Genomic DNA, 57,671 nt, shown 5'->3' with positions numbered 1-57,671 from the left:
GTTAACCGTACAATTCGGATTGTTTTAACTACAGTCATTCTGCACAAAGCGCCCGGTGCTGAACCGCTGTGCAGAAGCTGCATCCGCCATGAGGAAGATACCTGTACTGAGCCACAACGCCCGGTAGCTGTAGAGTGTACTTTCTACGAGCAAACCTCCAAGCATCAAGGTTCAGGGAATTACCGAGAAAGTCTCAAAGGCATTGCAATGACAGTGCAGGACATCACTCGGGAAGTAGAACTAAATGAGGCTAAAAGCAATTTTATCAGCAATGTTTCTCACGAATTGAGAACACCTTTATTTAATATCAAATCTTTTATCGAGACTCTTCACGAGTACGGAGAAGACCTTCTAGAAAGCGAGCGCAGGGAATTCCTAGAAATTGCCAATCGAGAAACCGATCGACTAACTCGTTTAGTTAACGACGTGTTAGACTTGTCGCGGCTGGAATCCTGCCGAGTTTATCACTTGGAGGCTGTTGACCTCCCGCAAGCTGTGGAACAAACCCTGCGGACTTATCAGTTAAATGCTAAGGATAAAGGCATTGAATTAGAGCAAGAAGTTGACCCGTATTTGCCACCTGCGTTAGGTCATTACGATTTGTTACTGCAAGTATTTGCAAATTTAGTAGGAAATGCCTTAAAATTTACTCAGTCCGGCGGCAAGGTGGCAATTCGAGCGTATTTGCTAGAGTCGGAGGCGCCCACCCACAAAGACGGCCAATCCGGGAACCAAAACTTGTCACCGGATGCCCAACATTTTCCGGTAGTGCGGATCGAAATTTCTGATACTGGAATTGGCATAGATCCTGAAGACCAACAAGCAATCTTCGATCGCTTTTTCCGGGTAGAAAACCGAGTACACACCCTAGAAGGAACGGGATTAGGTCTTTCTATTGTCAGAAACATTATTGACAAGCACCACACTAAAATTAATTTAGTTAGCGAAGTTAATGTGGGTACGACTTTCTGGTTTGACTTGGCAGTTTATCAGCCGAAACACACAGTAGAGATGGAAAATTCTTGGCCCGTGGAAGCAACGGTGGAAAGTGAAACAATTGCGAGTCATATTAAGTAAAGAGGACTTACCCACAGCCTTCTACATATAGCGTTTGGTAGGGGCAATCCCCCGTGGTTGCCCCTCTTCATAGGATGGTTGCGTAAGTTCTGGTAAATTAACCCTATTCAACGTCAAACCCGATGGCTATTAGAACCCAGACTTCTTAAAGAAGTCTGGGTTCTGGGTGTTCGGTTTTTTTAGGTGTGTCTACTGAGTTATCATTGGAGTTTAGGCTAAACGGTACGATCGCACTCAAGCCTCCCGATTAATCAGCCTGACCCAATGCTGACATCATCAGTGTGGATTATCTTTAGCTGTCGTATCTAAGCTCAATTTTACCGATAAAACTACATACCAACACCAATAAGTACCAACCCCAAATAATCCCCCCTCTGTCAAATTAGTCATTAGCATAAATGTTAATAGATACAAAGGCAAAGCTGACTCGGGAAAACTTTCTTTAACTAGGTACTTTATACCTCTAAATATATTATTAATAAATGACAAAATCAACAACAACAATCCGCCCCAACCCAGTTGGCAAAGAATATCTATAAAACCATTGTGAGAGTGGGGTGGCACAAAACCAGTTTTAGCTACTATAATTCCGTAAGCTGGGTTTTCCAAGCCACGCCAAGGCTGCCAAAATCCTGCCACCCCATAACCAAATATGGGATTATTTTGATTAACTCGATCAATAATTAAAGGCCAAAAATCGGTTCGACCCGTTAAAGTCATATCTTTTCCCAAACCATCCACAACAATAGCCTCTAAATTATTTAACACCAAAATACTTATACCTATACTACCCACCAAAAATAAGATAAAGCAGACAAAAGCCCATTTTACAGGTAATTTTTTTAAGAGGGCTAAATAACTCCACAAACTGATTAATACCACTGTCAAAATCCGACTAGCACCACTACAACCTTTTTGCAATGCTACTAAAGCTATTAAAGTTATAAATAAGGATAAATAGCGATATTTACGGTCTTTAACAGCATATAAAATCCATAAGGAAGCTGTATTAGCCATTTGAAAAGAAAAAGGGTTTTTATGGCCTAAAACTCCCGACCAACAACCGTCGAGACCGGGATTTGGTTTCACAACTACCCATAAGGCCAATAAACCACTTAGCCATCTCAATAATCCATAAATGTCCACCCAACTATACTGTTTCCCTACATAAATAGAAACCAGTGTTACTCCCCAAATAGCCAAACTAGCCCGGAAAGAAATTTCAGGAGTTTGTGACCACAACCCTGATAAAGTCATCAGCAACAAAAAAACACATAAAAAAGGGTCTCCTGAAATTTCTTTAATGGCTACATAAACTAACTTTTTGGTAGTTTTAGTTAAGCGGGGAAATATCATTAATATCATGGCCCCATAAATGGCTATTTGACCAATCATCGTTGGGGGTGTAGTTTCTAAGTTGGAGAAAACGTTAGGATGAAGTTTGGTAAAGGGCATGGCTATGATACCAGATCCACCAGTTATGGTAAAAAAAAGTATCCCCACAAAAATCTTTTCTAAGGTGGCAGCAAATTTGGGATGGCGTGCGACTAAAATATAAATAGTCACACAGACGATAAGCGTTAAACACAATAGCATCAACCCAAACATCGGTACCCTTAAAATATCTTTCATGGCTTTACCTCTATCATCAAATTTGTTACTACCTATGAAATGGCTTACCCTTCCTGCCTTACAAGTGCCACTGCTGGCGCTGGTACTCACTCTCTCCTACCCTCAAACCAACTTCGCTCAGTCCCCAGCCCCCCCAATAAGTATTAATACTGATTACTATCTAGGTGGTGGAGACAATATTAGAATTGATATCTACGATCTGCCCCAGCTTAGTGGGGTGTATCAAATTCCCGCTGGGGGAGCTATTCAAATCCCGGTTATTGGTAGTGTTTCCCTTCAAGGATTAACTTTAGAACAGGCAGCCCAAGCTATCACTAGAGCTTATGGCCGGGTCGTAAAAAGGCCTATAGTTACCATCAGCTTACAAGCTGCCCGCCCGCTCAATATTTGGTTGTCGGGTGAAATAAGTCGTCCCGGATCCTACTCATTGCCCCTAGCTAATGGAGGTGGAAATACACCATCAGTTCAGTTTCCCACGATCCCTCAAGCTTTAGAAAAAGCTGGCGGTATTCGAGCTAGCGCTGATATCCGCCGAGTAATTGTCCGACGTCGTGTCAAGGCTAACCAACAAATAACTCTCACTTATAACCTGTGGGATTATTTACAAACGGGTCAAACAAGCCAAGACATCACGTTGCGAGATGGAGATCAAATCTTGGTTCCCCCTCAAGAAACAATTAATTTAGCAGAAACAAATCAAGTTAGTGAATCTACTTTTTCTATACCAGCAGAGCAACCCCGTAGTGTCTCAGTATTCGGAGAGGTAAAGCGTCCCGGTAGATATGTAGCGCTCGGTGGTGATACCCAAAATGGTCAAAGAACCAGCGGACAACCGACCATCATTCGAGCTCTACAACTAGCTGGTGGCATCACATCAATCGCTGATATTCGGCAAATCCAACTCCAACGTTATACTAGAAATGGCAAACAACAAATCCGCACTATTAACCTTTGGCAATATTTGCAAGAACAAGATACCTCTCAAGATACTATACTACAAGAAGGGGATATCATCTTTGTCCCGACAGCGACGGCGATCGACCCTGGAGAAGTTTCGGTTCTAGCTACTGCTAGCTTTGCACCGGGGACTGTGCAAGTGAGTGTTATCGGAGAAGTCAATACTCCGGGTGGGCTCAAATTACCTCCTAATACTACCTTAAATCAAGCAATTATGAGTGCGGGGGGTTTCAGACTAACTCGTGCTAACTCTAGATCCGTGGAACTGATCAGGCTGAATCCTAATGGAACTATATCCCGATCGGAAGTAGCAATTAATTTGAATCAAGGAATCGATGCTCAAACCAACCCACTGATTCAAGATAATGACATAATTATAGTGGGACGTTCGAGGACTGCTACCTTGGTAGACACCATTAACACTGTTCTCACACCCGCTGGTAGTATTATTGGTGGACTTCTCGTTCCCACCCGACTAATAGAGCTACTGAGACTCTTAGGAAATTAGGAATTTCATAACATTTTTGCTATGGATAAAAAACTGTTGTCTTCCCTCAAGAATGACCTTAATGGTCAATATTTGTCAGTTCCCTCGGCTAATTACCTAGCTAGTACCCCAGCAGAGGATGACCAAGTTCTTGATATGAATTGGGTACTAGCTGTCGTCAAACGTCGCCTTCTGGTGATGGGCATAGTAGCTGCCAGCATAGCTACTTTAAGCGGTAGTTTCGTGCTCATGGCTGCCAAACAATCTATTAACGAGTATGAAGGAAAATTTACAGTTTTAGCAGAACCCATTACGGCTGACGATCGGCTATCAAAGCTCTTGGTTCAAGCTCAAAATAATAGTTTAGGTATCACAGACTTGAACAAAATTAAATCATCAGCGGAAGACGGTTCCTCGGTGGATTATCAAAGTTTAACGCGGGTTTTAAAAAGCCCAGAAGTTTTACTACCCTTAGTTAATAATTTGCAGAAAAAATATCCAAAGTTTGACTATAAAAATCTCAACAAGCGATTGACAATCGAACGTGTTACTTTCTTGAAAGATGGGAAGCAGGGGGCTACTAAACTCCTAAATATTAGCTACCGCGATCGAGATCCAAAGCGCATCCAATATGTGCTGGATGAAACTGCAAAATATTACCTAGAATATATGGGCAAACAGCGTTTAAAAGTTAGCCAAAAAAGTATTGATTTTATCGATCGCCAAATGCCACCACTCCAGCAGAAAGTTGATAACTTGCAACAAGAATTACAAATGTTAAGAGTTCAGTATAACTTTAATCAACCAGAACTACGCAGCCGCAGCCTATCAGATCAGCTAGATAATTTAACTAATCGTCGCCTAGAAGTGCAAGGACAACTGGCAGAAAGTAGGCTTCAATATGAAAGCTACAAAAAAAGAGCGTTAACGGGCGATAATCGTTGGATTGTTGATATTAGCCCGAAATCTTATGAAAATTTAATTAGCAAAGTAAATGAGATAGAGGCGCAATTAGCTTTAAGCTCTACTCAATTTTATGAAAATAGCCTTCCCATTCAATCTTTGCGGGAAAAGCAGCAAAGTTTGCGTGAGTTAATGAAAAGAGAAGCTGATACTGTCCTCTTGCAGATGCAATCACAACTAAAACAGTTGGAAGCTCGCGAGCGAGTGATAACTAATAGTCAAAACTTACTGCAAGCAAAAATCACTCAGATGCCCCAAGCTCAACGTCGCTATGATGACCTACAATTAAAACTAGAACTAGCTAAGGATACTCTCAAACTCTTCCTCGAAAAACAAAAAGCTTTACAACTAGATGCTGGTCAAATTGATGGCTCTTGGCAAATTATATCTAAACCACAGTTAGTCACAAACGAAAATGGTGAGTTCCAGCCAGTAACAGAAAAACCAACCCGTCGCCACCTAGCAATCGCGATCGTTATTAGCACTTTACTAGGCATTGCTGTAGGTTTCCTAGTAGAAGTTTTAAATACTGTTTTCCATACTCCAGAAGAAATTAAATCAGCAACTAAACGCCCTCTTTTGGGAGTCATTCCGATCGCCAAAGCGATGAAAATTAAATCTCGGAGAGGTGAAAGTGTTCCACCTACATTCACTAGCGTAAGTTCAAATACTAACAGTGCAAGCTTAAAACGAATAATAGTTTCAAATTCCAAAGATTTTCCTGTGGTCGAGGCATTTCACTACTTATACACAAATATTCAATTATTAAATGCTGACAACCCAATAAGTTCTTTAACCATCACTTCGACTATTAAAGGTGAGGGTAAGTCCACTGTAGCACTTTATTTAGCTAAAACTGCTTCTGCTGTTGGTAAACGAGTATTATTAGTGGATGCTAATATGCGTTTGCCTCAACTGCACACATACCTTGGCTTATCAAATATCAAAGGTTTAAGTAATGTTTTAAGTTCGGATTTAAGCTTAAATGAGGCTATTCAGCGATTACCCGACGATGACAATCTTTTTGTCCTCACTGCAGGTACTATTCCCGCCGATCCAATTAAATTACTTTCTTCGAGAAAGATGCACTATTTAATGGAACAATTCCTAGCCTTATTTGATTTAGTCATTTACGATACGCCGCCTTTAATGGGTTTAGCAGACGGTCATTTACTAGCTTCTCAAACTGATGGTACAGTGCTGATAGTAAAAATAGAAAAAACCGATCGCGGTCTGGTAAGCAAAGCTTTAGATCAACTAAATGTGGCCGATTTTAAAGTATTGGGAGTAGTAGCTAATGGGGTCAAATAACGAATGCTAAAATGGAGTTAGATAGGGAAAGGAAGAAGTAAAACAATTGGAGATTTTTGATTGGCGAGAGGTATTAACTTACTAGATAAGCTGTTGTGCATCTAAATCGTATTTTTTGTGCGGGCTTTCTGGCCCACCCCACAAGAACTTTATCAAATTTTAGTTCACAGTTTAAATGTGCAACAGCTTAGGGGTTTGGAGTTAGCCTATACTGGGATTCTTTTTGGAAACTGGTATAAGAAGTGGATGTAAAATCCCAAATAAGTAAATCAAGTTAATTAAACGTAAAACGATCGCACTTTTACCACCCCCACTTCTTAAAGAAGTCGGGGTGGTAATTAGATCAAGACTTAAGAAAGAGTCTTTCTAGCACGTTCCGATCGCTCTTCTGCGGTATCCATAACATCCGCCATTTTATCCACCATTTCCCCTGGGTAATTTTCTAGTACCCGAGTAGAAAGTGAAATTCGGCCACGACTTTCATCGAGGTCAACCACGATCGCTTTCAGGGGTTGACCGGGAGCAAACACCTTTCCAAGGTTATCAATATATTTTTGGCTAACTTGCTTGATGTGCAGCAAACCGCTAACTCCTTCCAAGTCCACAAACACGCCAAAAGGCTTGATGCTGCTGACTTTTCCTTCCACCAACTGACCAATTTGCAAGTCCTTGAAAGCATTGGATTGAGTGGCCATCCGCTGGGAAAGTACGAGTTTTTCTCGTTCGCGATCGACCTCCAAAAAATTAACGCTCAAAGATTGACCGATCAGCGATTCTAGGTTATCGCGATCGACTAAGTGCGATCGGGGAATAAAGCCGCGCATTCCCTGAACATCTACAGTCACGCCGCCCTTATTTGCCCCAGAAACCCGCACCTGAAGAACTTTACCGGTTTCCTGCAATTCAACTAAATCTTCCCAAGCTTGCTGAATTTGTAACTGCCGCAGAGACAAAGTAACTTGGCCATCTGCATCTTGTTCGCGGATAATCAAAAAGTCCCGTTCCTCGTCCAGCGGAACCACTTCCGACAAATCCGTTACTGTTCTCAAAGCAGCCTCTTCGATCGGCAAAAAAGCCGAAGACTTGCCGCCGATATCAACATACGCGCCGTTTGAGTCGTACTCGAACACTTTGCCGCGCACTACTTGTCCCTTCTGGAACTCATAATTGTGCTGTTCGAGGGCTTTAGCAAAATCATCCATTGAAAAGGATGCTTTTGCGCTTTGAGAACCTGTAGATTTGGAATTCATGTCAGTTTAGTTGTCAGTTGTCAGTAATTTAGTTGGCAGTCGTCAGTAGAAAAAATTTTCCCACTCTCCCCATCTCCCTATCTCCCCATCTCCCACTCTCTAGGCTGGTTGAAGTTGCTGATGAAATAGCTGCTTCACCTGCATCCACGAGTCGGCTGCTGCCGTAGCGTCGTAACTGCCGCGGTGGTCGCAGAAGAAGCCGTGATCGGCATTGTAGCGGAAAATTTGGTGAGAAATACTGTGTTTTTGCAATTCTGCGGCGATTTGGTCAACTTGTTCTAAGGGAATGCTGGGGTCTTGAGTGCCAAAAAAGGCGTAGAGAGTGCCTTTAATGTCTGCTGTGCGGGCGATCGTGGGGGTGCCGCCGCCGGGGGTTTGGGTGGCGATACCGGCGCCGTAGAACGACGCTGTAGCCTTGATTTCGTGCAAAGTAGCGGCAAGGTAGGCGACGTGCCCTCCAAAGCAGAAACCGATGCAGCCAAAACCTTCTGGTTTGACTGAGGGTAGAGTTTTGAGGTACTCGATGGTGGCTTGGATATCGCCCAGAAGTTCGGAAGCGGTGGTTTTTTCTTTGTATTCTCTGCCGATTTGGATAGCTTCGGGTGTGTAGCCGGTTTCAAAGCCGGGGGCTTGACGCTGGTAAATGGCTGGGGCGATCGCCACATATCCTTCTTTTGCTATTCTTTCAGTAACTTCCCGGATGTGCGAGTTGACGCCAAAGATTTCTTGAATCACGATAACTGCGGGAAATTGCCCTGGGGAGGTTGGCTGGGCTAGGTATGCAGCTATTTGCAAATCCCCGTTAGGAACTGTGATGTTTTTGGTGCTAATTTCGGCTTTTGTCATAGGTTGTTTTAAGGTAAATGCCACTCTACTGATTTTAAGTTAATTTGGGGATTTTGTATGCAATTTGCCAATAACATTTTTCGGAACCGCGAAGCACAAATACCGCAAATATGGCAGGTAAAATTCGCTTATTGTTGAAGGTTTAGGTTTCGCTGAATAAGTTGTGGCAAATCACTCCTAGCAATTAATTGGGATTCAATTTCGGTAAAAGATAAGTTGTGGTCTGTGATTTTCTAAAGCATAGATTTTGATAAGTCTACGACTTGGCAGCTTTTATATGGCTTTTTCGTTAGAAATTAGAGATAAGTGTCTAAGTCGTTAGCTGTTGAATATGAGCTAATTTTTTTTGATATATCGGAGTTGTTTTTTAATCGCTTTGCTTTCTGGTTGGCGGAATCGTTTGAGGAGATTGATTCCGGCTAGGACTCAAGTCTAAGTTACGATCGCCCCGCCGAACAAAGTCATCCAACCAGTTGAGGAGATTGATTCCGGCTAGGACTCAAGTCTAAGTTACGATCGCCACGCCGAACAAAGTCATCCAACCAGTTGAGGAGATTGATTCCGGCTAGGACTCAAGTCTAAGTTACGATCGCCCCGCCGAACAAAGTCATGCAACCAGTTGAGGAGATTGATTCCGGTTAGGACTCAAGTCTAAGTTACGATCGCCACGCCGAAGAAAGTCATCTAACCCAAGGAAGACAGTATTTGGTTTTTTCCGCTGTGCGCTTGCTGTCAGGGTAAGATCGAAGGTATTGGTGGCGTAGAGCCCTTGATCGCAGAATATTTTTTGCTGAGTTTGCGTCTATGGGTAGGTGTGAAAATCGGAGTATCAAATTTTTCGGCTCAAACTCATGTGTAGCAAGAGTTTGATGCCCCTAGTGTGAAAACAAGATAGACGCAAAGTCTGAAAGCTTTACAGGATAAGGTTTTGGAGGGAATATGGAAAATCGGGTATTGACAAGCCGAAGGCTGGAATGGTACTTTTATTTTAGATGGACGCAACTGCACGTTGAAAACCAAATACACCAAGGCTTCTGGAACGGGCGGCCGGAAAAAACCTAAAACCCTATCAGGGATTGAAACGCAGGAATTGAACCTGATTTCAGCACAAGAAGTCGGCCGGAAAAAACCTAAAACCCTATCAGGGATTGAAACCTGGTGTATCAAAGACTTGCAGTTCTGGCCGCAATTCGCCGGAAAAAACCTAAAACCCTATCAGGGATTGAAACCCTGGGGCCTCCGGTGCTGATACACCGACCCGCGCCGGAAAAAACCTAAAACCCTATCAGGGATTGAAACTCCCCGACGTACTCAGAGCAATTCGAGAATTGCGCCGGAAAAAACCTAAAACCCTATCAGGGATTGAAACCCAGAAATCCTCCCATTTTGGCTTTATCACTTTCGTTAAGCCGGAAAAAACCTAAAACCCTATCAGGGATTGAAACAAGCTTTCATTATTAAGGACGACACGGAAAGAGAATGCCGGAAAAAACCTAAAACCCTATCAGGGATTGAAACATGCTGGAAAAAGAAGTACGGGAACTGCAATCAAGCCGGAAAAAACCTAAAACCCTATCAGGGATTGAAACTGCGCCGAGGAAATTCGCAGGGAATGGCACGAGGCCGGAAAAAACCTAAAACCCTATCAGGGATTGAAACACCATTGCCAGCTCCGGCTGATATGGTGGAAAGGCCGGAAAAAACCTAAAACCCTATCAGGGATTGAAACTTAATACCCTCCAATGTAATTTCAGAAGAAACTCGGCCGGAAAAAACCTAAAACCCTATCAGGGATTGAAACTGAAGCAGCATAATGAAAAATAACTGGGAAGGTATGCGCCGGAAAAAACCTAAAACCCTATCAGGGATTGAAACACAGAAAGATGGCTGGTAAGTTACATAAGAAGTACAGCCGGAAAAAACCTAAAACCCTATCAGGGATTGAAACAACCGCTGGGGCAAGTGGATAGCTGCTACGGTAGTGCCGGAAAAAACCTAAAACCCTATCAGGGATTGAAACTGGGTATATGAGGAAGTTTTACCTTCAATTGAAGAGCCGGAAAAAACCTAAAACCCTATCAGGGATTGAAACGGACGCATTGCAGCTACCGGGCGATTCTCTATATGCCGGAAAAAACCTAAAACCCTATCAGGGATTGAAACGCGCCCGAAACTTTGTTAGTAATACTATCGTAAAGCCGGAAAAAACCTAAAACCCTATCAGGGATTGAAACTAATGACATCAAAGTCACATAATACTGAGGTACGCCAAAGCCGGAAAAAACCTAAAACCCTATCAGGGATTGAAACTCCAGTAATCCTCCACAATTAGGTGGCGGTGTTTCGCCGGAAAAAACCTAAAACCCTATCAGGGATTGAAACGTGGTAAGCTTTCGAGGCGCTTGAGCGCTCGATAAAGCCGGAAAAAACCTAAAACCCTATCAGGGATTGAAACAAATTTACTGCTTGAAAAATCTTCTGTTTCTGCTCCTGCCGGAAAAAACCTAAAACCCTATCAGGGATTGAAACATTTCTGCTCGCTCTAATTCTCTTGATAAAATTGAGCCGGAAAAAACCTAAAACCCTATCAGGGATTGAAACTTTTGGGGCACTAGCCTAACTCAGGCTGCTATCGCCGGAAAAAACCTAAAACCCTATCAGGGATTGAAACTTATCAATTTTCTTTTCTCTTTCAAGTTGCTGAGCGCCGGAAAAAACCTAAAACCCTATCAGGGATTGAAACAAATCCCTCGGCAACTACGAAAACTGCAAATTGGGCCGGAAAAAACCTAAAACCCTATCAGGGATTGAAACAAATCAAAACTGTTACTTGGAGCTAAAGGCGGCTTTCGCCGGAAAAAACCTAAAACCCTATCAGGGATTGAAACACCACCAATTGCAAGCAAGAACTGAAATTCTCGATGTTTCAAGCCGGAAAAAACCTAAAACCCTATCAGGGATTGAAACGTAAGTCTGCGCTTTGGATTCAGCCCAAACACGCGCCGGAAAAAACCTAAAACCCTATCAGGGATTGAAACATCAATTCCATATCATTGTGGAGATTATCTACCGCCGGAAAAAACCTAAAACCCTATCAGGGATTGAAACGAATTCTTGTTAGGAAAAAAGTTTTTATTGTATGCCGGAAAAAACCTAAAACCCTATCAGGGATTGAAACTGAATTTTAGTTAATAAATGATGGGGGAATCCCCGCCGGAAAAAACCTAAAACCCTATCAGGGATTGAAACCTTTGTAAGAGGTTTATTGATTAATAATGAATCGCCGGAAAAAACCTAAAACCCTATCAGGGATTGAAACATGAGAGGTATTCTATCTCTCAACTACAAGCTATAATGCCGGAAAAAACCTAAAACCCTATCAGGGATTGAAACGCAGCGGCCAAAATCAGCATACCCGCCCCAGGCTGCCGGGCCGGAAAAAACCTAAAACCCTATCAGGGATTGAAACTTCTAAAACAGACTGCTGTTTTTTTTCAAAGGCCGGAAAAAACCTAAAACCCTATCAGGGATTGAAACCTGAGTTTTAACCGAAGTGCCTGGATAATTTCATCGCCGGAAAAAACCTAAAACCCTATCAGGGATTGAAACTATCCAGTCTCCGGTGTAGTTCTGAAAGCCTTTCCCGGTCGGAAAAAACCTAAAACCCTATCAGGGATTGAAACTTACCCGGAGATTCAGTTGGTATCGCTTGACGCGCCGGAAAAAACCTAAAACCCTATCAGGGATTGAAACCAAAGCGCACAACTCAGAAACACGCAAACCCGCATAGTGCCGGAAAAAACCTAAAACCCTATCAGGGATTGAAACGTTGGCGCTCTCATTGGTAGCGCTGATCTAAAAGCCGGAAAAAACCTAAAACCCTATCAGGGATTGAAACAGCCACTTGCCCGCCTATCCGACCTTAACGAGCGCCGGAAAAAACCTAAAACCCTATCAGGGATTGAAACAAAACTTTTGTTCTTGCTTCATGCTGATCGGCTCCGCCGGAAAAAACCTAAAACCCTATCAGGGATTGAAACGGCGGGGTAGGTTAGTAGGGATGCACTGGCGGTCGGCCGGAAAAAACCTAAAACCCTATCAGGGATTGAAACCTTTCTCGATTCACTCTCACAGGTAGGACAGTTAGGGCCGGAAAAAACCTAAAACCCTATCAGGGATTGAAACTTGATATTTTTCCACCGCAGCCCGATCGCCTCGGGCCGGAAAAAACCTAAAACCCTATCAGGGATTGAAACTTGTATTGCTGAAACTTTACCCACCAATTACAAAAATCGCCGGAAAAAACCTAAAACCCTATCAGGGATTGAAACTCATGAGTCGGCAACAGGATTTTATTAAAAAGAATGCCGGAAAAAACCTAAAACCCTATCAGGGATTGAAACTCGTGGATGAATGACACGGGGCAATTTTCGAGCCGCCGGAAAAAACCTAAAACCCTATCAGGGATTGAAACAGAAAGATGTCATCTGTGTCTCGTTCGCAGGTTAAGCCGGAAAAAACCTAAAACCCTATCAGGGATTGAAACCCCTACTGGTTGCCGGAACATCTCAGACCACTCCGCCGGAAAAAACCTAAAACCCTATCAGGGATTGAAACAATTTAATGCTGCGAGATTTTCGCACCAATTTAGCCGGAAAAAACCTAAAACCCTATCAGGGATTGAAACATCGCACCTTTGAAACTTACTGCCAAAGTGAGTGCCGGAAAAAACCTAAAACCCTATCAGGGATTGAAACAATAATCCATGTGCCGTACCATTTCCAGTTACTCGGCTGCATGCCGGAAAAAACCTAAAACCCTATCAGGGATTGAAACGTTGAACAAACTCCACCGCGCTTGGTTTGCTCGAGCCGGAAAAAACCTAAAACCCTATCAGGGATTGAAACATTGGGCGCTGCTAGCTCCCAGGGGTTTCGGCGGTGATTGAGCCGGAAAAAACCTAAAACCCTATCAGGGATTGAAACAAGAAAAGCCCACGCCGACGGGCCATCAAAATCGCCGGAAAAAACCTAAAACCCTATCAGGGATTGAAACTCCTTCCCTTCTCCGGGGCGCGTTCCCTCTGGGCTTTTTCGCCGGAAAAAACCTAAAACCCTATCAGGGATTGAAACAATCAGGCAACTCTGACAGGAACGCGGCTATCCAAAGCCGAAAACAACCTAAAACCCTATCAGGGATTGAAACTATGGGTCAAGCTAGTTAGCGCTTGAATGGCAAGTGTACGCCGAAAACAACCTAAAACCCTATCAGGGATTGAAACGCCAAATCCCTTCAAGATTGTTGCGAGAATATTGAAGCCGAAAACAACCTAAAACCCTATCAGGGATTGAAACTTGTATCTTCCGAGCGAATCTTCCTGCCAATCTGGCCGAAAACAACCTAAAACCCTATCAGGGATTGAAACATTGGTGTAGAGCCAGGATAGGCGATGAGTGCAGACGGCCGAAAACAACCTAAAACCCTATCAGGGATTGAAACAACCCCTAAAGCATACTACTTTTAATACTACTTTTGCCGGAAAAAACCTAAAACCCTATCAGGGATTGAAACCCAGCACTTCCTACACTCTCGCCACACTCTCGTAGCCGGAAAAAACCTAAAACCCTATCAGGGATTGAAACCTTTTATACTATGGCAAGTGAACTAAAAAATCAAGCGCCGGAAAAAACCTAAAACCCTATCAGGGATTGAAACATAGAAGCAAAAGCGAAACTGGTTGCGCTTTTGCCAGAGCCGGAAAAAACCTATTTCCCCATCTAGGGCTTGAAAGACCCAAACTACAAAATTATTGGCTCAAAAATAGACCTCTCCTCTCTCTTTCTATCTCCTCCCATAACCTCAAGCAATCGATCGACTACACGCCTCCAAGTAAAATTTTCAGCCACAAAAGCCGGGCCCGCAACCCTCGCTTTCGCAGCCAATCCAGGCTGTTCGATCGCCCTTTGCATCAAATCAGTCAAATGTTCCCACTCAGGAGCTAATATAAATAAGGTTTCCCCGTCACTTACCACACTCATAAATTTACTTTCAATCCGCAGTGCAAAGTCCGATCGCGTAAAATCATCTGTAGGGCCGCCCGCAGTGCAAATAACCGGCAAACCGCAAGCTGCAGCTTCCAACACCGGCAGATTAAAACCTTCTGCCAAATAGGGAGAAACATAAACATCTGCTGCTTGGTAAAACTCAGCTATTTGAGCAAAAGATAGCTGGCTACCAGTATAAATTAATCTTGGTAAAACCCTCGCTCTTTCGGCATCGTTGAGCACAACTCGGCAGGCTTGGGCAATCTCGTCTCTCGACGGATAAAGCAGTTCAGAACCTTTTAAAACTAATCTCGCATCGGGATATTTGTCAACTACCGCAGCGAAGGCTTTTAATAAAGGGCGAATACCTTTGCGATCGGTTTGTCCTCCGATGTTTAAAAATATAAAATAGTTTGACCAGCCCAAGCTTTGGCGCAGTGATTGACGCCGATCGCCCGCAGCAGGATAATAAATCTGAGGATCGACTCCCAAAGGTACAACGGCAATGCGATCGGCCTCAACTCCGCTGCGAATTAAGCCGGCTTTTGACCACGCCGACGGTGTAATAATTTTCGTTTCTGAGTTAACCGGAGTTTGGGCGATCGACTTAACACCCATCGCCTGTAATACTGAACTCGTAACAATCCCCCATTCTGTGGCTGCAAATACCCAAGTTTGAGCGCTGCTGGATGCCGAGAAGTCCCACGGGCAGTACATTCGCAGGGTAACATCCGCTGACTGATTTACCCCAGGGCTCTTAATGCTGCGAAGTAATGTTTCATTTGGGCGATCGAATAAACTAATTTTCGTCTCCCAAGCTGCGTCAATGTAGGGCATATCGCGGTGGAAAAGCTCAATTTTTCCTCGCGGGCGAGCGAGCATTTCCAGCAGTTGAAATTGATTGGCTACGCAATAGGAATGATAAATAAAACGCCAGCCTTCAACAATAATCTGCAATTCAAAACTCCCGCTTTTGGAATTAAAAATTTAACTAATAATCAGAAATTGGTAATTAGTAATTAGCCAGCAAAAATTACCAATTACCAATTACCAATTACCAGAAAGAATAGGTTTACAGCCAGAACCCCGATCAGGAGAAATTAAAAGAAGACTGTTCATTACTCCAATCCTCTTCCTTCCAGGTAGATGTCGGTATCCCAGGTCAACTGTCAACTGTCAACTGTCAACTGTCAACTGTCAACTGTCAACTGAACAATTCCTTACTTAATCACTTGCCAATCCATAATCCGCCACTGTCCCTCTTGACGGATCAAGTCGTAGCGCACCCGCAGGTTTTCGTTGCGCGAAGAAACGAGTTGAGAACGATCGAACACTTCGGCTTTTTCCGAGACTTGTGCTTCTACTTGGGCGCGATCGGGATTAGTCGGATTTGTGGTAACTCCATTAACTTGCAGCTTGTGTACATAACGCTGGTGCGCGTTGTTACGCTGTTGAGCTTCTGCCATCAATTGCCAGCGAGACAAAGCCGGTTCTGTGAGAACTCGCCTTAATTCTTCGACAGCGTGATTGGGGCCCAAAGCCGCTGCTTTCGCCGATAGCCAGCCTTGAACTAAGTCTTTTGCTGCTACCTCATTGATTTCTCCCGACACTGCGCCTGCAGCGCTCGGCTCTGGGGCCGCGGCCACGGCAGGGATTTCCAGCGGCGGTTCTTCCAGGCGGACGAGGGCTTGCTCTCCTTGGAGGGGGCCCGATAGGGCTTGCATCGCGCTAGCCAAGAGACTGAGTATTAACCACAAAAGTAACAGGCTCACGACACCTGCGACTAGAAACAAAGCCAGCCTGTTTGGAGGCATGGACTTGACTTGGGCGGTAATTTCTGCTGCCTTGGTGCGCGCTCGATCGGCAAAATCGCCCTTTAGCCCTTTGCCGGTTGCTCCGCTTCGCCCTGAATGTTGGCGTCTGCGATGTTTGGAAGTCGATTCTGCTGGGTGTGGCACTGTCGCTATCGGGATAGACACGGGGGCAACAGCGCTAGGCGCGGCCACCGTTGCCTGGGATTTCGCGCCCGAAGCTGCGGTGGAAGCGTCGCCCGGTACGGGGGTCAAGGTGACTGTACTGGCTCCCTGCTTGGCTGTGGGTGGCTGTGCCGGTATGGCAGCGGGCGATCGGCCTGCTGTCGGTTGCAGTCGCCCTGGCTGCTTGCCGGCGCGGGGCTGCACGACGACCCATTCGTTGGCGGTTTCTGCGTCCTGTGGCAAAGCTTCTAGGTAAGCTTGTACTTTCGGGTCAGCAAAGTAGTCTTTCAAGGACACTGACTCGTTGGCCAAGTCGCGGAAGTGGGGAAACACTTCTTCTTGTAGCCAATGTTCGGCGTACAAGCACAATCCGGGCAACAAGTCGGGTGAATCTTGGGAATGTTCGCGAATGAAGGCCAGGGGTTCTTTTTCCGAACTCAGTTCGAGGGCTCTGCTGGCTTCTTCTGTTTGGCCCAGCAGCAGGGAACAGACGGCTTTTTCCAGGTGAACGTCTTGGCGGCGACCGAGCTGCATCAGCATCAGCTTGGCGCGACGGATCATCGATGGCTGTCTGGCGGCAAATCCTTGGGCTAACAGGGTGTAGACCGAGAGGTAAGTGGCGACTGCGGAGGGGCGGCCGGCTTCGGCTTCAAATAGCGCCTGCTGCTCGCTGCTGGTTAGGTGTTTACGCATTTGCTGCACGAACCGGAGGAAGTCTTCTATTCCTAAACCGGATCGATCGTCTCCCGAACCGTCGATACCGCCTCGTTCTTGAAGCATTTCTCGCAGGATTTCCAGTCCCTTGCGACGCTCGGCGACTTTTTCTTCGGGAAGCGATAATAGCTCTAAAATGTTGTACGGACGGAGTTTGTATATGTCGGCTTGCATTTCACCCCTCACGCTTGCAAATAGGCTTTCGCGCAGCAGCAATTCTTGACCTGCTTCTAATGATTTTGCGGCATTTTCGTACTGACCTTGCTGCCACTGTTCGCGGCCGAGTTCTAGACAGGCAAGGCTGACGGTTAAAACTATATCTGGCCTCACGAGCTGAGGGTCGCCGAAACGACCTTCTGCGATCGCGATGCTGCCATTGTTAAGATACGGGCGACCCAGCTTCTGTACGAGTTCGTATTCTCCCAGTTCTTGCAGTATGAGCAGGGCTCCTACGAATTGGTTGTCATCGATTTCAATACTTGGAGTGTGGGGGTCGGGAGCAGCCTCTAAAGCCTTGGACTCTGCCGGAGCGGTTTCTCCTGCGTCTTGCAGGAAGGTGGCCGGGCCTGCTGAGGTTTTTGACCTCTGGTGCTTGGCTTCCTGTGCGGCTTCCGACTCTCGATCGTAAGTTTTGGCTAAAAAACTGGCATCGTAAGCTTTGCGCCCCTCTGAGTCTGACAGAACGGCGCAGGCTTCATCGAGCAGTTGTTTGCGGGCGACGATCGCAACTTCGGAATACTCCCTGCGCGGAAGCTGTAAAGTTCGATCGCGGTGAGCCTGCTGCAACTGTTCGGCAGTAGCTTGAATCGGTAGACCCAAAATCCGGTAGTAATCTAGTGGAATTAACACTGTCCACTTCCCCAAAGCGCTAGCAACTGAATTAGCCTATCTTAAGTGAGATACTCCCGCAAACCAAATCAAAAATTCTGGTGTTGGCTTCCAACCACCTAATTCACGGTATGTTGGAGTTACCGTAGAGATCCTCTGATTTTTTTCCCTCTACAGCGTTTTACAGTGAGGAAAATGGAAAGCCCCACTGCCCCTGAGCTAAATGAGTTGTTTGACTCTTGAGCATTTTCGGGTTTGAGAGTAATGGAATTATATCATTGGTTGGCATGGGGTTTGGATGGGAGTTGGTTCTCCGAGTCCGGGCAATCCGCCCCGATGGCCAAACTCATTTTAACAATTGGTGAAGTGCTGCACAGCAAAGGTGCGATCGTTTTCTGCTGCGGTTGTGTCCCATCTCGGTTTAAATTTAGATGTCTAGGAAGCCGATCGTCGGGTATTAATTATTTATGGTTCAGGAACGGACTTTACCAGTTTTTGACGCGCAAAGCGTAACCATTTCTCGGGATGAGGGCTTGATGCTCTACGAGGATATGGTCTTGGGGCGCTATTTTGAGGACAAGTGTGCTGAGATGTACTACCGGGGCAAAATGTTTGGTTTTGTCCACTTGTACAACGGTCAGGAAGCTGTGTCTACTGGCGTGATTCGATCGATGCGTCGGGATGACACCGATTACGTCAGCAGCACCTACCGCGATCACGTTCACGCTTTGAGCGCGGGCGTCCCGGCGCGGGAGGTAATGGCGGAGTTGTTCGGGAAGGAAACTGGTTGCTCGAAAGGCCGCGGCGGTTCGATGCACATGTTTTCGGCCGAACACCGACTGTTGGGAGGTTATGCTTTTGTGGCTGAGGGGATTCCTGTAGCTACGGGGGCGGCTTTTCAATCGAAGTACCGGCGCGAAGCTTTGGGGGATGAAAGTTCCGATGGCGTGACTGCTTGTTTTTTTGGCGATGGTGCTGCAAATAACGGGCAGTTTTTTGAGTGTTTGAATATGGCGGCTTTGTGGAAGTTGCCGATTATTTATGTTGTGGAAAACAACAAATGGGCGATCGGGATGGCCCACGAGCGAGCTACTTCTGACCCGCTGATTTACAAGAAGGCTCATGCTTTTGGCATGGCTGGTTTTGAGGTTGATGGGATGGATGTTTTGGCGGTGCGGGAAGTGGCGAAAGAAGCTGTAGCGCGGGCGCGGGCCGGCGAGGGGCCGACTTTGATTGAGGCTTTGACTTATCGCTTTCGCGGCCATTCTTTGGCCGATCCTGATGAGTTGCGTTCTAAGGAAGAGAAGGAATATTGGTTTCCCCGCGATCCGATTAAGAAGTTGGCTGCTGAGTTGATCGATCGAACTTTGGCGACTGCTGAAGAATTGAAAGAGATCGATAATAAAATTCAAGCAGTAATTGACGATGCAGTGGATTTTGCTGAGAAAAGCGCCGAACCAGATCCTAGCGAATTGTATCGGTTTATCTATGCAGAAGATGAGTAAGCTGTTGTGCATTTAACTTGTATGTTTAGGGCGGGCAGGATGCCCAACCCCTACTCCCCACAAGAGTGATATATCCCCGTAGGGACACGGCGAAAGCCTTTGTCCCTACTGCACTTCCTAAACCAGAAATACGCTGTAATATCAAATCCGTTAGCATCGGAATAGTAAATCCGAGTTCACTGTTCACTGTTCACTGTTCACTGTTCACTGTTCACTGTTCACGGCGTCAACAGTCAACCGTCAACCGTCAACATAATTCCGGTGTAACCGGAAATGATATAAGACTTACGTACAAACTTTACTTGTAGGGTGTGCATTGCGAACCTTACTACCATCAATTGGGGCTAGAATCAAAGGTAGACTTTCTAGACGAAAAGAGGCGATATGATAAATCTCGATCGCGATCTAACTCAAGCCAGCAAAAATATGGGTGCAGTTCGAGTCAAAGTCAAGCTAACGAATGCCATTGATGAAGCCTTAGTGAGTCGAGGAGTGCTCAATCCAAATCTGTTGCGCGTGTACGAAGCAGAAGCACTGATAGATAGTGGCGCAGTCAGAACTGCGTTACCTGCGGATGTAGTAGAGCAGCTCGGTTTAAGAATTCGGAGTCAGGAAATAGCAAAATATGCTGATGGCCGACAAGAAACAGTGGGATTAACAGGGCCTGTTATCATTGAAATAGAAGGGCGCGAGACAATAGAGGCGGCAATGGTTTTAGGCGATATGGTGCTAATCGGTCAAACTGTGTTAGAAACTTTAGATTTGCTGGTAGATTGCAAAAATCAGCGTCTAGTTCCCAATCCCCAAAATCCCGAAAGACCTGTATTGAGAGTTTAATACTAAATGCCTTCTAGAAGTAGTTTCCTTGGATAGAATCAAGTTGAATATCGAGAGGTTCTGAAAATTATCTGAGCTTGTCAGAACCAAGCTTATCTTTAAAGAGTTGTGCTTGATTTCTTACCATGTCCCTCGACTTCCCCAGTCCTCACTTATTTCTTTTACAGCATATTCCATGTAGATGTATATCGCCAGAAACCGGGTTTCTTGAACTGAATGATTACCAGAGGCGAGAACTGTAAAGAAACCCGGTTTCTCTGGTGTACTTAATAAACCTGGAATACGCTATATCTGCTATTCCTTGATTGAGAGAAAGATAAACGCCTGAGAAGTCGGCGCAAAATAAATAAACACAGTAAAACCCCGACTGGACAGTCTGAGTTACAAGCTTGTTAAATATTGCTATCCAAGGAACTTTAGCCCAAGAACCATTCCCTGCAGAAGCTTTTACCCTATAGATTTCTGGTAATTCCAATGAAGCACTTATTGATTTCGGCACTACATTTCTGACATAACTAGCAAATGAATGTCCCTGGAAGTTTTCATTACTGACCAATGGATATTTCTAAAGGATTTTTTCAATGGACTCTCTAAGCGTCATAACCAATAATTAATGTTGCATCTTCAATTTAATTATCGTGCCTCACCAGCAGCTTTCAAATATTAACCCTGCCGATAACCTAGAGTATAACCCTTAATTATACCGCAACTGCGGTATAACATTTTATACCAGGTGTCAACTCCCGCAAACTACCGCAAGATTACCCGATCGCCCATCCTGTATATCGCAGCAAATGCAGCGCCACCCCCAACCCGCAAATCTCCCTTGCAGAAAGTAGCACAAACGTGATACGGTATAAGCTTGTGTCCAAATAACACCAGTTCATGCCAAAACTCAAAACTCGCAAAGCAGCCGCAAAGCGCTTTAGAGCGACCGGCAGCGGTAAAATTGTGCGCCGTAAAGCTTACAAAAGCCACTTGCTACAGCACAAAAGTTCAGCTCGCAAAAGCCGTCTATCTAAGCTGGTCGTCATCGACGAGACCAACGATGCTAACGTGCGGTTAATGCTTCCATACTTGTAAAGTTTAACGGAAATTAAAGATGACACGGGTAAAACGCGGTAATGTCGCCAGAGCGCGCCGCAAAAAAATTCTCAAATTAGCCAAGGGTTTCCGAGGCGCACAGTCGAAACAGTTCCGCACAGCTAACCAACGGGTGATGCAGGCCCTGCGTAACGGTTATCGCGATCGCAAAAAACGCAAACGTGATTTCCGCCGCCTGTGGATTGCTCGGATCAATGCCGCATCGCGCCAGCACGGCACGAGCTACAGCAGACTGATCGGCAACATGAAGAAAGCCAACATCGAAATCAACCGCAAAATGCTGGCACAAATGGCGATCGTTGACCCGGCAACATTCGGTAAAGTCGTGGAAATGGCTAATCGAGCCGGAGCCTGAAATCTAGCTTGATTTTCAGAATGCACAAAGCAGAAGTAAGAAAGATTTAACTGTCTGCCAGAGAAGGAAAACTCCTGATGAATTGAGGAGGTTGAGACCAAGTTTCCTTCTTTGTTCTTACTTCTGGATTTTTGCTTTTTCAGAAATCGCGATCGGGCCGGTCGATCGCTATTTCCTTGTTTTTTATACAGTTGCAGAGGCCAATCTCAGAGATTGCTAGGGCCTTAAAATAAATAAAACCTTCCACAGACATACCTAAATTTAAGAAAAACATGGATAGTAATTTGCTCATTGTTTACCTGACAGTCCTGCTCGCTATACTCGGCAGCAGTTCCTGGTTTGTGGTGCGCCAGATTCTCAAAACTAGGAAGCTGGAAATGTCTCTGGAACGCTTAGAAAATAAGCTGACGGTAGAAAAAGGAACAGCACAGGAATACTACGAATTAGGAAGTATATATCTAGATAAGAAGCTTTACTCCCAGGCGATCGTACTGTTTCAAAAAGCCCTGAAAGCCAAAGACTTAGAAGGCGAAGAAAATCAAGCTGTTATTTACAACGCCCTCGGTTTTGCACACTTCGGCCAAGAACAGTACGACATCGCGATCCGCCAGTACAAAGAAGCCCTGAAGTTGCAGCCAGAATACGTTACATCTCTCAATAATCTGGGTCACGCCTACGAGCGCAAGAAATTAACAGCTCAAGCCTTGGAAATGTACGAACAAGCTCTCGCCTGCGATCCAGACAATACCACGGCCAAACAGCGAGTAGAGTCCCTTCGGAAGCGTTTGGTAATCTATAATTGAGCGCCCCTGTTAGGAGCAATAGAGATCCCGCAAACCTGGTTTCATTCAGAAACCGGGTTTTTTCTTAACATAGTCCAAGATACTAAACTATCCAACACATTAATGCGTTAGTTTTTAAGAACAGGAATTCCAAGTGACGCTCGATCGCACACCGTCCCAGCACTTTAAATTACTGTCAAGATAAAAACAGTACCTGCAACGCCGGTCAGTCCTAAACAATAGAAGGAGGAGAACGTAGTGACATCAATTCTCGTTGTCGAAGATTCGTGGTTGACTCGCAGGGTAATCTGCAAAATCCTGCGAGCAGAAGGATACGAGACTTGGGAAGCATCCAGCGGCCCAGAAGCTCTAGAACTGCTCGGCACTAAAACCCCAAACTGTATGCTCTTAGATCTGCTGATGCCGGAGATGGAAGGTAGGGAAGTCCTGCAAGCCATGCGCGATCGAGGATATAAAATTCCAGTGATCGTAATTACCGCAGACATCCAAGCAACCACCCGCTCCGAGTGCATGGAACTCGGAGCCCTGGCAGTCATTCACAAAATGCCCAACTCAGACGAACTAATCGGGTGGATCAAAAAAGCTCTTAGTGTCAGCGAGGAGAGCACACAATGAAATTAAGCACTCGACAGCTCGATGCTTTGCAGGAACTCGTCAACATCGGGATCGGTCAAGCCGCAGGGGTTTTGAACGACATGATCGACTCCCCGATTCGCTTGCAAATCCCCTACCTTCAAATCCTGACTCCCATCGACGTGGAACAAGAGTTAGAGCAACACCTCAACGGCGAGCAAATCGCCGCTGTCCAGCTCAAATTCACAGGCTCCTTTGGAGGCATTGCCCAGCTAGTCTTTCCCACAAACAGCGCTGCCCTGCTGGTGACAATGCTTACAGGGGAAGAAGCTGGAACTCAGGATCTCGATTCAGTCAAAATTGGTACGCTAAGTGAAGTGGGAAATATTGTAATTAATGGGGTCATGGGTGCAATCAGCAACGTACTTCAGCAGCGCCTGAACTATTCAATTCCCACTTATAGCGAAGGGACGATTGCTAGTTTGCTGATATCTGGCGGTTTAGCTACTGATACAGTTGTTTTATTAGCCCAGACCAGTTTCATGATTGAAAGGCTTCACATTGAAGGAGATATCATTCTTATTTTCAATGTTAATTCCTTTGACACCTTGTTGACTGCTATCAATCAACTTGCCGGGGGTCTATGATTGAGGAGAGCAAAAGTATTAAGGAAAAGTTTGGGGTTCTCGACAGCGTACCAGTCGGCGCCTGCTTGCTGCAAGATGATTTTGTGGTGCTGTTTTGGAACACTTGTCTGGAAGAGTGGACTAAAATTCCCCGCAGCCAAATATTGGGAACAAAGATCACAACCCATTTTCCTCACCTGAGTCAGTTAAAGTACGCCACTCGCTTCAAGCAAATCTTTGCAGGAGGCCCGCCAACAATTTTTTCTTCTCAAATTCACAAACACCTGATTCCGGCAACTTGGCAAGACGGCCAGCAGCGAATTCAGCAAACTACTGTGACTGCTGTGCCGGCACTGGAGGCTGGCATAGAAGAACAGGAGATTAGAGACTGGGTTCTCCATACTCTTGAGTTGGAATCAGAGGGTAGTGTCGGAGTCGGCTCATCAAGAAGTGCTTTTGTGTCTAGGGAATCTCCACCCTCAGCTTCGTCATCAATATGGCCGGGGGTCAATGCCCCATCGTTCTACGCGCTGCTGGTGATTCAAGACGTGACCGACCTCACCCATCGCATCCAAGCTTACCGCACAATGCGGGATCAAGCTGTGGAAGAAGTGCAAGTGCGTCAGCGGGTGGAGGAAGAATTGCGATCGAGCCAGCATTTCATCCAGCAAATTGCTGACGCGGCGCCTTATTTGCTCTACATCTACGATTTGACCCAACGGCGCAACGTCTACGTCAACGGTCAAGCTTCTAAATTGCTGGGCTACACTCCCCAAGAAATTTTACAGATGCAAACTGCTTTGTACTCGAGTTTGGTGTACCCAGAAGATTTGCCGAGGCTCAAAGCCCACCAGAAAAAATTTCCCTCGACTCAAGACGGGCATATTTTGGAGTTGGAGTATCGGCTCAAACATCGATCGGGCGAATGGCGCTGGTTTCGCTGCCGCGACCAAGTTTTCGCCCGCACAGCCGACGGCTGCCCCAAACAAATTTTCGGCACCGCTCAAGATATCACCGAGTACAAACGGGCACAAGAGGCGCTGCGGCAGCAGAACGAACGAGAACTGCTGATGGCGACGATTACTCAGCATATCCGCCAGTCTCTGGATTTGGGTGAAGTGCTCAGCACGACAGTGACAGAAGTGCGTCAGTTCCTTCAGGCCGATCGAGTGATGATCGTCCGCTTCAACCCCTGTACGGGCAGTGTCTGCGCCACCCCGGCGACGGGGGCGGTAACAGTGGAATCTGTAGCTGCCAACTGCAAGCCGATGTTGGGGGAAACCCTGGAAAAGTTCTGTTTTGACCAGTTCTATCTCGAAGCGTACCAACATCGAGCGATCCGACCGATCGCCGATGTTTTGGCCGCGGATTTGCCGCAATATCAAATTGACTTGCTCGCACAATTCGCGGTGAGAGCTTATTTGGTTGTGCCTTTAGTGCAAGGAGAAGAGTTATGGGGGCTGCTGATGGCCCACCAGTGCAGTCCCCGGCAGTGGATGCAGTTGGAAGTAGAGTTGCTGTCTTCTCTGGCCACCCAGTTGGCGATCGCCATCAAGCAAGCAGAACTCTACCAGCAGTTGCAAGCGGCCAACCTCAAGTTAGAGCGCTTGGCTACTTCGGACGCACTCACGCAGCTAGCAAACCGCCGACGGTTCGATCAGTATTTAGAAATGGAGTGGCGCAGACAAGCGCGGGAACAAACGCCCATGTCCCTAATTCTGTGCGATATTGATTCTTTTAAAAGTTACAACGATACTTACGGGCATCAAGGCGGAGACGAATGTTTGCGACAAGTCGCCGGGGCGATCGCCAATGCAGTCAATCGCCCCGCCGATTTAGTAGCTCGCTACGGAGGCGAAGAATTTGCCGTTATTTTGCCAAATACCTCGATTCAAGGCGCAGTGATCGTAGCCGAACACATACAGCTCACAATCGCAGCTTTGCAGGTTCCGCACGCTGGTTCTCAGGTGAGCGAGTACGTCACTCTCAGCCTGGGCGTAGCGAGTATTGTTCCTGCATCTGAATCGGGAGCCGAAATTCTGATTGCCGCAGCCGACCAAGCGCTTTATCAAGCTAAACGGCTTGGGCGCGATCGTATCCAACTTTACCAGCCCGATCCTGCTGCTGGCAAGGCGAATGGGACAGGCACTTCGATACTTCCTGTAGATTTTTCTCTCCCAAACACTAATTTACCATCTCCCACCAGCGCTTGACGAATTGCCATATTTGTTGATTCCGAGTAGTTATACCACTCCGCAAAAAAAATGCCACTGTAAGCCCGCGATCCAAACCCTGATCTCCCTCTTCTGTCACTCTGCGGATTAAAGAAGTAAGAAATAAGCCAGCTCATCCAGATAAATAAAAGGGTTGGAATTGATTTATTGGATCAATTAAATCGTTGAACGCAATAAATAAATTAGGATTTGGGAATATTTGTAATGAAGGATAAATCAACCCAAATATAAGGATGGGTTGGATAAGCTGTTGTGCATTTAAACTGTGATACAACACTCCCCCTTTTTTGTGATTTTTCGTCCCCATTTAATCATTAACTCTCCTTCATTTAAGAGGCGATTTAATAAATACTCTAGGTCTTCAATGGATGTAAAAAGTCCATTAACAATATATTTTTTATCGAATACCACACCAATTAAATTAAGTTCTAGTGGGGACTCGATTCGGGAAGTAATTATCAATTAATCTCAAATCCGTTAGCATCGGAATAGTAAATTCGAGTTCACTGTTGACGGTTGACAGTGAACAGTCAACCGTCAACCGTCAACCGTCAACATTATTCCGGTGTAACCGGAAATGATATAAGATTAGGTATTTCTGTTTCATTTTTTTGAGGTACTCTTCTTTTTTATAAAAACTGACCTGTCACCACAACTCCAGAATAATTAACCTTCTTTCTGGCATCGGTTACATCATAATAAAGCGAATCTGTTGCCGAACTTCCTTCTTCAACATCTGCTATATCATTGAGGGTTGCAGGTTCGGGATGCTAAAATCAAGCCGTACCATTTATCTATTGGTATTTGCTTTCCGATCCTAAATCCTAAGTTTTCAATAATTTGTCGGGTTTCCGCGTGAGTGTGACCAGACCACAAGTGATATTCTAAAGAAAGGTTTTGCACAAGTTGCCAAGTATCTCGATCTTCAAATAACAGCCATTCTGCACCTTCGCAGTCTACTTTGGCTAAATCGACGCTACCACCGATTCGCTCGATCGCCCTGCGAAATGATATCATTGGTATTTCGCCACTTTCGCTAACTGTCGATCGGGTTTTTCCCGAAACTTCGCGAATGTCGAGGACTACTTTACCATCTCGGCCTCCTACTGCTTCCATAAAATATGTAAAATTTGCGATTTGAGATTGATGTTTAAGGTAATTTTCTAGGTAGGGATTAGGTTCGTAGGCGTGAATTACGGCCTGGGGAAACCTGTTCCTCGCAGCAATCGGAAATAAGCCGACATTGGCTCCAATATCAATAATTGTCATCAGCGATTCAGATAATTGCTCGACTCCGTAGCAGTCGTCTAAAAGCACTTCTATAAATTCTCCGTCCATGCCTTTCTCTGAAGGCACGTTTACTTGATGCTGTTTTCCTTGCACAATCACTTGTTCGGGCAATTGAAAGTTAGCAACTCTGTTAAATTTAATCCCTAACTTTTTGGCTCGAATTTGGCGCTGCACCAGTTGCTGAATTTTATGGACAAGCATAGGGAGAGATTGAGATGTGTTTTAATGTGAAAATAACGTGAGATGATGGAAAAGCCTCTAGGTAAGGTAATACTTCACATTTTGCACCGCTTGTAAATCGAGTTTATGTCTGCGAATTCAACCTGAATGCGAGAGTTTTAGTCAACCAATGCGGCTGATTACGAGTTTGTTGAGAAGGCGCTAGATATCATTACATAGAGTTATTTTTTTGTTTATAAGAAGAGTAAATTGAGAGTGCATCTGCTTTAATAATATATGTCAAAATACGCTTCAAAACACGGAATTGAAAAATGTTAGAGTTCGATTCCCAACGATTGAAGAGTGCTTCCTATCTTTGACACAGTAGACTTTTTGCCTGAATCAAGTAAGTTAACTAGACGTTTGTGCTGGAGACGACACTCACAAGCTTGATTTGCCACAAGCGCTAGCCTTCACCCCCAAGCTGACAACAAGCCCATTATTCTCCAACGCAACATTTGTTCTTGAACACCTAGGTTTTAGCACCTGCTTATAGCTGGTAAAAGTATAGTCATTTATAGACAGACATGGGAGGCTTGCTGTCCCTCCCCTTTCGCTTTTACTTCAAGCGGATTGACCCTTCTTAAGCTGAACTACGCAGCTCCCTATCAAGAAAGCTGAACGCATTTGGGATTGCTTTTCTGAGAATGTTGTACGAGCCATTCACGTCAGAATTAATCAACTGACCAGTCGATGTTTTGTACAAACGCTTAATCCGTTTTCCAGTAAAAACAGGCTCTTTTTCTGTTTTTCCGTAAACAGGAATTGGATCTAAACCCAGGAAATTTGCTTTCGATGTGTAGGATTCTTCATTCACGATTACCTTAATTCCCACCAAAAAAGCTTTGTACTCCAACATTTCAATTAATCGAGCATGAGGAATACTAACAAAGTTTTGGTTAGTCTGCTTTCCAATGTTTATATCGGTTTTCCACTGTGCATTTTTGCCAATTACTAGCGTCCCAATTTGTTGCTTTACCAAAATATCAACAATCATTCGACTCGCATGATGCAAGTAATTGTCTACTTTTTGATTACGGCAACGAGTTAGTCGCTGAATCCGAGGTGAAGTTTTGCGGTTCCCTTTCAATTGGGATTGCAATCGTGAAGAGCGCTTGTTGTAAAACTGGTTGATCGATTTCAATGGTCGCCCGTTAATCAACATTGGGATAAAACCCGGTCGATTTGAAGTTAACGCCACTAAATTATTCAATCCCAAATCAATACCGGCTGCAAAGCTATTGTCCTTAGCGGTGGACTCCGGCTCATTATAAATTACCTCAATTACATAGGAATCGCATTTCGGAATTAATCTAACTTGACAAATTCGGTCAGGGTTAATTTTAGTCTTAATTGAGAGTTCAGTACCAGAAAGTTTGAGAATTCCGCTTCTTAATTGTTTGCTACTAATCGCCTGAATCGTGTAGACGAGAAGGTTGCGCCCCTTAATCTTATCTTTGTACTTTGGTAACTTTGGACGACCAGTGAATTTAGAAGAGTCGGCTTTGTAAGCTTTAGAAGCCTCAAAGAACGATTTCCAATTCTTGTCGAGCACCATCAAGATTTGTTGACTCACTTTGGCAGGTAAAGCCTTGTATGCCTCGTGAAACTTCATCAATCGATTCATCTCGTTGTAACCGACATAGCCCCATCCATAAATAAAGTTCTGACGAATGACGTAGTTAGCGGCATTGTACAGATTCTTGGATTTGAAAGCTAATTGGTCAATTTCCGCGAAACGGGATTCTGTTGATTTAATGATATGCCTTTCTGCTAATTGCATTCAGCATCTCCATCTTTCAATTCGGCAATTATCTTTTCTGTTTTTATGTTGGCGCGTCGCTGTCCGTAAAGTCGAGCAGCAAAGCTAGTAACTATAGCCACTAAGTCTTGCATCAATTCATCTTTTCCATTCTCGGCTAGGTTGACTATTTCTAACTTAACTCCCAATCGTAGTAAGAGAACATCTAGATAGTTTGTGCCAAATCGAGCTAAACGGTCTTTGTGTTCAACTAATAAAATGTCGTAGTCATCTTGTTGTAGTAGTGCCTCTAACTGTTTTCGATGGTCGTTTAATCCACTGCCAATTTCTTTGACATTTTTAACAATTTGATAACCGTTAGCAATGGCATATTCAGTTAATCTCTCCGATTGGCGGTTGAGGTTATCTTTATTTTCTGAAGATGAGACTCGACTGTAAATAGCGACTCGGTTCTTCTTGACTTGGCTTGATGGCGATTGTGGCAAGTAGTCAACTATAATCAGACCGCTTTCCGTCTGCCGTGCCGGATGTGGCAGTTTGTTTGCCTTCCACCAGCGCCACGCTGTGGTGTAACTTATGCCTATTGCCTTGGCGTAGTCAGGTAGTTTCATTTCGACCTCCTGACTACATAATACCACCATCGCTCATTACTGCTTATAAAGTTAATGAAGTTTTACAATACGTCCGGTGAGGCTGGCAACCACCGCCACTAACTCAGCAGCATCTACGGGTTTGGTCAAATGTATCTGAAAACCTGCTAATAGTGCCTGCTGACGATCGTCATTTCGGGCATAAGCCGTCAGCGCGATCGCGGGTAGCCTACCGCCCCGCTGCGCTTCAAGTTGACGCAACTTGCGGATCAGGGAGTAGCCATCCTCATCCGGCATCCCAATATCGCTCACTAAAACATCGGGGCTGCGATCGCTTGCGGTTTCGATAATGGTCAAGGCGTCCTTTACCGAAGCAACAGCCATGACATCAGCACCATACTTTTCCAGAATCGTACTCAGCAACTCTAGCGCGTCAGCCTCGTCCTCTACCACTAAGATTTTTAAGCCTTGAAGGGTCGATGAGCCCTGAAACCTCCCATTCGCCTTGACGATCGAGTTTAAGGGCTCTGGAGCGCTGGGTGGTAGATGGATAATCGTCACGGGCAGTTTGACTGTAAAAGTCGTCCCCTGTCCTATCCCTGGACTCACTACCGTTACAGTCCCGCCATGTAATTCAACTAATTGACGCACAATGGCTAACCCTAAACCCAACCCCCCATAACTGCGAGTGGTCGTGCTGTCGTGCTGGCTGAAGCGATCGAAGACAAACGGTAGAAAATCCGAGCTGATGCCTGCCCCAGTGTCGCTGACAGTAATTTCAACATGGGAATTAACCCGCTGCAAACGAATCTCGACTCGCCCGTCTTTAGGCGTAAATTTGAGGGCGTTAGAAAGTAGATTCCACACAACTTGCTGCAACCTATCGGCATCACCCAAGAGCGGGCCAACCTCAGAATCGATCCGGCTTTGCAGGCGAATTGACTTTGCCTCAGCCGCCAAGTGTACAGACTCAATCGCCGATTCAATCACCGGCACGAGGTTGACAGGACGGACTTGGAGGCGCAGTTTACCCGTGATGATGCGAGAAACATCGAGGATGTCTTCGATGAGCTGGGCTTGAGACTTCGCGTTTCGCTCGATCGTCTCCAAAGCCCGCGCCACCTTATCCTCACTGAGGTTTTTCTGCCTTAACATCGTTGACCACCCTAAGATGGCGTTGAGAGGAGTTCTGAGTTCATGAGAAAGAATCGAGAGAAACTCATCCTTGGCACGGTTGGCGGCCTCTGCGTCTGCCCGAATTATTTGTTCACGCATCAATAATTCGTCTTTGGTGCGATTAGAGGCTTCCAGTTGGGCAGTGCGTTCCTGCACCCGTTGCTCTAGCTCCACATTAATCGCCTGGATACGGCGGCGACTCTCTTCTAGTTCCTGGTTTGTAAGGGCGAGTTGGGCTGGACTTGGCGCATCGAGCGCCACTGGAATTAAGGGAATCAGTAAAAAGGTGAACGTATAGAAAGACCAAACACCAGTGAGAGCTTTGATCACTCCTGAAACCCAATAAATGGGGTGCCAAAGTGTCACTATTCCCATCAGGTGCGTGGTGCCACATAAGGCAAAGATAAAAAAGAAACCAACCAGCAGCATCACCGTGTGGGCAGGCAGATCCTTACGCTCAGTCGTAAAGTAAACAATGGCAACCGCCACCGAATAATAAGCGAGGGTAGTCAAGGCATCTGACGTTAAGTGCAGCCAGACTAACCCCGGTTTCCAGAGGTAACAATGCCCGTGAGGAATGAAATTACTAGAAAAGAAGGTGCTCAAGAGGTTAGGCATATTAGTTTACGGCGCTGTCAAGTTAATTTAGGGGGTGTCATCAATTCAACCAGATGACCGCAGCAGCCAGAAGAATCGCACGCCGGAAAGTTCACCGCCCTAGGGTGATAGCGCGTCGCGATTCCCTGATACTGCTTCAGCTTGGGGAAAAAGTTCTTAATCAAATCACGGGGTTTGTAAAATTCAGCATCGTAAGTTTGCAGGGTCTTGCAATTGCGGCGAGGTGAAATGACGGTGGTCTTCCCCTCGGCATTGAGGCGGTCAATCACACGCTGATCTGGATCATAGCCCTTGTTAGCCAGCAGTGTATCCGCCACCAGTAACGGCTGCAGTTGGTCGCCTCCTGCTCGCGTCACCAGTTTGTCGGGGGGTTGACTAACAGTGTATAGTTTTCCAACAAATGCCCACATTTGCTAACAAACGCTGTAAGATGAGCAAATGGCATACATACCACTCAGAAAAGCAGTCCAATTCCTGGGTTTGCACGCCAACACCTTAAGGAAATATGCAGATGAAGGCAAGATCAAAAGCATCAAAAACGAAGCAGGACAAAGACTCTACGATGTTGAGTCTTACCAGCGCGGTGCAATTGGAACTGCCATTGTTTGTTACTGCCGAGTCAGTTCAACCAAGCAGCGAGACGACCTTGCTCGACAAGTTGAATTCATGCAGCAACAGTACCCAGACGCCGAAATCATCCAAGACATCGGCTCAGGAATCAATTTCAAAAGGAAAGGACTGCAAGCCCTACTGGTCAGATTTATGCGCGGCGAACAGCTCACGATTGTTGTTGCCTGTCGCGACAGATTGTGTCGATTTGGATTTGAATTGTTCGAGTTCATGGCACAGCAAAACGGTGGACAAATCGTGGTTCTTGACCGAACAGTTCACTGCCCAGAAACCGAACTCACCGCCGATCTTCTTGCCATCCTTCACGTCTTCAGTTGCCGAATGCACGGACTCAGAAGCTACAGCAAGAAAATCAAGGAAGATCCGTCTATTCCTAAATCCTGAACAAAAAGCACTGATAAAGCAGTGGTTTGGTGTAAGTCGTTTTGTCTACAACACGACTATCAAATACCTGCAAGAACCAGACAAAAAAGCTAGCTGGATGACAATCAAAACCGGAATACTCAACAGCTTACCAGAATGGGCAAAGCCTGTACCTTTCCAAATTAAATCGATTGCCATCAAAGATGCTTGCTCGGCAGTCAAGGCGGCTAAACAGGGTTTCAAAAAAGACGGTCAAATCCGTAAATGTAAATTTCGGAGCAGGAAAGACACCAAGCAATCTATCTATGTGCCGAAGTCGGCTATAAAAGATTGTGGTGTCTACCATTCGATTCTAGGCAAGTGTTTGTTAAAAGAAACTCTGCCTGAAACTTTCAGTGACGGCAGGTTAACGCTGGCTTATGGCGAGTATTACCTGATCGTTTCTGAAGAAGTGCAACAAGCCAAGACCGAAAACCAAGGTCGGCTTGTTGCCTTAGATCCCGGTGTCCGCACTTTCATGACATTTTTCTCTGAAAATTCTTACGGCTGGTTAGGAAAAGATTCTAATTTACACATCCAAAAACTATGTTTCCGGCTGGACAGATTAGTATCAAAAATTTCTAAAGCTCCCAGTCGCCAGAAAAGAAGATTCAAGAAAGTAGCCAGCAGGCTTCGTTGCAAAATCAAGAATTTGGTCAAAGAGCTGCATCATAAAACGGCTAAGTTTTTAGTCGATAATTTTGATGTAATTCTGCTGCCAACTTTTGAAAGTTCTCAAATGGTGTCTAAGTCACGTCGCAAGTTGAGGAACAAAACAGTGCGACAAATGTTGACTCTGAGCCATTACGAGTTCAAGACTTTCCTGAAGTGGAAAGCTTGGGAAAACTCCAAGCTTGTGATTGACGGCAACGAAGCTTACACTTCAAAAACTGTGTCATGGACGGGCGAAATTGTCAAAAATCTAGGTGGCGCTAGAACTATCAAGTCCGTAGCTACTGGATTGAAGATGGATCGGGATCTAAATGGTGCTCGCGGGATTTTCACGGGCGAGGCATTGGTTGACACGCCTTTGTTGAGAGACTCTCTTGACTTATACGTTTGTTAGCATTTGTTAGCGAAAAAGTGTCGGTGAAACCCCAACGGATTGCCCAACGCATCCACGCGATCGCATGAATCTTGTTACTCAATCGCCTTTTGCTGCCTCCAATTGCTTCATTCCTACGCTCCTCAAAAAGCTCAGCAGGAAGATGTTTCTTTCAAGTGGGAAAATGCCTGAATTGAAACTAAGTGTACCGCCGGGAAATAGTGCGTAAATGTGCTTTAATATGTGTCAAAATTCGCTCCTAAAAACGAAAATAAAAAATGTTAGAGTTCGATCGCCTGTTCCAAACAATCGAAGAATTAGTAATGCTGCACTCACCCAGCGGTGCGGAATCGGAAATTAACCAGCGGTTGATGGAAAAATTCGCCGCCCTGGGAGTGAATGCTTGGCTCGATCGCGCGGACAATGCGATCGCCCTAATTAAGGGCCGCAATCCCGAAAAGTCGATCGCTATTACCGCCCACAAAGACGAAATTGGCGCCCTAGTTAAAACAATAGGCGAGAGTGGCCGGGTGGAAGTCCGCAGATTGGGCGGCGCATTTCCTTGGGTTTACGGCGAAGGCGTGGTGGATTTGCTCGGAGACAAGCAAACAATTAGCGGCATTCTCAGCTTCGGTTCCCGCCATGTTTCTCACGAATCTCCTCAGAAAGCTCAGCAGGAAGATGTTTCTTTAAAGTGGGAAAATGCCTGGATTGAAACTAAGTGTACCGCCGAGGAATTAGCCGAGGCCGGAATTCGACCGGGCACGCGGATGGTGGTGGGAAAGCACCGCAAGCGCCCGCTGCGGTTGAAGGACTGGATCGCGAGCTACACTCTGGACAACAAGGCTTCAGTGGCGATTTTGCTGGCTCTGGCGGAATGTTTGAAAGAGCCTGCGGTGAATGTTTATTTGGTAGCGTCGGCGAAGGAGGAGGTTGGGGCGATCGGAGCTTTGTATTTCACGCAGCGCCAGCCGTTGGACGCGCTGATCGCTTTGGAAATTTGCCCTCTGGCACCGGAATACCCGATTCGTGACAGCGAAAACCCGGTTTTGCTGGTTCAGGACGGCTACGGAGTCTACGATGAAGGATTGAACGCCCAATTGCGCGCAGCCGCCGCCGCAGCCGATGTAGAGGTGCAGTTGGCGGTAATTAGCGGTTTTGGAAGCGATGCTTCGATCGCCATGAAGTTCGGCCACGTAGCCCGCGCCGCTTGTTTGGCTTTCCCCACCCAGAACACCCACGGCTTTGAAATTGCTCATCTCGGGGCGATCGGCAATTGCGCCGCCATCCTCAAAGCCTACTGTGACGAGCTTTGGGACGAGTAGAAAAAAAAGTTTCCCAAAGTAGTTGACAGATTGGGAAAGATTAGTTAAGGTAATAAAGGTGCGGAACACAAGCAAACGCAACGACGCGCCCCCATCGTCTAGAGGCCTAGGACACATCCCTTTCACGGATGCGACGGGGATTCGAATTCCCCTGGGGGTATTGAAAATTTAAGTCTGATATCCAAGTGATATCTAGTATGTGGGGTGGGCATTTTGCCCGCCCTTATTGCTATTCGGTTTAACATTAAGTTGATGCGTTCGATCGCACTTTCCTTAGTTTGCACCATTGCCATTGATATCGAAGTTTTCTATAATGGGAATTTCTGAAGGTGAGGAGGCGACTATTCGCAGGTTTATATCAACTATGATTTGATTTTTATCAACAACTACATTGGCTTTTTTTATTAAGAATTTTATTGGTAAACAATCACCTGATTCAGGTTCGGGAGACGGCTGAGTTTTATATCCTGCGTCCTCCAGCCATTCACAAATCTTCCTCCAGTTTTCTACCTTTTCATCAGCTTTACCTACAAGATTTTTTACATATTGGTATAAAGTATTACAGAAGTCTACGGCAATTCCCTTGGGGTTTTTACTGAGTCTTTCGGCAATTTCGGCGGGACTGTAGCCGCAGAGTAAACCCCGTAGATGTTGTTTCTCTGTGGGCGTGAGCCGCTTTCCCTTGGCGGATGCTAGGTCTGTATAAAGAGTTTCTAAGTCCCAGTCGCGGGCAGCTTCGGAGAAGCGATCGTTAGAGGATGCCATTGCAGGGGATAGGTTTCTGGATTTTTTATAATCAAAGTCTAACACGATTCCTAATGCTTATTAGTTTCTTTGTTAAGGGTAGTTAGATTAGTATCAAAGAAAGCAGGATAGTGATTAATTTTACACCTGGAGTGGGGGGAAGGCTCACTGCTTGGGCGGTAGAGTTGTCTGCTGGACAGAGTTATCAACACAAACTCCTCATAATTAGGTATTTACCCGTAAATGTTTAACCACGAATACAAAAAAGAGGCACAAGAGAAACTGCGCCGTGCAGTAGAAAACTACCAAAGAGATTGTGAGTATTTACAAAATGCCGCTGGAAGTCTTTATCAAACGCGAGTTAATCGTGGGGTTGAGATTATCCAACTATGCGAAAATTACATTAACACGCTGGCCAATTCGCCAAAAGAATTTAGCAAAGTTGTTACAAAACTGAAGTTTCAGCTCAAGGAAATTACTGGCGAAGATTGGGATCTAATTTATTCGGCTCATAACAGCAATGTAGCCGCAGCAGCAGGTGGTGCCGGAGTCATGGCTGGAGCAGGAGTTGCCTGTTTTGGGCCAGCAGCAGCAATGGCAATTGCCACAACTTTTGGAACAGCCTCAACAGGTACTGCAATTGCTTCTCTTTCCGGTGCAGCCGCCGTTAATGCTGCTTTAGCCTGGTTAGGAGGTGGCGCTCTTACTGTGGGTGGTGGCGGTATGGTGGCTGGAAATGCACTGCTGGCACTAGCAGGGCCGATTGGCTGGGGGATTGGTGGTGTAGCTTTGGCTGGTAGTGCTTTTTGGACAAATAGCGAGAATGAGAAAATTGCGAGAGAAGCTACTAACCGCGCTATTGAAATTGAAGGTGACACAGCTAAAGTCAACATAACCAAGAAAGAAGTCAATCTTCTGGAGGGGGAAACTGTCAAACTAGCTAACCTTATTCAAAGTGAACTGCAATACTTCAAGCAGAATGCACCTTTGAATTACCTGAATTTTAGCCCAGCTCTCAAACAAAGGCTGGGGACCTTAATCAATTCCATTACTTCCCTGAGCGAGTCTATTAAAAAGACCGTAGACCTGAAAATGTAATTATAATTTGGAGTGCAGCATTATGCTCTAGCAATTAGGGAGTAATGCTGCAATTTTTTTAAACATGGAAAACAGAGAAGATAGACATCTGACAACTCAATTCGTTGCTGCAATAGTAGCAGAGGAAAATCTGCGCCATGCAGAACAGCTTGCAACGGAACTCAGTAAACAAGACCGAGCGTTTTTTGCAGCGGTCGGGGAGATTGATAAAGTTCGTGATTTTGTAGGTAGCCCCGAAAAAATTCTGGGAAACACAAGCACAAAACACGGTGAAATAGCTGAGCAAGTGGAAGTTGGTATTCGCAATGCAAAATCTCTTTTGAACTCCTCTGAAACTCGCGCTACTTTTGAGGGAGTGGGTAGAACAGCACCGGAAGATTATTTAATTGATGGTATTAAAGTACAGTCTAAATTTGTGAATGGGGTTGGCAATAATTTAGACCACGTTCTCGACCACATGAAGAAATACGAAAACTTTGGCAGAGATGGGTCATATTACCATATCCCTAAAAACCAATATGAAATTATTGATAAAATATTGAAAGGGCAACAAGTCGAGGGAATAACAAGTCGTACTGCTCAAAAAATACAAGAAAAAGCTCAAGAAATAGAGCAGATGTCGGGTCGTCCTTTCAGTCAGACTGTTCAAGCTGGATCGTCTAACTATGAAGATGTGCAAATAGGCAAAGTTGACGATACCCTAGACCGCAAAGAGCATGAATTAAAGCAAGAACACAAACAAATTAAGGATGGGATACGCTACGAGGCTCAACCTACTCTGGCTGATTTTGGTAACGTTGCTGTTAAAGGCGCGGTTATTGGTGGTAGTATTCGATTTGCTACTAAGCTTTACGCTAAGTATAAGCAAGGTAAAAACGTTTTTAAGGGTGAGTTAACCCCCGAAGACTGGCAAGAAATTGGAATTGATACCGCAAAAGGAGCTGCACTTAGTGGTATATCGGCAACAGTTATTTATGGGTTAACCAATTTTACCCAAATGTCTGCACCTTTAGCTGGTGCTTTTGTTAGTGCAGGCTTGGAAGTTGCTAGTTTAGTGGGTAGTTTGAACCGAGGGGAAATTACGGCCGATCAATTCGTTGAATTAAGTTTATTTGCTTGTGCTGATTCAGCCATTGTTGCTGCTGGAGCTACAATCGGACAAGCTTTGATTCCGATTCCTGTTGTTGGCGCTGTCATTGGTGCGATCGCGGGTCGAATCGTGACTGGTTTTTGCAAGCAGTTATTGGGACAATATACTCATCTTGCTCGACAAGTGGAACAATATTATCAACAGTCCCTCGCTAAAATTGATCGCGCTTATAAGGCAGCCGTTGCTAATCTTGTTGCTACCTATGAACGACTAGGTAATTTAGCAGAAGCAGCTTTTGATCCTAACTTAAACCTTGAATTGAGATTGCAAGCTAGTATCGAATTAGCTGAAGCTTATGGCGTTCCTGATTCCAAGATTATTCACAATGTAGATGAGCTTGACTATTTTATGCTGAGTTGAGCGAATAAAATATTAAGAAATCATCGGGAATTTTTAACGCAGATTTATTATAAGGTGCGCCCCAGCGCACCCTAAAGAATTAGATCGCAGCTATCAATTCTGCAACTTCAGCAACGGTTCAATCTGCTGCCGTTGAAACTGCAATTCATCCGCCAAAGGCTGGTAAATTTCCCGATCGCCCGATTCATTGCAATAATCCCACAAACCATTGTAACAGTGCCTGTCGTCGTCCCAACCTGGATGGTTAACAATCGGATACAAGCAGATTCCCTCTATCGGAACTCCTGCTTTCATCGCCGCCGCTACCTCAGTGCACACATAATTAAACCAGACAGGTCTAAAATCGTCTTCAGTACCCGTTTCAGCGATGAATAAGGGGCGGCCGTAGCGCTCAAACACTTCTTGCAGCATTTCACCAAACGGGCGGTACAGCGGATCGGTGTATTTCATGGGCTCTTCATTGTGAATCCACTGATTGCGATCGTAATAATTCACGCCAATAATATCGAGATATTTTTCCTTACCGCCGATTTCCGGGCGAAAGCGTCCCGCCAACATATCCCAAGCTTGATATTGAGATAAGCGATAACCTTCCGCCGCGTCCCGATCCTCCGGTTTGTCAGGATGGGCAATAATGTTAATTGTGGGGTCGATTTGAACGATCCGGGTGCGGGGATTGACTTCCCAAACTGATTCTATCGCTGCGATCGAAGCTTTGATTAACTGGATTTTTAGCTCGTCTCCCCGCCCTTTTGCAAACGGATTGATGTAGGCGACATCGCCGCCTGCCCAAGCAATAAATGAAATTTCATTGACAGGTGTTACAAAAGGTGTTTGGTCGGTTTCCTCCGTCAGCACTTCCATAAAAGCGCGCACCATGCTTGCAAACCTGGACACAAATTCGGGACTGAAAATATCAATATCGTCGGGCCAGCCATAGTGAAACAAATCCCAAATTACCTGCATTTTCATGTCGCGGGCGGCGCGGATGATTGGCAGGGAACTGGAAAAATCGTATTTTCCGGGTGTCTGTTCGATTAAGTGCCAGCGGAGGCCTTCGCGGACTGTGTAAATGCCTTGCTGCTGCAAGCGTTGGTAGTCGGCTGCTGCAAATTTATCGTGACCGGTGGCGGCTGTTACGTCGAGACGCTTTCCCGAACGCAATTTGTGGGTAGAGCACTCAAAACCGCCCATGAAAAAACTTTGAAACATCGATCGAATGGGTAATGGGTAATGGGGCATTGGGCATGGGGCATCGGGCATGGGGCATTGGGCATTGGGCATGGGGCATTGGGCATTGGGCATGGGGCATTGGGCATTGGAAGAGGTTCATAAATGATTGAGACTTGTTATATCCAATAACTTGGAACTGCGGGCAATTATTACCAATCACCCATCACCAATTACCAATTACCAATTACCCATCACCAATCACCAATCACCAATCACCAATTCCCAATTCCCTATGCCCCATGCCCCATGCCCTGTTTGGCCAATTAGCCCTGAGTAATAGCTTGCGGCTGTGAACTTTCTTCGGGAATATCCCAGCCGAGAGTTGCCGCCGAGATGACCTCTAGGGGAAACTTGGGAGTGCGATCGGCATACAGCAAACCGTTAGCTTCTTGGTAAGTATCGGTTAACTGCGTGTAACAAAATCCGCTGAACATTTCCACTCGGTTTACCACCTTCAACAGCGCGCTGTAGCGCCTTTGGAGTTCCAGCGTGTCCGACGCGCGCACGTAGCCCCAAACCCTGTAAAAATCGGGGTTTTCGCGACCGGCGCAGGCAATGCCGCCAAATTCTGTCAGCATCACCGGCTGTCCTTGGTGCGGGTGGCCGTCGAGGGTGAGAACTCGCCCGCCGGGACGCCCGCGATTAAACAAATCGGCTAGCTGGACTTCGGGCCCGTAGCGCTTGGCTAGGGTTTGCGGGTTGTTATCGTAGTCGTGAATCGCCAGGATGTCGGTATCGATACTTTCCCAGCCGTCGTTACCGATGACGGGGCGAGTCGAATCGAGGGTTTTTGTCAAGAAATACAGCGCTTGCACGTAGTTGCGGTGGGCTGCGGCTTCGACTAAATTCGGAACTCCCCAGGATTCGTTGAACGGCACCCAGACTACGATACAGGGGTGGCTGCCGTCGCGCTCGATGACTTCCGTCCACTCCCGCGTCAGCCGTTGTACGGCTTTGGGGGTGAAGCGGTAGGCGCTGGGCATTTCTTCCCAAACTAGGAGCCCCAGCACGTCAGCCCAGTACAAAAATCGGGGGTCTTCGATTTTTTGGTGCTTGCGGACGCCGTTGAAACCCATTGCTTTGACTAATTCGACATCGTGCCGCAAAGCTTCGTCGGAGGGGGCAGTCATCATGGTGTCGGGCCAGTAACCTTGGTCGAGCACCAGTCGCAAATAGTAGGGGCGGCCGTTTAGCATGAAGCGATCGCGCTGGATGCTGACCGTCCGCATGGCGGTATAAGATTTAACCTCGTCGAGGAGTTTGCCGTCGGCCCACAACTGCACTTGAGCGTTAATTAGCGTCGGTTTTTCGGGACTCCACAGCAATTCGTTGCGGTAGTCGTCGATACCAGGGTCGGAGAGGGCGATGCGGCGGTGGATTTCGCCGTTGATTACTTCGTAGGTGTCGTTGACCAGCAGCATACAGCCGATCGACAGTTTAACTTTAACCTGGATTCCCGACTGGCGATCGCCAGCGACAAACGCTTCAAAACCGATTTCCCAGCGTTCAAACTGGGGAGTCCAGCGGATGCGCTCGATATAAGTGTGAGGCACCAATTCTACCCAGACTGTCTGCCAAATGCCGGTCGTGCGCGGATACCAAATACTGTGGGGCTCTATTTGCCAGTCTTGCTTGCCGCGCGGTTGCTCCAAATCTTGCGGGTCGTCGTGGGCCCAGACTGTCACGCGCTGCGGCCCGTTGAGGTTCACAACTGCTGTAATGTCTACGCTGAAAGGAGTGTGTCCGCCTTCGTGTTCGATGACATATTGACCGTTCACCCAGACGCGGGCGCGGTAGTCTACGGCCCCAAAGTGGAGGAGAACTCTGCCTTCTGTGTGGGGTACGTCAAATTCGCGTTCATACCAGCAGTTGGCATGAAAATTCGTGTCGCCGATCCCGCTTTTTGCCGATTCTGGAGCAAACGGCACTTCTATAGTGTGAGTCCACTCAGAAATATCGATCGGCTGCACGCAGTGGCCTGCGTCATCGTAAGCAAATCTCCACTGACCGTTGAGACAAATCCAGTTGCTCCGGCGCAATTGGGGGCGCGGATAACCTGTTTTCCGTCCTTGAACTGTCACCTTACTATCAAGAGTTGCAGACTCTTCTATCTCGCAATTTTCAAGTGCTCTACCTAACCAACTCATCGGCACATCTACCCAAAGTTATATTTATAGGTTAGCGACAATTACCCTGACTTTGACAAGTTTTTTGCTGATTAATTTGCAGAAGTTCTGCACCTTAAAACAGGCTCATCTGAAGGCTCTCTTGTGCTGAACTCATTAATCAGAAGAAAGAAGAAAAAACCCTGAAGATTTTTCCTATCCCCCCTCTCGCCCTCTCCCCCTCTCCCCCTCTCCCTCTAGCTAGCAAGACTTGGCAAACCTCCTAACGGTTCAGTTAGCTCACTTTTGAGAGAAAATTCTTCCGCAAACGGCAAACAATGAAATATTTGCTGTAGTCCCGTGAGTTCAAATAGAATTCTAACTTGTTCGCTCATGGCAGAGATCAAAAGTATACATTGGCTGTCTCTAACTAATTTCACGATCGCTACTACAGCCATTAACTCGGAATTTTTCAGGAAATTTATTTTTGAGAAATCCAGCATAAGAATTTTGCCGCCGCTTTCAATGAGGCGCTGTATTTCTTTCTGAAACTGAGCAAATTGAGAAATTTCCAAAACCTCATGAGACAAAACAATTTTCACTAGAACGTTCATGTTTACCTCAATGCTTGTTTGAATTATTAAATAACTTTTGATGAAAACCGAGTAAGGTGCTCTGTGGGCACCTTACCTTTTTACCCGTCAGTCGCAGATTCCAGCTACTTGCTAGCAGATTTGCCGTTGCTGTTGCTGTTGCCGTGGTTGACAGCAGCGACTTCTAGAGAAGTTGTGGCTGGGCGATGGGCAACTCCATTGGATGTGCTGACATTAGAGGCAGAACCGTTAACATTTTCTACCAATTCAATCACCGGCTTGGTAGTAATTTGTTTGTAAGTTGTCAGAGCTTGAGCGACCACTTGATCCATGTTGTAATACCTGTACGTCGCCAGCCTTCCCACGAAAGAAACTCCCGGAGTTGCATCAGCCAAAGCTTTATATTTCTTGTAAAGTTCGGCATTTTCTGGACGCGGTACCGGGTAGTAAGGGTCTCCCTCAGCTTGGGGATATTCGTAGACAATGCTAGTTTTTAGATGCTCTTGTCCCGTGAGGTATTTAAACTCGGTACAGCGAGTATATAAATGCTCGTTGGGGTAATTTACCACCGGTGCTTCTTGGTGTACGGCTACGTTCAGTGTTTCGTGCTTGAATTCCAAGGAACGGTAAGGAAGTTTGCCGTAGCAATAATTGAAATAGGAATCGACAGGCCCGGTGTAAATCATTTCTCCGTAAGGGATAAAACCCTCAATCTCCCGGTAGTCGGTATTCAGCATCACCTTGATGTTTGGGTGAGAAAGCATCTTTTCAAACATCCGAGTGTAGCCGTGCAGGGGCATTGCTTGATAGGTATCGGTGAAATAGCGATCGTCCCGGTTAATGCGAGTGGGTACGCGCGCAATCACTGAGTTGTCGAGTTCCGACGGGTCCATTCCCCACTGTTTGCGGGTGTAGTTGCGGAAGAATTTCTCGTAAAGTTCGCGACCGACTTTGCTGACAACTACATCTTCGGAAGTGCGAATGTAATCCTTTGGTTCTGCTACTTTCGCGAAGAAATCTTCTACTTCAAATGAGGTGAGATTCAGTCCGTAAAGTTTATTTACGGTGTTGAGATTGATCGGAATGGGCAGCAGTTGACCGTCAACACTGGCGAGGACGCGGTGTTCGTAGGGCCGCCACTCGGTGAAGCGCGAAAGATACTCGAAAACAGGGCGTGAATTGGTGTGAAAAATGTGGGGGCCGTATTTGTGTACGAGGATGCCGTGGTTGTCGTAGTGATCGTATGCGTTGCCGCCGATGTGGTTGCGGGTATCAATTATCAGGACAGTTTTTCCGGCTTCATTTGCTAGTCTTTCGGCAATGACGCTACCTGCAAATCCTGCTCCGACGATTAAATAGTCAAACATTGAAACACCTCTGATTGTGGGTAAGGGTAAGGGTAAGGAATAATTGGTAATTGGACATACAGCGAGGATTGTTGAGTGTTAAGTTTTGAATCCGTAAAGTGTAACTCTTTAACTTCAACCTCAACATTCCTAACTTAAAACTTTCATCCTGCCTTCGGCTTTCTGCCTTTTATCGTCGATCGAAACTGCGATCAACGCCAGCATTTCGCCCCAGGTATTGTCCCAAGAATTGTCTGCTAAAAAGGCGTCTACTTCGCTGAGCCACTTGGTGCGAACGTCCGAACTTTCGCTGAGGATTTCTTGGGCACAAGCAACGAATTCTTCAGAATTGCTAGCAATCCGAACCAAGCCGTTTTCTCCGTAGGGCCGCACCACGTCGCGGATAGGAGTAGAAATGACAGGTTTGCCGGCAGCGAGGTATTCTGGAGTTTTCGTGGGACTAATAAACTTAGTCGATTCGTTAATCGCAAAAGGCAGCATTGCGATATCCCAGCCCCCAAGATACCCGGGCAGTTCTTGATAAGATTTGCCGCCGAGATAGTGGATATTTGGGTGAGTTGGCAGAGTTGCCCGATCGATTTTCGCCACAGGGCCAATGATGACTAAATGCCAGTCCGGCCTTGCTTCGGCAATGCCCCGCAGCAGTTCGATATCCATGCGTTCGTCTATAACGCCATAAAATCCCAAACGCGGGGGAGGAATGTCTTTTTGATCCGCCGGTTCTTGTGAAAGATTCCTGGCTGTCGCAAAGTGTTCTTTTTCGATGCTGCTGGGGAAGGCGTGAATGTTTGGGTGCTGGTGCTGTTTGGCTTCGTAAAGGTTGTGGCCCCCGGTAAATACTACGCTGGCGCGCTTTAATAATTGGTTTTCATTGGCTTTTAAATCCGGGTGCGCGCCTTGGAATGCTGACAGTTCATCCATGCAGTCGTAGACTACAGCTAGCGGCTTTAAGTGGTTTGTGAAACTGACAGCCATTGGTGTGTAATACCAGAGGATGTACTGGCTAATTTCTGCAGAGCGAAACAAATCATCTAGCATGGCTTGCTGAGCAGTTTGTGATGTTGCTTCGCTGATTCCTTCGCTCAGGTGCGGTACTATTACCCAAACTCCGCTTTCGTGGATGCTGACATCGAGCCACCAATCTGTAGCCTCGCTCAAAATTGGTTCTTCTACGAAGAAGACGCGACGCTTTTTGGCACAGCGGCTCAAGAGATGTTGCGGACGCTGATAGACAAAATTCCACCGCAAATGAGACAGGCAAACTAAATCTGGTGCATCTAAAGCCTCAGTTTTTGATAAGTTGGCGCGCAATGCGGGCGAGGGAGCGAATTGAGAGGGCGATTTGGCAGGATCTATAGAGGTAAATCGGATCTCCCATGCTCGCTCTTTATTGCTATAATTATTGTTTACTGAGTGTTCTGGGGGCGACATATTAGCCTCTGGAATTTGTCCCTGAAAATTTGTCACTGTAAATTTGTCAATAGGATATATTTCTCAGCAGTGTCTTACTGAAAGTTGCAAGCATCAATCTGAGAACTTTTATTGACGAGCAAGCGCCGCATTCAGTGAGCCAAACAAAGAAACTGTTTAGCTGCGGAAAAAACAGGCTTATCTGCTTTTTTCAGAAGTGAAAGTTTGAGATAAGTTAATATGGTTTGACTTGCTATTGTTGTTAAATCTAACCCAGTTTTCCTGCCTTTACTTCTATCTGAAGGATGACTTCTATCTTAGGAGGCGCTTAGCTTGTATGCGCGGTTCAAAAGCGGTTAAAGTGCCGATCGACCTTGTAAAATGACTCTTAACTGGCAGGTACGGGGTAAAAAAAGAGCGAGTTTTATTGCTTTATTTGAAGATGAGAGAAAATTTGCCATCAAGTTTATGTTGCTTTTTGATTTGACAAACCTTGCTTTTTTTTAACTCGTCCGATCGCTAATTTGGTAAATTTGTATCCTAATATACCAAGTTGCGAGCGAGATTTCTGACTTCCGATAGATTAACAATTGACAGTTTATGCACTGAGGTTAAACTCACCGAAGAGAACCTGTCTCAACAATACCATAGAAACCAGGCAACCGCAACGATAAACCTAAGATTTTGCGCGAGTATGTGGCAAGAAACCAAGGTGATGACATTTGCGCTGCGGGCGTCAGTTTAACCTCGCGCCCACAGCACAAATGTCAATCATCCCTCTAAGGGCGCGTTCGCCGATATCTGCAATCAAACGCCAAATATCCACGTAAACCCGCGACTAGAAAATAGCAGCAACTTTACAGTCGGCGGCTGTCAATTTTGGCGATTCCTCCTCCAAAGGCAAAATCTTGCACCATCGAACTCTTTAAGAAATCGTGGGGAAAGCCCAATTCAATTGCACTTACTTTGTCTAACTGCTGCATTTGTTCCGGGCTTAATTTAAACTCCAAACAAGCGAGATTTTCCTGAAGTTGCGAGAGTTTGCGCGAGCCCACAATCGGAATAACTTCGACTGGCTGTTGGATCAGCCAATTTAGGGCTACTTGAGAAGCAGGTTTGCCAATTTCGGCTGCTATTTTGCTAACTTCGTCAGCAATTTTGAGGTCTCGTTCGTTAATTTTTCCAGATTCAGGTGAATTAAGCCGTTTAGCTTCGCTGGCGGTTTCTGAAGTGTTGTATTTTCCTGTCAGCAAGCCGGCTGCTAAGGGGCTCCAAGCTGTGACGCCAATATCCAAGGCTTTTGCCATAGGGATCAAGTCCCGTTCAGGAGTTCGCTCTTTTAAAGAATACTCGATTTGCAAGCCGATAAATGGTGTCCAACCGCGCAGGTTGGCGATCGTATTTGCTTGAGAAATAATCCAAGCCGGCGTATCGGAAATGCCGATATAAAGAACTTTGCCGGCCCGCACCAAATCGTCAAAAGCGCGCATCACTTCTTCGACGGGTGTTGTAAAATCCCAAGCGTGCAGCCACAGCAAATCTATGTATTCAACTTGCAGCCGCTTCAAACTGGCATCTACTGCTTGTACCATATTTTTGCGGTGGTTGCCGAAACCATTGATTTCGCCATTCTTCATGTTGAGGCTATACTTAGTGGCAACTACCCATTTTTCGCGATCGGCTGCGATGAACTCGCCGACATATTTTTCGCTAGTACCGTTGGTGTAGAGATTCGCGGTATCAATAAAATTGCCGCCCGCTTCTGCAAAGGCGTCGAACATTTTACGGCTTTCGTCGTAGGAGCTCCCCCAACCCCACTCTTCCCCAAAAGTCATGGTTCCGAGGCAGATTTCGGAAACGCGAAGTCCGCTGTGACCTAGTAGTTTGTATCTCATGTCACCCTTCCGCTAATTAATGGTTGTTAACAGTTTAAATCTAGATTTCCCAAACTGTTGCCATCAGTCGGGGTGGCGGGTTTTTGCGGTGCGTTAGCGCTGTGCTGGATTTTGAATATTTTGGCAAGTCAATCAAAATGTCTTAGCTTCCGGGGCTCCGGGCCATCGCCCCTGCGTTTACTTTCAACACCGCGCAGGGGCGATCGTCTTACCAATGTATTTAGGATTACATGGCTTTATTAAAATACAGTAAAGTCAAAAAACTTTTATCTACCTTTAGATAGGTATTTTATGAAATTACTTAAATTAAAAAAATTGCTATCTTCTTAAAGATCACAAAACCAGAGAGAACTAGAGAAAAAATTCATGTAGCTAAATTAACTTTTTAGCGTTATAGTGATTTACAGATTACAAAAACTAGGTGACTCACTTGGCTGACATCGTTGATACCGCCGTTTCGGCAGGCTCTTTTACTACCCTAGTTGCTGCAGTCCAAGCCGCTGGTTTAGTAGATACTCTCAAAGGCGCTGGCCCCTTCACAGTTTTCGCGCCTACTGACGAAGCTTTTGCTAAGCTTCCCGAAGGTACTGTAGAAGCACTGCTTAATGACATTCCTAAGCTGACAAAAATCCTGACTTATCATGTCGTTTCCGGCAAAGTTATGGCTGCTGATGTAGTCAACCTGACATCGGCCAAGACAGTTGAAGGTTCAGAACTGAAAATTGATGCTTCCAATGGCGTCAAAATCAATGATTCTACCGTTACAACAGCCGATGTTGCTGCTGATAATGGCGTTATCCACATTATTGATTCAGTCTTGCTTCCTGCGTAAGCACAGACTGAGATAGCGCAATACTATCTTGAGGGCGGTGGCTATAGTTAGCCGCCGCCTTGTTTTCGTTGAGGTTTAAATATTTTAGGCCTCAATAATTAAAACTATAGAGTAGGGGGAATTGCCCGATCGCACTCAGCTTGAGTCTGCCCCAAATTTGTCGCTGCTGAATTTACCGGGAAAACTGGTTGCAGGCAAACAGCGACAGCTACTCGGAAAAAAAATTATCAAAAAAATAAAAAAGTGCGATCGACCGCGTTAGCAATTGCCGATAATTAGCGGCCCACTTATTTTGCACTTTCGGGCTGATTGCCGGTTGATGCGTAGATACCATGCCACCAAACCCAACATTTCTCCGAGAAACTGGGTTTACCAGGCCTCGTCCTAATTAAGATACAATAAGAACCACAAAGAAAGTGCGATCGACATTATTTGATAGTCAAGCTATGCAATCTACAACTGAGTCCGAGACAGAACTGGCGATGGAAGCTCCCAAACACGGCTTGCCCGTTACAATCATTACAGGATTTCTTGGCATTGGTTAATCGAGTTTACATAGTTTTAGAACGCCAAGCAAATCTCGACTATCTAGTAGTCGAAATAACTAGATTTTCCACAGCCGAGGGCATTACAGACGATTTCACTCACCCCGACTTTGCACTGCCCGTAGAAAGTAAGTAGAAAGTAAATTTATGGCTGTAGAAATAGCCAAATAAAAACTCTTTATTTTAGCTTGCGAATGGGAACATTTGACTCAGTTGATGCAGACAGTTATCGCACAACCTGCACTTACAGCCCAAGCTAGACTTGCCAACCCCCCTTTGGTAGCTAAAAACTTTCCTGGGAAATACGCTTGCAGACCAGTTGCTAGATGTCATATTACCCGAAAACACGAGCTATAAAATTGACCTATCAACTTTTAACTCAATAATTTTGTAACCCAATAATATCATGTCCGAGCGATTGACCATAATATCCCGGCCGGGCGGGTTTTTGAGATTGTCAATTATTGGCAGATATTGTTGGTGAACCCGCCCCTACCTGATGAAGGGTAATCGACCGGACATGATATAACTCTTTCTATTAATGGTAACGGGTAACGGGTAATCGGGCATTGGTAAGGGGTAATAGATGAGGGGCGAGCGGTAGTAACAAACAAAAAACAACAACTAACAACTAACAACTAAATGCGTATAATTGTTGAAGGCTGGCGCTTTTTGCCGCACTCCTACGCGATCGCCAATCAATTTCAGCTACTAGAAATGCTGAAATATCCCAATTTAGAACTTTTCCACAAAGATATCCCCTATCTAGACGAAAATTGGCAGCCAGCAACCGGTTTGTTAGATGCAACTGCTGAAGCAGCAATAAAAAATATTCCCCACCCTTCGGCATCTCTACAAGCAGACGCTACCTTACGGATCTCAGTACCTTACAATTTTGCACCCTCAAATACCAAACGGACGTGCTTGTTTGCCACAACAGAATGGGGAATTCTGCATAACGAAAACTTTAGAATAACGGGCGCAGCTTCCCTCCGCGAAGGGCACAGCAACTCCGATATAATTATTATTACGCCTTCCCAGTGGTCGAAAACCGGATTTATCCGCAGCGGTGCGAATCCCGATCGCACAATTGTCATCCCCTGCGGCATCGATCCGAATATTTACAAACCTTTAACAAAATCGGAACGCGAAGCTTTGCGGAAACAGCTAGGATGGGACGGATTTGTATTTTTGAATATTGGTGCAGGATCTCCAAATAAAGGCATCGATTTATTGTTAAAAGCTTTCGCCGTTGTAGTTGAAAGTTATCCCGAAGCCAGATTAGTATTGAAAGGAGAAGAATCAATATATGACTCGGATTCTCTGATCGCTCAAAACATAGACGAACTGACATTTGACGAAGCAGAAAAAGTTTTGCCGCGCATGGCTTACATAGGAGAAACACTGCCTTTTGCAAAAATGGCTCAACTTTATCAAGCAGCGGATGCCTACGTATCTCTTTATTTAGCAGAAGGATTCAATTTGCCCGCACTAGAAGCAATCGCTTGTGGCTTGCCGCTCATTTGCACTAAAGGCGGCCCGACGGATGATTTTACAACTCCAGACTTTGCTTGGCACGTCGAAAGTACGTTTCAGGAAGGTACTTCTAACGATCGGCCGATATTTCGCCTGATGCCAGATTTAGAACATTCGATCGCCTTAATGAAAAATATTATAGAACAGCCGGAGTTGTGCGATCGCTCTCGCGAAGCAGGCCCCAAATTTGTAGCGGCTGGGTTTACCTGGAAACACGTTGCCGACCAACTCCTAGAGGTACTTTTGCCAACAATTCGATCGCCAAATTGAACAGGGTGCGATCGAATTGTTGGCAACTTCCGATAATTAGCGCTGGTAACGCGCTGTTCGGAATTCATATAAGATACAATAAGAACCACAAGTTTAAGCTTCAGACCTTATTTGACATTCAAGCTATGCAATCTACAACTCAGTCCGAGACAGAACTGGCGATGGACGCTCCCAAACACGGATTGCCCGTTACAATCATTACAGGATTTCTCGGCAGCGGCAAAACAACCCTGCTCAACCACATCCTGACCAATCAGCAGGGTTTGAAAACAGCAGTTTTGGTAAATGAATTTGGCGAAATCGGCATCGACAACGAACTGATTGTCACCACCGACGACAACATGGTTGAGCTGAACAACGGCTGCATCTGCTGCACAATTAATGAAGATTTAGTTAATGCAGTTTACAAAGTTCTGGAACGTCAAGAAAATCTCGATTATCTGGTAGTCGAAACAACCGGACTCGCCGACCCGCTGCCAGTAGCAATGACTTTTTTAGGCACAGAACTGCGCGACCTGACTCGTCTCGATTCGATAGTTACAGTAGTAGACGCAGCCAACTACAGCTTAGATTTGTTCAACTCTCAAGCAGCTTACAGTCAAATAGCTTACGGCGATATAATTATCCTCAACAAAACTGATTTGGTTGAGGAAGCAGATTTAGATTTGTTGGAAGTTAAGATTCGCGATGTCAAAGAAGGTGCTCGAATTCTGCGAACAGTAAAATCGCAAGTTCCCCTGCCGCTAGTCCTCAGCGTCGGATTGTTTGAATCGGACAAATATTTCCAATCTGAAGAAACTGCTAGCAGTCACGACCATCACGACCACGAACATCACGAACATCACGACCATCACGACCACGAACATCACGAACATCACGACCATCACGACCATCACGACCATCACGACCACAGCCATCACGACCACAGCCATCACGACCACTCCGACCATTTAGAAAATGACGGATTTACCTCAATTTCTTTCCTGAGTGACAAGCCGTTTTCTCTGAGAAAATTTCAATATTTCTTAGACAAACAACTGCCAACAAATGTGTTTCGCGCGAAAGGGATTATGTGGTTTGAAGAAAGTCCCAAACGGCATATTTTTCACTTGAGCGGCAAGCGATTTACGATGGACGATGACCAGTGGAAAGGTGAGCGGAAGAACCAGCTTGTTCTCATTGGTCAGGGTTTGGATACCGAGACTTTGCGATCGCAACTCGAAAACTGTCTTTGTATGCCTTCCACCAGTCGCGGCAAAGGTTTTGGGAAAAACTAAAGGTTGAAAATTAAACAGAACAGACGTGTGCTGGCTAGAAACCCGGTTTTTTTCGTCGAGACTTCGCGGTTAAAACTTATATCTTGCACCACTCTCAATTAGCCTTTTAGGAACAGGCAAGATGCCTGTTCCACAAAGAGTATATTTTCTTGTGGAACAGGCATCTTGCCTGTTCTTGAGAATGGTGCAAGATATAAGTTTTAACCAAAATTTATCCGAGAAACCGGTTTTTTTTTCATAATTCCTATTCAAAAGGTAAGTTTACCTTTTGATTTTTAGTTTTAAATTTAAGCATTTCTAATTTCCCATGCGAGTCATCATCCAGCGAGTAAAATCATCTCAAGTCGAAATAGAAGGTCAAATTGTCGGCAAAATTGGCGGCGGGCTTAACTTGCTTGTAGGTATTGCAGACACCGACACCGAAGCAGAACTCGATTGGATGGCTCGCAAATGCCTGGAATTGCGTTTGTTTCCCGACTCGGCCACGGATACCGGCCGCTGGAACAAGTCCGTACAAGACATCGGCGGCGAGTTGCTGGTTGTGAGTCAGTTTACGCTCTATGGGGACTGCCGCAAAGGTCGGCGACCTTCCTTTGACCGAGCAGCGGCTCCTGAACGAGCGGAATTTTTTTATGATAAATTTGTCGAAAAGTTGCGCCAGAGCGGCTTAAAAGTCGAAACAGGCTTGTTTGGAGCGATGATGCAAGTCTCTATAGATAATGACGGGCCGGTGACTTTGGTATTAGAGAGAGAATCAGGGTGAATTGTTGGCAAACAAAGCTCTCTGTGCTTCTTTCTGATTCCTTCTTCGTTCTTGGATAAGAGCAAATTTTCAGATTAACCGGGTTTCCTAACTGCTGTTGCGTAGGTTCTGAAGACATTGCAGTTAGCTACACTCTGCCAAGTCTCGATTCCACAATCTCTAACGGCCAAAACCGCCTCAAATAGCCAGTTATTAGATTGTCCACTCAGCGGGCTGGCAGCACCCTCCATTTTCCTCGCGATCGCCCCACGCACATAACAGCTCAGAGTGCTTGTAGAGTAAGGCTTTAACCGCAATAAAACCAATCTTCCACAGCCAGCGCTTAGAATCAGATTCAGCAGCCAAAAACTGTTGCATGAGAGAGTGGAACACTGGCATAACTACGGTTATCTCTACTTCCGTAACATTCAATGTATAGAGAGTTGAATCAGCCGTGCCAAGCGAAACCGCCAGCAACTGCCGCCTCACTCTCTGACAAATGTCCTCGCACACCCGCTGTGCCCTACCACCCGATAAATGCCATGACTGTCAAAACTGCCACCACCGTCAACTGCAACACCGCTTCTGGCTTCAACTGCATTCCTGCCGCCTCCACCGAACAAACCGCCGAAATCAATCCAGTTTCCAGCATCAATGTCCTGGCGTTGGCTGAGTTCGCCCTCAAAGAATTGCAAGCAGAAATGAAAACTGCCAGCCGCAGCGCTCAAGCAGTGGCGATGCGGATTGCTAAGGAAGTCGAACGGATTTGCCAAAAGAGCGATCGCATCCAAATTTCCGGCGAAGTTGAAGCTTGGCAAATCACCTTGGCTGAGCACCGGTTGCAAAAAACCCTGCAATACTACCGCCTCGGTTCCAAACAAGGCCGCGTCGAACTGCATTCTCACCTCGCGGCTATGATTTACCGCCATGTTGCTTCTTTCCGATCGAACTTGAACTTCCAAGCTCGCTACAACATGATTGAAGACTTTTTGCAAGGCTTTTACATCGAATCTCTGCGAGCTTTCCGCCGCGAACACCAACTCGATGTCACCTACCAGCCCCGCACGCAGCTAGAATTGGCTGAGTACATGGCTTTTACCGAACACTACGCCAAGCGCCAAATCGGCTTACCGGGCCGCAACCGCCAGCGCCTGATCGTGTTGCGCGCTCAAGGATTTGCCAAGGGCCAGCCTCCCGAAACTGCGATCGACATTGAAATGGCTGTAGAGTCGGGCAAGGGAGAAGATGCGGAAATGTACAGCCGCTCTCCGGCGCTGCAACAAGTGCGCGAGCAAATGGTATCGGAAACTGTCGATCCCGCTGATGCTGTGCTGCGCGATCGAGTAGTCTCGGAATTAATCGCCTATCTGGAATCGCAAAATCAGCCAGAATGCGTGAATTACTTAACTTTAAAATTGCAAGACCTTTCGGCTTCGGAAATTGACCGCGCGCTCGGTTTGTCTTCCCGCCAGCGCGACTACTTGCAACAACGTTTCAAGTACCACGTCGAAAAATTTGCCCGCACTCAAAATTGGAAACTCGTCCACGAATGGCTGGGTGCTGATGTGGATCAAAAGCTGGGAATGACTTCGGACAAATGGCAAGCATTTCGCGCTCAACTTGCGCCCGAAATGCAGCAACTGTTAGAAATGAAGCGGAATCAAGAAAGCGACAAGGCGATCGCCACCGCGCTCAAATGCACTCCCAAACAAGTCCAAAAACGCTGGGCGCAACTGTTGGAGCTGGCTAGCCAGACTCGCAACAGCAGCCAAGCTTAATTGGTACTCAAATATGAATGCAACTGTTTTCTTGAGACTGGAAAATGCGATCGGGTGCGGCATCTACACTGGACTGCCCGCCCCGGCGTCCGCTCTCAACTCAACAATGGCTGCTACTAACTAAATTATCGCCGCTTTTTGGCAAATTCAATTTATTAAAACAACATTACTTTTTTTAATATCTTTCGTTCCCTGGTTAGGCCGGGGAATTTGTTTTTATTAGTCATTAGTCATTAGTCATCAGTCATTAGTCATTAGTCATTAGTCATTAGTTATTAGTCATTAGTCATTAGTCATGAGTCATGAGTCATTAGTCATTAGTCATTAGTCATGATTTATGGGAAATTGCTTGCTTAAGAGGCGGCATTGCATATATTCATAATGATATTTAAACATAGGGAGTAGCATAATCAAGGCAAACTTTTTCAAATGTGTTGCCCCAAAATATTTCACATAAAAGTCTACTTTAAAAGTAATAAATTATGTGTATAAGTTTTTTTGTTCGTTAATATAAAGTATCAAAGTCTAATTTATAAGTGTATTTTTTTATAAAAATAGTTAGAAACCGATTGTGAAAATTGAGGGCGTGGAAGGTGGATAAAAATGAAAAAGTCATCTATCCAAAGACTGAAAATAATTAAAAGAAATATACTTATCCTACTATTTTGTTTCACTTAATCCTTCATAAGAAGGAAGCATCAATTTTGAGATATATCTAAAATGGGGGCATAACTTGATTTAGATAAAAAGGGAAGGACTCCTATGTTACTTTACAAAATTGAAGATTTTAATCCCAACTACCGCGAAGCTGCTTTTAATGGCGAAGATATCAAAGGTCTGGATATCTATGCTGGAAATACAGATGAGAAGATTGGCTCCATCGATACCGCGCTAGTTGATGAGACAGGGCGTTTCCGATATTTTGTGGTTGACACGGGTTTCTGGATATTTGGCAAGAAAGTATTAGTTCCAGTTGCTCTTTGTCGAGTGGAGGTTGAGGCAGAACGCATCTACGCGACGGGTTTGAAGAGTAAAGACCAAGCAGAAAGACTACCCCGGTATGAGGATGGGATGGTGGTTGATTACGATTATGAAGAACAAGTTCGGGGTGTTTATCGTACTCTAACTGTAGAAGCGTCTGCACCTGTAGAAGCATCATTGCCTTTAGAAACCTCATTGCCTGTACAAGCATCTGCACCAGTTTCTATGCCGCGTTCTGTCTCTAACCAAGCTAGCGCTGCTGGTTATGACCGCAACACCTACACTTACGAACAAGAGCCTCAATTGTATCAGATGAACGAGCGCGAGCATCACAAATTCCGACTCTACGAAGAACGACTGGTTGCAGAAAAAAGCCGTCACAAAACTGGCGAGGTAGCAATTGGCAAGCGAGTAGAAACCGAAACGGCACGAGTTTCAATTCCCACAGAAAAAGAGCGAGTGGTAATTGAGAGTATAACTCCAGAAAAGGCAGGTGCGCCAGTAAATCGGGATACTCCCTTCAAGCAGGAAGAGGTGATGCGTATGGAAGTTTACGAAGAAACTGCTGATATCAAAAAAGAAGCTTTCGTGCGCGAAGAAGTTAACATCAGGAAAGAAGTTGAAACGGAGATTGTTGAGGCAAGGGAAACACTGCGTCGTGAAGAGTTGGACGTGAAGACGGAAGGGCGTTAGAGGGCCAATGAATTGAACAAGGGTTTGTAGTTGCGCTGTCTTCGACCACATCAGCGTTGCAGCGCAAATACGAACCTAAAGGATCACTAAGACTGCCCAAAAACAGGAGATTTATCATGTCTAATTCCTGGCGTTGGGCGTTAAGGAAGTGCAGCATTTTTAGCTTTGTCGTTTAGCATCTATGCGACCAGTTTTTTAGTAAAGCCTGAGCCAGTTGCAGCTCAACAAGCTCAGTAGGCATTTCCTGATGTTCCGCCTAATTACTGGGCGCGTCCATTTATTCAATCTTTAGCTGAAAAAGGCATTGTTACAGGAGAAGTTGATAACAGCTTTAGACCTAAACAGGCTATGGATCGCGACCAATTTGGGGCAATATCCGCCCAGCCTTTGAGCGAGCCAAGATTAGGAACATATCCAATGTAAGTGGCTTTAACGATGTGCCTCAAGGCTATTGGGCAGAACCTCCCATTCAAGAAGCCTACTATAAAGATGCCGATAAAATTCCTAAAGATGCGGTTGATGAAGTGGCCGCAGCGACAAAAGCAAATATCCCGGTCAACTATCCAGATCCCAGAGTTATTAATCCAACCGAGTTGCTCAGTCGGGGGAGTGCTACGGCGCTAATTCATAATTTATCAAGCTTTGGTTTATCAAGGTCTGCTCGAACCGCTGTCTAATAATCAGGAAGCTACGAAGTATCTTCCTGCTAGTGCTGCTAAAAGGAACAATTGATTGTGGAAGCAGTCTCAATCCTAAAGGCGATCGCATTTACATACTGATTTTCCACCATCAACTTTTTGTCAGCGCTGGCACTACTTTGTCGCCAAAGACCTCAATAAACTGCTCTTGTTCTCGGTTAACGTTGTGCAAAATTAGTTCATCAAACCCCAATTCAATATCTTTTTGCAACCACTCAATATGCTGCTCTTGGTCTGCCGAGATGCGGACGTGTTGATATAACTCCTCTGGTTGCACAAACTCCCCGGCGGCATCAAATTGATCGGGTGTTATCAGTTCGGTCAGCATTTTACTTTTGAAGATGTTACTACGCCATTGATCATGAGCGCCTTGTAGTGCTTTCTCTGCATTACTGTCATAGGAAAGCTGCACTTTCAAAATCATTGGTTTCCCTTCTCCGCCACCGCGACGAAACGCATCGACGACTTTTTTTAACTTTTCAGGTGGACGAGAAGTAGTAATTAATCCATCTGCCCAACTGCCCAACCATTCTGCGGTTTCTGGGGTAACTGCGGCGCCGATAATTAATGGGAGAATTTCCGGGCGGGTATAGAGTTTTGCATCTTCTACGCACACTAAACCGCGATGGGTGACGGTTTCTCCTGCCCAAAGGGCGCGGATAATATCGACACATTCTTTGAGGCGCGTGTTGCGATCGCTCTTCGTAGGCCACTTATCCCCAGTAATATGTTCGTTCAACGCTTGACCGCTGCCAACCGTGAGCCAAAAACGATTTGGAAACATTTCTGCCAACGTTGCCGCAGCTTGGGCAATAATAGCCGGATGATACCGCTGTCCGGGAGCGCAAACAACCCGATAGGAAAGCCTCGGCGTTGCTTGCATTGCTGCACCCAACCAAGACCAAGCAAAACCACTTTGTCCTTGCGCTTCACTCCAAGGATGAAAGTGATCGGAAGAAAGGGCATGGGTAAAGCCAGCTTGTTCTGCCATTTGGACATATTTCAGCAGTTCACTGGGCTTAAACTGTTCGTGGGAAGCATGATAACCAATTTGTGCCATAAGTTTTTAGGAGTTTTGAGTAGGGGCGGTGCCAAGAGTGCCCGCCCTGAGTTTTGAGTAGGGGCGGTGCCAAGAGTGCCCGCCCTGAGTTTTGAGTAGGGGCGGTGCCAAGAGTGCCCGCCCTG

At 45.7% G+C, this 57,671-nt stretch carries 44 protein-coding genes, 1 tRNA gene, 2 pseudogenes and 1 CRISPR repeat array (1 of these 48 running past the window's edge); of the genes and pseudogenes, 27 read left to right on the top strand and 20 right to left on the bottom strand.

All coding sequences use genetic code 11. The features are described from left to right. On the top strand, window positions 1–1,077 hold the 3' portion of the coding sequence (locus tag QUB12_RS12895; RefSeq protein WP_333145844.1) for an ATP-binding protein. The gene continues 1,089 nt to the left of window position 1, outside the view; only the last 1,077 of its 2,166 coding nucleotides appear in the window; its start codon lies off the left edge, out of view; it ends in the stop codon at window positions 1,075–1,077. A 276-nt stretch (window positions 1,078–1,353) separates the two neighbouring features. On the opposite strand, the gene QUB12_RS12890 is transcribed toward QUB12_RS12895, so the two are convergent. Next, the gene (locus tag QUB12_RS12890; protein ID WP_333145842.1) at window positions 1,354–2,709 is read right to left on the bottom strand and encodes an O-antigen ligase family protein; all 1,356 of its coding nucleotides are present in this window, start codon (window positions 2,707–2,709) and stop codon (window positions 1,354–1,356) included. A 34-nt stretch (window positions 2,710–2,743) separates the two neighbouring features. Here QUB12_RS12890 and QUB12_RS12885 point away from each other — a divergent pair, with 34 nt between their 5' ends. Both QUB12_RS12885 and QUB12_RS12880 read left to right on the top strand, forming a co-directional pair. Further along, the gene (locus tag QUB12_RS12885; protein ID WP_333145840.1) at window positions 2,744–4,174 is read left to right on the top strand and encodes an SLBB domain-containing protein; all 1,431 of its coding nucleotides are present in this window, start codon (window positions 2,744–2,746) and stop codon (window positions 4,172–4,174) included. Between the two features lie 21 nt (window positions 4,175–4,195). Then, a complete protein-coding gene (locus tag QUB12_RS12880; RefSeq protein WP_333145837.1) occupies window positions 4,196–6,427 on the top strand; it encodes a polysaccharide biosynthesis tyrosine autokinase in 2,232 nt (743 codons plus the stop codon). 350 nt (window positions 6,428–6,777) lie between these two features. On the opposite strand, the gene QUB12_RS12875 is transcribed toward QUB12_RS12880, so the two are convergent. The 4 genes from QUB12_RS12875 to QUB12_RS12860 all read right to left on the bottom strand — a co-directional run bounded on the left by QUB12_RS12875 (window position 6,778) and on the right by QUB12_RS12860 (window position 18,106). After that, a complete protein-coding gene (locus tag QUB12_RS12875; RefSeq protein WP_333081864.1) occupies window positions 6,778–7,677 on the bottom strand; it encodes a S1 RNA-binding domain-containing protein in 900 nt (299 codons plus the stop codon). 99 nt (window positions 7,678–7,776) lie between these two features. Next, window positions 7,777–8,523: a dienelactone hydrolase family protein gene (locus tag QUB12_RS12870; protein ID WP_333145835.1), complete on the bottom strand. Its 747-nt coding sequence runs from the start codon at window positions 8,521–8,523 to the stop codon at window positions 7,777–7,779. A 1,046-nt stretch (window positions 8,524–9,569) separates the two neighbouring features. Continuing rightward, a CRISPR array of direct repeats spans window positions 9,570–14,238; the repeat unit is 37 nt; unit sequence GCCGGAAAAAACCTAAAACCCTATCAGGGATTGAAAC. A gap of 83 nt (window positions 14,239–14,321) precedes the next feature. After that, the gene (locus QUB12_RS12865; protein ID WP_333307058.1) at window positions 14,322–15,524 is read right to left on the bottom strand and encodes a glycosyltransferase family 4 protein; all 1,203 of its coding nucleotides are present in this window, start codon (window positions 15,522–15,524) and stop codon (window positions 14,322–14,324) included. A gap of 263 nt (window positions 15,525–15,787) precedes the next feature. Next, entirely contained in the window at window positions 15,788–18,106 is a 2,319-nt protein-coding gene (locus QUB12_RS12860) for an IMS domain-containing protein (protein ID WP_333147128.1), read from the bottom strand. A gap of 446 nt (window positions 18,107–18,552) precedes the next feature. Here QUB12_RS12860 and pdhA point away from each other — a divergent pair, with 446 nt between their 5' ends. Beyond that, window positions 18,553–19,590, top strand: coding sequence for a pyruvate dehydrogenase (acetyl-transferring) E1 component subunit alpha (gene pdhA, locus QUB12_RS12855; RefSeq protein ID WP_333147130.1), 1,038 nt, complete (start codon window positions 18,553–18,555; stop codon window positions 19,588–19,590). A 384-nt stretch (window positions 19,591–19,974) separates the two neighbouring features. Beyond that, a complete protein-coding gene (locus QUB12_RS12850) occupies window positions 19,975–20,427 on the top strand; it encodes a clan AA aspartic protease (protein ID WP_333147132.1) in 453 nt (150 codons plus the stop codon). A 220-nt stretch (window positions 20,428–20,647) separates the two neighbouring features. Here the strand turns inward: QUB12_RS12850 and QUB12_RS37585 are convergent, their stop codons facing one another. Next, window positions 20,648–20,983, bottom strand: coding sequence for an MrcB family domain-containing protein (locus QUB12_RS37585; protein WP_445252092.1), 336 nt, complete (start codon window positions 20,981–20,983; stop codon window positions 20,648–20,650). A 329-nt stretch (window positions 20,984–21,312) separates the two neighbouring features. Between QUB12_RS37585 and rpmI the strand changes: the two genes are divergently transcribed. The 6 genes from rpmI (at window position 21,313) to QUB12_RS12820 (ending at window position 26,101) form a co-directional block, all read left to right on the top strand. Then, on the top strand, window positions 21,313–21,510 hold the full coding sequence (gene rpmI / locus QUB12_RS12845; protein WP_006634164.1) for a 50S ribosomal protein L35: 198 nt from the start codon (window positions 21,313–21,315) through the stop codon (window positions 21,508–21,510). A 19-nt stretch (window positions 21,511–21,529) separates the two neighbouring features. Beyond that, entirely contained in the window at window positions 21,530–21,886 is a 357-nt protein-coding gene (gene rplT / locus QUB12_RS12840) for a 50S ribosomal protein L20 (protein ID WP_015178606.1), read from the top strand. 272 nt (window positions 21,887–22,158) lie between these two features. Continuing rightward, window positions 22,159–22,689 carry a tetratricopeptide repeat protein gene (locus tag QUB12_RS12835; protein WP_333147134.1) on the top strand — a complete coding sequence of 177 codons (531 nt, stop codon included), beginning with the start codon at window positions 22,159–22,161 and terminating at the stop codon, window positions 22,687–22,689. Window positions 22,690–22,926: 237 nt separating this feature from the next. Beyond that, window positions 22,927–23,304, top strand: a complete 378-nt coding sequence (locus QUB12_RS12830) for a response regulator (RefSeq protein WP_333147136.1) — start codon at window positions 22,927–22,929, stop codon at window positions 23,302–23,304. Next, complete coding sequence (locus tag QUB12_RS12825; protein ID WP_333147139.1) at window positions 23,301–23,909, top strand: chemotaxis protein CheC; 609 nt, start codon at window positions 23,301–23,303, stop codon at window positions 23,907–23,909. The genes QUB12_RS12830 and QUB12_RS12825 overlap by 4 nt, the downstream gene beginning before the upstream one ends. Further along, window positions 23,906–26,101, top strand: coding sequence for a diguanylate cyclase domain-containing protein (locus QUB12_RS12820; protein WP_333307055.1), 2,196 nt, complete (start codon window positions 23,906–23,908; stop codon window positions 26,099–26,101). Before QUB12_RS12825 ends, QUB12_RS12820 begins: the two co-directional genes overlap by 4 nt. Window positions 26,102–26,866: 765 nt before the next feature. Here QUB12_RS12820 and QUB12_RS12815 read toward each other — a convergent pair. The 5 genes and pseudogenes from QUB12_RS12815 to QUB12_RS12795 all read right to left on the bottom strand — a co-directional run bounded on the left by QUB12_RS12815 (window position 26,867) and on the right by QUB12_RS12795 (window position 32,187). Then, on the bottom strand, window positions 26,867–27,613 hold the full coding sequence (locus QUB12_RS12815; RefSeq protein ID WP_333307053.1) for an FkbM family methyltransferase: 747 nt from the start codon (window positions 27,611–27,613) through the stop codon (window positions 26,867–26,869). 533 nt (window positions 27,614–28,146) lie between these two features. Next, window positions 28,147–29,414, bottom strand: a pseudogene (locus tag QUB12_RS12810) (RNA-guided endonuclease InsQ/TnpB family protein). Next, entirely contained in the window at window positions 29,405–30,004 is a 600-nt protein-coding gene (locus QUB12_RS12805; protein WP_333147150.1) for an IS607 family transposase, read from the bottom strand. Before QUB12_RS12805 ends, QUB12_RS12810 begins: the two are co-directional and overlap by 10 nt. Before the next feature lie 51 nt (window positions 30,005–30,055). Continuing rightward, window positions 30,056–31,777, bottom strand: coding sequence for an ATP-binding protein (locus QUB12_RS12800; RefSeq protein WP_333307050.1), 1,722 nt, complete (start codon window positions 31,775–31,777; stop codon window positions 30,056–30,058). 17 nt (window positions 31,778–31,794) lie between these two features. Further along, complete coding sequence (locus QUB12_RS12795) at window positions 31,795–32,187, bottom strand: hypothetical protein (protein WP_333307048.1); 393 nt, start codon at window positions 32,185–32,187, stop codon at window positions 31,795–31,797. 28 nt (window positions 32,188–32,215) lie between these two features. Here QUB12_RS12795 and QUB12_RS12790 point away from each other — a divergent pair, with 28 nt between their 5' ends. From QUB12_RS12790 to QUB12_RS12775, 4 genes are all read left to right on the top strand, one after another. Further along, complete coding sequence (locus QUB12_RS12790) at window positions 32,216–32,791, top strand: IS607 family transposase (protein ID WP_333147156.1); 576 nt, start codon at window positions 32,216–32,218, stop codon at window positions 32,789–32,791. After that, the gene (locus QUB12_RS12785; RefSeq protein ID WP_333307046.1) at window positions 32,700–33,875 is read left to right on the top strand and encodes a transposase; all 1,176 of its coding nucleotides are present in this window, start codon (window positions 32,700–32,702) and stop codon (window positions 33,873–33,875) included. The genes QUB12_RS12790 and QUB12_RS12785 overlap by 92 nt, the downstream gene beginning before the upstream one ends. 257 nt (window positions 33,876–34,132) lie before the next feature. Further along, window positions 34,133–35,179 carry a M42 family peptidase gene (locus QUB12_RS12780; RefSeq protein WP_333307044.1) on the top strand — a complete coding sequence of 349 codons (1,047 nt, stop codon included), beginning with the start codon at window positions 34,133–34,135 and terminating at the stop codon, window positions 35,177–35,179. Between the two features lie 87 nt (window positions 35,180–35,266). Then, a tRNA-Glu gene (locus QUB12_RS12775) sits at window positions 35,267–35,339 on the top strand. 113 nt (window positions 35,340–35,452) lie between these two features. Here the strand turns inward: QUB12_RS12775 and QUB12_RS12770 are convergent. Continuing rightward, window positions 35,453–35,944, bottom strand: a complete 492-nt coding sequence (locus tag QUB12_RS12770) for a helix-turn-helix domain-containing protein (RefSeq protein WP_333307042.1) — start codon at window positions 35,942–35,944, stop codon at window positions 35,453–35,455. 222 nt (window positions 35,945–36,166) lie between these two features. Here QUB12_RS12770 and QUB12_RS12765 point away from each other — a divergent pair, with 222 nt between their 5' ends. Continuing rightward, window positions 36,167–37,021, top strand: a complete 855-nt coding sequence (locus QUB12_RS12765; RefSeq protein ID WP_333307040.1) for a hypothetical protein — start codon at window positions 36,167–36,169, stop codon at window positions 37,019–37,021. Between the two features lie 64 nt (window positions 37,022–37,085). Continuing rightward, complete coding sequence (locus QUB12_RS12760; RefSeq protein ID WP_333307038.1) at window positions 37,086–38,531, top strand: hypothetical protein; 1,446 nt, start codon at window positions 37,086–37,088, stop codon at window positions 38,529–38,531. Window positions 38,532–38,624: 93 nt separating this feature from the next. On the opposite strand, the gene QUB12_RS12755 is transcribed toward QUB12_RS12760, so the two are convergent. The 6 genes from QUB12_RS12755 to QUB12_RS12730 all read right to left on the bottom strand — a co-directional run bounded on the left by QUB12_RS12755 (window position 38,625) and on the right by QUB12_RS12730 (window position 47,134). After that, entirely contained in the window at window positions 38,625–39,836 is a 1,212-nt protein-coding gene (locus tag QUB12_RS12755; protein ID WP_333307036.1) for a beta-glucosidase, read from the bottom strand. Between the two features lie 191 nt (window positions 39,837–40,027). Then, window positions 40,028–41,911 (bottom strand): glycoside hydrolase family 2 TIM barrel-domain containing protein, encoded by a 1,884-nt coding sequence (locus QUB12_RS12750; RefSeq protein WP_333307035.1) that lies wholly within the window; start codon window positions 41,909–41,911, stop codon window positions 40,028–40,030. A 215-nt stretch (window positions 41,912–42,126) separates the two neighbouring features. Further along, window positions 42,127–42,483 (bottom strand): STAS domain-containing protein, encoded by a 357-nt coding sequence (locus QUB12_RS12745; protein ID WP_333307033.1) that lies wholly within the window; start codon window positions 42,481–42,483, stop codon window positions 42,127–42,129. 104 nt (window positions 42,484–42,587) lie between these two features. After that, on the bottom strand, window positions 42,588–43,829 hold the full coding sequence (gene glf, locus QUB12_RS12740) for a UDP-galactopyranose mutase (protein WP_333144386.1): 1,242 nt from the start codon (window positions 43,827–43,829) through the stop codon (window positions 42,588–42,590). Window positions 43,830–43,958: 129 nt separating this feature from the next. Next, on the bottom strand, window positions 43,959–45,296 hold the full coding sequence (locus QUB12_RS12735; RefSeq protein ID WP_333307031.1) for a glycosyltransferase family 1 protein: 1,338 nt from the start codon (window positions 45,294–45,296) through the stop codon (window positions 43,959–43,961). 800 nt (window positions 45,297–46,096) lie between these two features. Continuing rightward, on the bottom strand, window positions 46,097–47,134 hold the full coding sequence (locus QUB12_RS12730; RefSeq protein WP_333307029.1) for an aldo/keto reductase: 1,038 nt from the start codon (window positions 47,132–47,134) through the stop codon (window positions 46,097–46,099). Between the two features lie 430 nt (window positions 47,135–47,564). On the opposite strand from QUB12_RS12730, the gene QUB12_RS12725 reads away from it, so the two are divergent. The 6 genes from QUB12_RS12725 (at window position 47,565) to dtd (ending at window position 52,357) form a co-directional block, all read left to right on the top strand. After that, entirely contained in the window at window positions 47,565–47,966 is a 402-nt protein-coding gene (locus tag QUB12_RS12725; RefSeq protein ID WP_333144383.1) for a fasciclin domain-containing protein, read from the top strand. A 121-nt stretch (window positions 47,967–48,087) separates the two neighbouring features. After that, a complete protein-coding gene (locus QUB12_RS12720; RefSeq protein ID WP_333307027.1) occupies window positions 48,088–48,228 on the top strand; it encodes a hypothetical protein in 141 nt (46 codons plus the stop codon). 269 nt (window positions 48,229–48,497) lie between these two features. Beyond that, window positions 48,498–48,647, top strand: a complete 150-nt coding sequence (locus tag QUB12_RS12715; RefSeq protein ID WP_333300265.1) for a hypothetical protein — start codon at window positions 48,498–48,500, stop codon at window positions 48,645–48,647. Window positions 48,648–49,153: 506 nt separating this feature from the next. After that, complete coding sequence (locus QUB12_RS12710; RefSeq protein ID WP_333144381.1) at window positions 49,154–50,317, top strand: glycosyltransferase; 1,164 nt, start codon at window positions 49,154–49,156, stop codon at window positions 50,315–50,317. A 125-nt stretch (window positions 50,318–50,442) separates the two neighbouring features. Continuing rightward, complete coding sequence (locus QUB12_RS12705; RefSeq protein ID WP_333144380.1) at window positions 50,443–51,594, top strand: GTP-binding protein; 1,152 nt, start codon at window positions 50,443–50,445, stop codon at window positions 51,592–51,594. 307 nt (window positions 51,595–51,901) lie between these two features. Beyond that, window positions 51,902–52,357, top strand: a complete 456-nt coding sequence (dtd, locus tag QUB12_RS12700; protein WP_333144379.1) for a D-aminoacyl-tRNA deacylase — start codon at window positions 51,902–51,904, stop codon at window positions 52,355–52,357. Window positions 52,358–52,549: 192 nt separating this feature from the next. Here the strand turns inward: dtd and QUB12_RS12695 are convergent, their stop codons facing one another. Continuing rightward, window positions 52,550–52,849 (bottom strand): hypothetical protein, encoded by a 300-nt coding sequence (locus QUB12_RS12695; protein ID WP_333144378.1) that lies wholly within the window; start codon window positions 52,847–52,849, stop codon window positions 52,550–52,552. Between the two features lie 29 nt (window positions 52,850–52,878). Here QUB12_RS12695 and QUB12_RS12690 point away from each other — a divergent pair, with 29 nt between their 5' ends. The 4 genes and pseudogenes from QUB12_RS12690 (at window position 52,879) to QUB12_RS12680 (ending at window position 56,465) form a co-directional block, all read left to right on the top strand. After that, window positions 52,879–54,114 (top strand): HetZ-related protein, encoded by a 1,236-nt coding sequence (locus QUB12_RS12690; protein WP_333307025.1) that lies wholly within the window; start codon window positions 52,879–52,881, stop codon window positions 54,112–54,114. A gap of 762 nt (window positions 54,115–54,876) precedes the next feature. Further along, the gene (locus QUB12_RS12685; protein ID WP_333307023.1) at window positions 54,877–55,788 is read left to right on the top strand and encodes a DUF2382 domain-containing protein; all 912 of its coding nucleotides are present in this window, start codon (window positions 54,877–54,879) and stop codon (window positions 55,786–55,788) included. Window positions 55,789–56,040: 252 nt separating this feature from the next. Further along, window positions 56,041–56,211, top strand: a pseudogene (locus QUB12_RS37580) (S-layer homology domain-containing protein); the annotation flags it as partial. Window positions 56,212–56,225: 14 nt separating this feature from the next. After that, window positions 56,226–56,465 (top strand): hypothetical protein, encoded by a 240-nt coding sequence (locus tag QUB12_RS12680; protein WP_333307022.1) that lies wholly within the window; start codon window positions 56,226–56,228, stop codon window positions 56,463–56,465. A 112-nt stretch (window positions 56,466–56,577) separates the two neighbouring features. On the opposite strand, the gene QUB12_RS12675 is transcribed toward QUB12_RS12680, so the two are convergent. Beyond that, window positions 56,578–57,546 (bottom strand): TIGR03885 family FMN-dependent LLM class oxidoreductase, encoded by a 969-nt coding sequence (locus QUB12_RS12675; protein WP_333307019.1) that lies wholly within the window; start codon window positions 57,544–57,546, stop codon window positions 56,578–56,580. Window positions 57,547–57,671: the final 125 nt, after the last annotated feature.

It is taken from the genome of Microcoleus sp. B7-D4, assembly GCF_036705125.1.
Taxonomy (GTDB): domain Bacteria; phylum Cyanobacteriota; class Cyanobacteriia; order Cyanobacteriales; family Microcoleaceae; genus Microcoleus.
This window is presented reverse-complemented; position numbering and strand designations above follow the sequence as displayed.

Bases quoted from the DNA above. Each gene is read 5' to 3' on its own strand.
- QUB12_RS12890 (WP_333145842.1), bottom strand. From the start codon at position 2,709: ATGAAAGATATTTTAAGGGTACCGATGTTTGGGTTGATGCTATTGTGT.
- QUB12_RS12885 (WP_333145840.1), top strand. From the start codon at position 2,744: ATGAAATGGCTTACCCTTCCTGCCTTACAAGTGCCACTGCTGGCGCTG.
- QUB12_RS12880 (WP_333145837.1), top strand. From the start codon at position 4,196: ATGGATAAAAAACTGTTGTCTTCCCTCAAGAATGACCTTAATGGTCAA.
- QUB12_RS12875 (WP_333081864.1), bottom strand. From the start codon at position 7,677: ATGAATTCCAAATCTACAGGTTCTCAAAGCGCAAAAGCATCCTTTTCA.
- QUB12_RS12870 (WP_333145835.1), bottom strand. From the start codon at position 8,523: ATGACAAAAGCCGAAATTAGCACCAAAAACATCACAGTTCCTAACGGG.
- pdhA (WP_333147130.1), top strand. From the start codon at position 18,553: ATGGTTCAGGAACGGACTTTACCAGTTTTTGACGCGCAAAGCGTAACC.
- QUB12_RS12850 (WP_333147132.1), top strand. From the start codon at position 19,975: ATGATAAATCTCGATCGCGATCTAACTCAAGCCAGCAAAAATATGGGT.
- rpmI (WP_006634164.1), top strand. From the start codon at position 21,313: ATGCCAAAACTCAAAACTCGCAAAGCAGCCGCAAAGCGCTTTAGAGCG.
- rplT (WP_015178606.1), top strand. From the start codon at position 21,530: ATGACACGGGTAAAACGCGGTAATGTCGCCAGAGCGCGCCGCAAAAAA.
- QUB12_RS12835 (WP_333147134.1), top strand. From the start codon at position 22,159: ATGGATAGTAATTTGCTCATTGTTTACCTGACAGTCCTGCTCGCTATA.
- QUB12_RS12825 (WP_333147139.1), top strand. From the start codon at position 23,301: ATGAAATTAAGCACTCGACAGCTCGATGCTTTGCAGGAACTCGTCAAC.
- QUB12_RS12820 (WP_333307055.1), top strand. From the start codon at position 23,906: ATGATTGAGGAGAGCAAAAGTATTAAGGAAAAGTTTGGGGTTCTCGAC.
- QUB12_RS12815 (WP_333307053.1), bottom strand. From the start codon at position 27,613: ATGCTTGTCCATAAAATTCAGCAACTGGTGCAGCGCCAAATTCGAGCC.
- QUB12_RS12805 (WP_333147150.1), bottom strand. From the start codon at position 30,004: ATGAAACTACCTGACTACGCCAAGGCAATAGGCATAAGTTACACCACA.
- QUB12_RS12800 (WP_333307050.1), bottom strand. From the start codon at position 31,777: ATGCCTAACCTCTTGAGCACCTTCTTTTCTAGTAATTTCATTCCTCAC.
- QUB12_RS12795 (WP_333307048.1), bottom strand. From the start codon at position 32,187: ATGTGGGCATTTGTTGGAAAACTATACACTGTTAGTCAACCCCCCGAC.
- QUB12_RS12790 (WP_333147156.1), top strand. From the start codon at position 32,216: ATGGCATACATACCACTCAGAAAAGCAGTCCAATTCCTGGGTTTGCAC.
- QUB12_RS12780 (WP_333307044.1), top strand. From the start codon at position 34,133: ATGTTAGAGTTCGATCGCCTGTTCCAAACAATCGAAGAATTAGTAATG.
- QUB12_RS12770 (WP_333307042.1), bottom strand. From the start codon at position 35,944: ATGGCATCCTCTAACGATCGCTTCTCCGAAGCTGCCCGCGACTGGGAC.
- QUB12_RS12765 (WP_333307040.1), top strand. From the start codon at position 36,167: ATGTTTAACCACGAATACAAAAAAGAGGCACAAGAGAAACTGCGCCGT.
- QUB12_RS12760 (WP_333307038.1), top strand. From the start codon at position 37,086: ATGGAAAACAGAGAAGATAGACATCTGACAACTCAATTCGTTGCTGCA.
- QUB12_RS12755 (WP_333307036.1), bottom strand. From the start codon at position 39,836: ATGCCCAATGCCCAATGCCCCATGCCCAATGCCCAATGCCCCATGCCC.
- QUB12_RS12750 (WP_333307035.1), bottom strand. From the start codon at position 41,911: ATGAGTTGGTTAGGTAGAGCACTTGAAAATTGCGAGATAGAAGAGTCT.
- QUB12_RS12745 (WP_333307033.1), bottom strand. From the start codon at position 42,483: ATGAACGTTCTAGTGAAAATTGTTTTGTCTCATGAGGTTTTGGAAATT.
- glf (WP_333144386.1), bottom strand. From the start codon at position 43,829: ATGTTTGACTATTTAATCGTCGGAGCAGGATTTGCAGGTAGCGTCATT.
- QUB12_RS12730 (WP_333307029.1), bottom strand. From the start codon at position 47,134: ATGAGATACAAACTACTAGGTCACAGCGGACTTCGCGTTTCCGAAATC.
- QUB12_RS12710 (WP_333144381.1), top strand. From the start codon at position 49,154: ATGCGTATAATTGTTGAAGGCTGGCGCTTTTTGCCGCACTCCTACGCG.
- QUB12_RS12705 (WP_333144380.1), top strand. From the start codon at position 50,443: ATGCAATCTACAACTCAGTCCGAGACAGAACTGGCGATGGACGCTCCC.
- dtd (WP_333144379.1), top strand. From the start codon at position 51,902: ATGCGAGTCATCATCCAGCGAGTAAAATCATCTCAAGTCGAAATAGAA.
- QUB12_RS12690 (WP_333307025.1), top strand. From the start codon at position 52,879: ATGACTGTCAAAACTGCCACCACCGTCAACTGCAACACCGCTTCTGGC.
- QUB12_RS12685 (WP_333307023.1), top strand. From the start codon at position 54,877: ATGTTACTTTACAAAATTGAAGATTTTAATCCCAACTACCGCGAAGCT.
- QUB12_RS12675 (WP_333307019.1), bottom strand. From the start codon at position 57,546: ATGGCACAAATTGGTTATCATGCTTCCCACGAACAGTTTAAGCCCAGT.